This is a genomic window from Pseudomonas sp. FW305-28 (assembly GCF_017351395.1).
Taxonomy (GTDB): Bacteria; Pseudomonadota; Gammaproteobacteria; order Pseudomonadales; family Pseudomonadaceae; genus Aquipseudomonas; species Aquipseudomonas fluorescens_AA.
In genome coordinates this window covers 1-53,485 of sequence record NZ_JACNDD010000024.1, presented here as the reverse complement: position 1 = coordinate 53,485, position 53,485 = coordinate 1, and the positions used below count along the sequence as shown (strand labels likewise).

The window sequence follows — 53,485 nt, the reverse complement described above, 5'->3', positions numbered from 1 at the left end:
CAACACCCAGTGGGACGAGGTGGACAACATTCCGAAGATGGAGCACACAGCAGCTCTGCCGTGCGGCGTTTGAGAGCATGAGGGGAAAAGCAGCTATACACCATGACATCAAGTCCCTTTGCGCGTGGTATTGAGAAGGGATGAGGTTATCCGTGAAAATATTAGGATGCAATTGGGATTACATCCGCTTTTGGTCGAGGCTGTGTAAAAACGTTTTTCAGCGCGATTTGAGCCCAGTGTTGGGCTGGAAATCGCATTTCTATGCAAAATCCAGATCGGCTGAGTAGCCGATAATTTTCAGATTTCCTCAATTTTGACGAAGCGTTTTTACATACTATGGGCCGTTTTCTGACCTTCGCTTAACGGTTGAGCTGCCAGGGTTTCCCTAGGCGATGAGTGAGTAATTGCATGGTCAGCAAATAGTAATAGCGCGTCGATTCAGTATGCTGGTTTAGGTGGTGATTCAAAAACCACGCAAGGTGTTTTCTCTGCCAAGTCCATGGATTGTCGCGTTGCCAGCGATCAGCGATTGTTGCTTGGATAGTCTTTGCCTGACGAAGGTGGCGTTGGCGTGTGGTATGCGAACCGGTCAGGACGCCTGACAGGAACAGCTCCATATCGAATGCCATGCTCATGCTCGACCACCAATGTAAGCCGACACTACGTCGATACGGCCGTGCCCCAGTTCATAGCTAATTTGTACTCGGGCATTCTGATCTAGGCGTCGGTCGAGTTGATAGCAATGGCCACCGTTGATGGGGGCGAGATGGTGCGTGATTTGCTTATAGCGTTCGCACGCATAGGCTGCCCGCAATTCGTGGAAGCCTTTGAGGTCGTGCTTATGGAGGATATCCCGAGCAGGACGGACGACTCCCTGTTGGAAATCGAGGTAGCTTTCGTCCGGTGCAAGCAGGTTATGGCTACCGTCAGGGAAAAGGGGACGGATTTATTTCCTCGATCAAAAAATGGGGGGCCGTGCGCAGGAGTGCTAGGTTTGAACACAACATTTCCTCGACCGGTAATGCTTCAGCGCTGAACCGATACCCATCCTAAGGAACCCCGTAATGGACCTACACAACGAGTTCGAAAACAGCAAATTCTTCCACCACGCCCGTATCGATCGACGCGCCGCCGATGCCTTGGTGGGACTGGCTGCGGGGATTACGGCGGACGGTGTCGTGAACACCAACGAAGCGGTTTTCCTAAAGCAATGGTTGGAAAACAACCTCGCCCATTTAAATGACCCGGTGATCAATCTGTTGTATTCGCGTCTGGCGTCCATGCTTCAGGACGATGCTCTGGACCCGGACGAGTCTCTTGAGCTGCTTAACATCCTACGTAGCTTTTCTGGCGTGGGCATTGAGAGATCGAAGGTCGGCGAAGCTGTTGCCATTGCTCCAACGGACCTTCCCTTCAATTCCCCAGCTCCTGACTTGGTGTGGGATGGCCGAATGTTTGTATTTACAGGCGTCATGGCCTTTGGGCCACGCAAAGATTGCCAGGCATTGGTCGAGGAGCGTGGCGGTTTGATTGGTGGTGGGGTGAGTAAGAAGGTGCATTACCTGGTGGTCGGCAGCGTGGGTAATGAGCAGTGGCGCCACAGCACCTACGGAACGAAGATCATGAAGGCAGTGGAACTGCGAGAGGCGGGGGCTTCGATTGCCATTGTGGGTGAGGATCACTGGCAAAAGATGCTGTTTGGTTGAGCCTGTCCTGGCCGTTGTTTTGGGAGAAAGATTGTCGGTGGGGTTGATGGCCTCATCGCGAGCAAGCTCGCTCCCACAGGTTTTTCAGGGGGTGGAGGAAAAGTGAGCGCCCAGAAACAACAAAGCCCTCGCATTTCTGCGAGGGCTTCGTTTTGTATGGTGCCGGCACCAGGAGTCGAACCCGGGACCTACTGATTACAAGTCAGTTGCTCTACCAACTGAGCTATACCGGCGTGTGGGCGACGATTATAGCGATTGGGTGCGTTCTGTAAACCCCTGAATTCTGACTATTTTTGCGCAGGTCCGGCTTAGGCGCGGTGAAGCAGGTTGCGCAGTTTGTTCAGGGCGCGCCAGGTGCGGCTGTTTTGGATGGCGTGGAGTTGGGCTTCGGCCTGTTCGGCGCGGCGCAGGGCGGCGTTGAGTTGTTGGTCGGTGTCGTCGATGGGGTGGCTGAATTTGTGGCCTTTGCAGAGCTGGAAGCCGTCGAGGTTGCACGGTGGGATGTCGAAGGCGGGTTTGAGGGCCAGATGTTCTTCGGCGAGGTAGTAGGTGTTGATGCCGTCGAACAGGATGGACTGGTAGCCGGCGTCGGTGACCAGGTGTTCCCAGGTCTGGTCGCGGGCCCATGGGGTTTCGATGAGGATGATCCAGGGGCGCCAGCGGCTGAAGTCCATGCCGCGCAGCACGGTTTCTTCGTGGCCTTCGACGTCGATTTTCAGGAAGTGGATGGGGCGGCCCTGGGCGTATTGCTCGCAGATGGAGGCCAGGGTGCGGGATTGGACGGTCTGGTTGCGCACGTCCATGCCGGCGTCGCGATGCTGTTGGGCGACGCTGGCTTCTACCGTGGACAGGCCCGTGTCGGCGATGGTGTAGAAGGTCAGGCTTTCGGCGTTTTCACCGGCCACGCATTGCAGGTTGGTGTCGTGGGGGCGTTGCTGACAGAGGGCGTCGTAGTAGGCCGGCACGGGTTCGATGTTGATGCCACGCCAGCCGCGGTCGTAAAACGCTCGGGTGACTGAATCATCTGTCGGATGGTTGGCGCCGACGTCGAGGTAAAAGCCGTTTTCCACCGATTGAAGGGCGCGCCACAGGCGTATGTCTTCGAAGTTTTGTGCGTAGGAAATGAACGTCACGGCCAGTCCTTGAGTGTGTCGGCATTGTGTCAATCACGATACGTGGGGCTGTTGTATAGCACGGGCGCGGCGGACGCAATTATTGGCGCGGGGCAGCACTGAATTCGGCGGTTATGTCGTTTTGCTTAGACGCTTATGCACAACGGGCTGGATGAGACGCAGGGCATCTTGCGATTTTGTGACCGCTTTCGCGTTTCGTCGCAAATGCCTGTTTTCATGGTTTTTTATCCATATGAACAAAAAATGACCAATGCTGATACGGTCAGGAAATCTCGGATTTCTTGGATCCGGGTTTATTTCATCAACAGAGTTATCCACAGGCTGTTTCGCCTCAGTAACGCTCTGCCAGCAACAGCAGATTGCGCGGCGTCAGTGGGGTTTCGCAGAAGGTGCCGAGGCGAACGTCGTAGCCTTTTTGCGTGAGGAAAAGCGCCCGGTCCAGTACCAGCCAAAGCTCCAGCGGCCGTCGAAAAAGACCTCTCAGCAACTCCAGGTTGCGTACCTCGGCCAGGCGCTGATGGCCTGCTGCTTCCAGGGCGACCCAATCAGGCGTGCCGACTGTGGATAAGGCTTTCAGGGCTGCCAGATCGGTGCAGTACTGGACGAAGGATTTTTCCAGCCATGCGCTGGGGAGTGACGGTGTGGGCAAGTACTCGTTGCACCCTCTGATTTGCCGTTGCAGCAAGTCGAAGCCCAGGCGCCAGGCCATGGAGTGGTCCCGCTGCCTTCTGACGCGTGCGCCAGCGGTGACGGTTTCGGTCAGCGGCAGGCTGAGATCGTCGAGCGACAGCTGTAGGGCAGAGCCCTTGGCGGCGTCGGACAGCGCTTGATAGCGCTCGGTGTTGATGCGGTTGTAACAGCACGGTGCGATAGCCAGTTGTGCACAGCCAACGGCGCTGGCCAACTGCATCAAGCGCACATGCAGGTCGCCACAGGCGTGCAGGGCTACGGGGGTGTGTTCGGGGTGGAGCGCCTGGGCGGCGTTCGCCGCTAGCACGTCTTGTTGCAGGTGCGTGGCGGGCAGGTGATGGCGCTGGCTCAGTTGTTGGCCGCTGGCCACCAGTGCGGGGTCGTATTCCAGGCAAGTCAGTTGCTGTTCACCGTGCAGCAGACGTCGACCGAGGTGACCTTTGCCGGCGCACCAATCCAGCCAGTGGGTCGGCTGGGTGGTGAAGTGCAGGCGGCTGGCGAAGGCTTCGATCTGCTGCCATTTGCGCCCGGGTACCTCGACGTTCAGGCGATGGCTTGGGGCTTCGAGTGTGCTGGCGGGCAATTCTGCGACAGCGCTCAATGTGCGGGAGATAGCGGCCAATTCCGGAAACGGTGCGGGTGCGTCCTCCATCAACCATGGCTGATGATGATCATTTTCCGCCGCTTCCAGTGAACGCTGACGTAGCCATCGGGACAATTCCGGGTGGGACGTTTCCCAAGGGAGCTGCAGGTGGGTGAACGGACGTGGTTTCCACAGCGCCTGGTGCGCTGTGAGAAAAACGTCCAGCGCCGTGAAGCGGGCGAGCAATGCCTCGCCCGTCAGCACGCCGCTGTCAGCGCCCTTGGCAGGCATCGACGCGCAACCAGCGCTCCAGCTGCTTGAAGCCTTGCACCAACAGGAAGGACATCAGCAGGTAGAACATGCCGGCGGCGAAGAAGATCTCCACCGGCAGGTAGGTCCGGGCAATGATGGTGCGGGCCATGCCGGTGAGTTCCAGCAGGGTCACGGTGCTCGCCAGGGCACTGGCCTTGAGCATCAGGATCACTTCGTTGCTGTAGGCCGGCAGGCCGATGCGCGCCGCGCGGGGCAGCATGATGTAGAACAATGCCTTGGGCCGAGACATGCCCAGGGCCCGTGCGGCTTCGATCTCGCCCTTTGGGATGGCCTGGATCGCGCCGCGCAGGATCTCGGCGATGTAGGCGGCGGTGTGCAAGGTCATGGTGACCGTGGCGCACCAGAACGGGTCCCGCAGGTACGGCCACAGCGCGCTGCTGCGCACGGCGTCGAACTGCGCCAGGCCGTAGTAGACCAAAAACAGCTGGACCAACAGCGGCGTGCCACGGAAAAAGAAGATGTAGGCGTAGGGCAATGCCCGCACCTGCCACAGGCGCGAAGAGCGGGCGATGCCCAGCGGAATCGCCAGCAGCAGCCCGGCGATCACGGCGATGGCCACCAGCTCCAGGGTCAGTGTCGCGCCTTGGGCCAGCTTCGGCAGCCACTTGATGATGACGTCCCAGTTCATTGGGTGCTCCTGGCAAATCCACGGGCGGCGCGTCGTTCCAGCAGGTGCATGCCGAGCATGGCGAGCACCGTCAGCCCCAGGTACATGAACGCTGCGACCATATAGAAGGTGAACGGTTGCTTGGACACGGTCACGCCAATCTGTGCGTGGCGCATGATTTCTTCCAGGCCGATCACCGAGACCAGCGCGGTGTCCTTCATCAGGATCATGAACAGGTTACCCAGGCCCGGCAGGGCGATGCGCCACATCTGCGGCATGATCAGTCGGGTGAAGATCCGCCACTTCGACAGGCCCAGGGCGACGCCGGCCTCACGGTGGCCCTTGGGAATTGCCAGGATCGCGCCGCGAAACACTTCCGTGGCGTAGGCGCCAAAGCACAGGCCCAGGGCAATGACACCGGCGGCGAAGGCGTTGAGGGCAAGGTCAGGCATGCCCAGGTACTCGCCCAGCGCACGCATCAGGTTGACGGTACCGAAGTAGATCAACAGCACCCAGAGCAATTCCGGAATGCCACGAACCAGTGTCGAGTAAGTGCCGCCAAGCCATTGCAATGGCTTGTACGGCGAGGTCTTGGCCAAGGCGCCGAGCAGGCCGAGCACCAGCCCCAGGCACAGGGCCGAGAGTGCCAGTTTAACGGTCATCAGTGCGCCAGCGGCGAGCGCCGGGCCGAATCCGTGGAGATCGATCATCATGGGTGTGTGTTCATATCGCGGCAGGCTTTGCTAAGGGCCGGCGCTGCGGTGTGGCAGCGTCGGCCGGGTACGTCAGCATCAATAGATGTTGAACGGAAAGTACTTGTCGTTGATTTTCTTGTAGGTGCCGTCGGCGACAATTTCCTTGAGCGCGGCGTTCAGTTTGTTGCGCAATTCGTTGTCGCCCTTGCGCACGGCGATGCCGATCTTGTCGCTTTCCACCACCGGGTCGCCCTTGAATTCGTAGGCGCGGCCGGCCTCGGTTTTCAGCCAGTCATAGTTGACGTATTTGTCCGCCAGGATCGCATCGACGCGGCCAGAGGTCAGGTCCAGATAAGCGTTTTCCTGTGTGTCGTAGAGCTTGGTGGTGATGTCGCTACCCAGTTCGTCTTCCAGCCAGGTGCCGGCCAGGGTCGCCCGTTGTGCGCCGATGACCTTGCCTTTGAGCGAGTCCTTATCGGTCTTGAACTCGGCGCTTTTCGGCGCGATGAACTGCAGTTTGTTGGAGTAGTACGGGTCGGTGAAATCCACCGCCTGCTTGCGTTCCTCGGTGATCGACAGCGAGGAAATCAGGAAGTCGAATTTCTTGGCGTTCAGGGCCGGGATGATGCCGTCCCAATCGGAGGTGACGACTTCGCACTCGACTTTCATCTTGGCGCAAAGGGCGTCGCCGATGTCTTTATCGAACCCCACGACCTGGCCGCTGGCGTCCTTGTTGTTGAACGGTGGATAGGCCGCTTCGATGCCCATCTTCAGTTTATCGGCCGCCGTGGCGTTGGCCGAGAACACCAGGCTGACGGCTGCTGCCAGGAGGAATTTCTTGTAGGTCTGCATCTGTACTGCTCCGTTAGCGGTTGCTGGACATGAATTGTTTGCAGCGCGCCGAAAGCGGGTTTTCGAAGACCTGCTGTGGCGATCCTTGCTCCTCGACCAGGCCTTGATGAAGGAACACGACTTCGCTGGAAACCTGACGGGCGAAGCCCATTTCATGGGTGACCAGCAGCATGGTGCGTCCTTCTTCGGCCAGGGCGCGGATCACACTAAGTACTTCCTGGACCATTTCCGGGTCAAGAGCGGAGGTGGGTTCGTCGAACAGAATCACCTTGGGCTGCATTGCCAGGGTGCGGGCGATGGCGGCGCGTTGTTGCTGGCCGCCCGACAGTTCGGCCGGGTAGGCGTGGCGCTTGTCGGCGATGCCGACCTTGGCCAGCAGTGCTTCGGCCACTTCGACGGCTTCGGCCTTGCTCTGGCCGAGCACCCGGCGCGGAGCTTCGATGATGTTATCGAGCACGCTCATGTGCGGCCAAAGGTTAAAGTTCTGAAACACAAAACCGATCTCGCTGCGCAGGCGGTTGATCTGTTTGCCGTCGGCGGCCACCAGTTCACCGTTTTTCGCGGCCTTGAGCTTGAGCTCTTCGCCGGCCACCAGGATCTGGCCCTGGTTGGGGTTCTCCAGCAGGTTGATGCAGCGCAGAAACGTGGACTTGCCGGACCCGGAGGATCCGAGGATCGAGATCACATCGCCGTCGCGGGCGGTCAGCGAGACGCCCTTGAGCACCTCCAGCTGTCCGTAGCGTTTGTGCAGGTTGCGGATTTCAAGCGCGGGCGTGGCCTGGGCCATGTGCGGTCCTCATGGTGTGTGCTCCCTTGCTGTTGGCTGCCTTCCTTGGCGAGGCGGCCAAGCTAGCATGCGTCCGAATGACAGCCAACAGCGCTTCGGCTGGTAAACCGGGGATGTGTGGCAGGTTGTCGCATCGGCACAGCAGTCTGTCGCGCCATCAACAACCGAACGGCCGTTTGAACCCTGTCTACCGGTGAAAAGCCCGGGGAGTCGCGTGAAAAAAGGCGCGATGGTGCCAGCTTTGGGCGGGGGTTGGAAGGGATAACCGGATGAGCGTGTCGCGATCAAAAGTTTGTTGGGTTACTCGGGAGCATCCTCGAGATCCCACAGTATTTTGAGAACCTCTTTGAAGCTGGCTCGTGCAATTTCGAAATCCGCCTGTACTTCAGGGCTGTGAAGCCAACGCTCCGCTGCTTCCTGATCGATATCGTCAGCCCACCTTCTATAAGCAATCAGGGTATTTTCGACCAGATTTTGGGCTGCCGTGGCTTCGTTTTCGGCATTTTCACGATTCAGAAGCTCGGGCTGTTCATTCGTCATCACAAGGATTAATCCGAGCATCCTGACCATCATATCAATACGCCCCGACTCTTCTTCGGCGTCTTGCATCTCATAGAATAGCGACAAGAAGTCTCTTGGGCGCTCTGCGAATTCGTCCTGCAGGGCATCCAGGAAGTACGGATCTTCGTACTCGGGAAGATCAAACGCGACGGCAGCAGGCTTTGTACGACTGACGCGTAGTTGCTTGGCTTTCGTTTTTGCACGCTTGGCGCGTTTTTGTTGTTTGTTCGCGGAGGCCATGGGTGTGGTTCCGTCATTTTGTTGAAAAAAGTAGTCGTGAAATCTGTGGGAGCGAGCTTGCTCGCGATGGCGGTAGAGAAGCCAACAAAGATGAGGGGGGACGGCCTCATCGCGAGCTACTTCCACAGGAGCCTCGATGGAGCGGTTTTTTAACTTCAAACCCCGAAGTTATAACCCTGGCGTCGTCGCTGTGGTCCAGTCCTCGATGCGCAGGCCCGGGACTCTTTCAAATTCCCTTCGATTGTTAGTCACTACGATCAGCCCGCGAGAACGGGCATGGCCTGCGATCATTTGGTCGTAGGGACCGATCGGCTTGCCAATTTTTGCCAACTCGGCTCGGATCATTCCGGTATGCGCTGCGCCTTCATAATCAAAAGGTAAAACTTCAAGCCGGGCACAGAACCCTTCTATGACCGCAAGATTTTTCTCAGGGGCAGAGGATTTTTCCGCGCCATAAATAAGCTCCATCAGCGTCACGGCGCTAATAGAAAGCTGGCCGTGATGAAGGTTGAAAGCTTCTCTGACTGCCTGCGGTTTGTTCTTGATAGTAAATATACAAATGTTGGTATCTAGCATGAACTTGATCATTAGAAGGGCTCGCGCTCCTGATCGGCAGGCTGTTCACGCTCTGCCATAAAATCTGCTGTTACGGAGTCTCCATCGAACCAGCTATCCCACGCTTCGCCGGCTGGTGTGATGACGCGTGCTCTTCCTATGGCAATCACGTCTACACGCTTTACATCGTTTGGCATCGCAACTGCTTTGGGTAGCCGGACGGCCTGGCTGCGATTGCTCATGAAAAGGGTGGTTTGTTCCATGTGCAGTCCCTCTAGGAAATTCAAACTGAAGCATAGAATCATGCAGGGATATGTCAATGGGATATACGGCGCTGCGATGAATGGTTTCTTATTCCATTCATCGCCAATAGATCTAAACCTTGCCGCATAATCAAAATCAAAAGAGAACTCATGAGCTGTTTCCAGTATCTGGAGTCCTCGCCATGAAGCATAACCATTACTTTTTGCTGCCCTTCCTTCTGTTCGGCGCGCTGTTGTTCCCCATCATGCTCAACGCCACGAACCTGGCCCCGGTAGACAGTGCCGGCGTGCAGGTCCAGCCACAGCAACAGAACGGCATTACCTATCTGTCCGGCGGTATCGGCGAAGACGAAGCCCGGGCCATCGGGCAGGCCCATGGCTACAACCTGCACATGACGTTCGCGGTCGGCCCGGAAAACAAATACGTCCCGGATGTGGACGTGACCGTGCAGAGCGCGTTGGGACAAACATTGTTGACGCTCAGCGATGCGGGGCCGCTGGTTTATGTGCAATTGCCGCCGGGCAAGTACAACGTGGTGGCGACGCGCAACGGGGAGGCGCGACGCGACACTGCTGAGGTAGGCAACGGTGCCGCGCGCAACCTGGTGTTTCATTGGAACGGTGATGAATAGCCGAGCGGCTTATTCGCTGGTGGGTTCTTCCTGGGTCTGGCGATAACGGTCCAGCGCTTCGCTGAAGTCCTTGATGAACTCCGGTGTGCTGAGCCAGCGCTGGGCGGTCTCGCGGTCCATGTCATCGACCCACATGCGGTAGTCCACCAGCATGTCGGCGGCCAGGTTGGTCGCCGCCATGCCTTCGTTTTCAGCGTTCTTCAGGTCGAGCAGGCCTGGGCGTTCGATGATCATCACGCTCAGGGACGTAAGCAGCGTATCGAGCATTTCACTGCGGCTGACGGCCTCGGCTTCGCGCAGCTTGGCGAACAGTTCCAGCACGTAGACCGGTGGCTGGGCGGTGGCGTGGGCCGGATCGCCATACATCGGGATCGATTTGCGCCCGGTCATGCGGATTTGCTTGGCTTTGTCTTTGGCGCGCTTGGCGCGTTTTTGCTGTTTGTTCAGTGAGGCCATTGGGCTTCGGTTTCCAATTCGTTAGGGGGCGGTGCCCGGCTCAGTCGATTCTCGGCACGGTAAAGCGGAATTCGCTGCCCTGGCCTGGCTGGCTTTCGGCATGCAGTTTACCGCCATGGGCCTGGACAATCCCCTTGGAAATGTACAACCCCAGCCCGGTGCCGTTTGGGTTGCCCTCCTTGCTCGTCCAGTAGCGCTCGAAAACATGAGGCAACTGCTCTGGCGTAATCCCTTCACCGGTGTCGCGGACGCTGAACACGATCTCGTTCCCGACCGACATCGCACTGATGCCCACGGAGCCTTGCTGCGGCGTGAACTTGATGGCGTTGCCGATCAGGTTGGACAGCACCTGGAACAGCCGCTCGGGGTCGGCATTGATCCTCAGGTTCGGTTCGGCATTGAAGGAGATGTCGATGGCCTTGGCAGCCGCCAGCGGCGTCAGTAGCGAGCAGGCGTCTTCGAAGATCTGGCTGACGTCCATCGGCTGGGGATTGATGGTGTAGCGCCCGGCGTCGATGCGCGAGGTATCGAGCAGGTCCTCCAGCAGGGCATTCATGCGGCTGGTAGCCTGTTGCATGGTGTCGATGGCTGAGGCGATACGCTTGGAGCTGTGGGAACCGTCGGAGCTGAAGGCCTTTTGCATCATGCCGCAGAGCATGGAAATGACCGTCATCGGGCTGCGCAGGTCATGAGACACCACGGCCACCAGTTCATCGCGGGCTTGCACGGCCAGGCGCTCCTTGTGCACCTGGCGGGCCAGGTCGTTTTCCAAGGCCGAGCGCCGCAAGTCGTTGGCGGCGAACAGATCGCCATGGCTCCATTTGGTACTGATACCGGCCATTTCGACTTTCCAGATCTCGAAAGACGTCCGGGGCCGCAGGCGCAGACCGGTCTCGCTGTTTTCCAGGTCCAGGGGTTTTTGTGGGTCGCCGCTCCATTGGAGGGTTTGCTTGACCTCGGGGCGGAACCACAGCACGCCGTTTTCCACAGGCTTGGGCAAGTGGATCGCCAGCACGCCGCTCGCCACGTCCTGATACGCCTGGGCCGCAGGGAACACACTGCTCAGGTTGTGGTGAGAGAACACTGGCTTGCCGGTTTCCAGGATCCATTTGTGCAGTTCGCGGATCTGCTCCGGTTCCGGGCACTGGCCATGGCGGTGCAGTTTGTTGTCCTCGAGAATCGCGACGCCACTGGCGCCGGTCAGGTCCATGAGGCGTTGCGGCTCGTGGGACAGGCCATCGAAGACGTTGTCGCTGGACTCGGCCATGACCGCGGCGAGGACCTTGAGGTCTTCCAGCTTGGCGTCCCGTTGCCGAGTCAGCTCCAGTGCTTGCATGGCGCTGATCTGCAATGACAGCACCTGGCCGATGGTCTGGCAGGCCATGCGCATTTCATGGGGCACCAGCAGCGGCTGGCGATTGCCGCAACTGATCAGCCCCCACAAGCGTTCGCCCTCCATCAACGAGATGCTCATGGACGACAGTACGCCCATGTTTTTCATGTACTGGCGGTGGATCGGCGAGACGCTGCGCAGCGTGGCAAAACTCAGGTCCAGGGGCGCCTGGGTATCGGGCCGCAATTGCGGAACCAGCGGCACTGGCGTGTAGTCGGCGTTGGGGATGATCCGCAGCCAGTTGATGCGATACAGCTCTCGAGCCTGTTCGGGAATATCCGACGCCGGGAAAAACAGGCCCTTGTAGAGCTCCATCGACGGCGCGCTGGCCTCGGCAATCACTTGGCCGTGGCCTTCTTCCTCGAAGCGATAGATCAGCACCCGGTCGTAACCGGTCATGGCCTGGATTTCCTGCACGCTGATTTCGTACAGGGCCTGGAGGGTTTTCGCACTTTGCAGGCGTTGCAACATGCGGCCCATGTTGGCCTCGCCGCTGACCCCTTCGGGGCGATAGTCGCTCAGGTGCTGTTCCAATTCGACGATCAGGGCGCCCTGATGGCGATGCACCAGGGCATCAAAACGCTGCTGGTTCACGACAATGGCCACGGGTACGTTGTCGCTTTCCGGGGCGGCGCGACAGGCGATGAGGATCGCCTCGGCCTGTTCCAGCCCCAGCAGGGCGTCAAGTGTCTGGCCCAGCAGCCTGTGGGGATCCTGCGCCATCAATTGCAACACGTTGGCGCTGACCTGACGGATCACGAAGTCGGGCTCGGACAGCATCAGTAACACGCCATGAGGCTGGATGGTCCCGGGAAAGCGAATCGGTTCGTCTGCGCAATTGGCCAGCAGTTCTTCGAAGGCTTCCTGGTTTTCCGTGTTCATAACAATACCTTTTGGCTGTCCAGCCAGTGTTCAAAATGAGAGAACGTCGCCTTGGCGGCGTGTGTGACTTCGAACACCTGGGCCTGGCCAAGGTTCCTGTCGTCCAGGTATTGGAGGAAATCCTTCCAGCGTCGGCCAGTGAGTTCGCCATACACATTGAGGAAGGCCGCTCCGCTAGAGGCGTCAAGCCCCAGCTTCTCGGCCACCCTGCGCCGCAGGATCTGCCCCCCGAGCGTTGCACCTTCCAGCACATAGGACACGCCGAGTGCGGCGGCACGGGAGTCGATCAGCGGCAACGCCTGGCAGGTGGGCAGCGCTTCGATAGTAGCTGCTTCCAGACCCAGTGCCGTGAGATCCGCCCGCAGCACCGGAAGTTTGATCCGTAGGGATTGGTCCAGCCCGGTCGGCGTCAATGCAAGTACATGAAGACGTTGTTCCAACGGTTGATAGAAACCGTAGTAGGCCGCCATCAGGCGCCGATACAGATCGAAGTCCAGCTGTTCGGAGAAAAACGGCAGGCGTTTTTCCAGGGCGACGTGCAGTTCAGCGGTTTCGCTCCGCAATGCCTGGATCAGAGAAGGGTAGGGAGCGGCCGATGACATGCAGGATAGAGTTCTTTGACTGGAGCGTTGCTGAAAGAAACGCATAAATCTTACATGGGTTTTTGGGTATGCAGTCATCGGGTGTCGGCCCTCATTTTCTCAAGTCGCTGCGCCTGCTTGCTGCTCGCCGAGTCGCGCTCGTTCGCGATTCGGCTCATTGCACAGCTCTTCTTCCGAGGGGAGCACCAGCTTGTATTGACTGACGAACAATTGCTCATTGCCCTGCGATACGGAGTAACGCACCACCGATTCGTCTTTCTGGGCGCACAGAATGATGCCGACGGTGGGTTTGTCATCCGGGCCGCGTTTAAGGTCGTCGTAGAGGCGCACATACATGTCCATCTGCCCGATGTCCTGATGGCTCAGCTCGCCGAGTTCGTTGATCAAGGGGGCGAGCTGAGGGGCATCTTGGGGCAGCAGTGGCGTCATCGCAGTGTCCAACCATTGAGAGGGGCGGACTGCAAGGATGCATCAAGCGATGTTTCGATGATGCCGGACGGGGCTGATTGCTTGGGAGGAAAAATAGTGGATTGACGCAGGACGGGTATGACGCCGCCCCATGTTGGTTGACCTTGGTTTGTAGGAGCTATCCCCGCAGGGCGTCATCCATCGTGGCCCCGGTCTGATAGTCAGTCCTGGCCTTGGGCCAGCGCCTGGGAGGCAGCCACATAATCGGCCTGGAATTGCTTGCTTTCCACCCAGTCCAGCGCGGTCTGCTCATCCACGCCCGTGGTCAGACGGCGGTATTCGATCAATGCGGTAATGATGAAATCGGTCGCTTCTTCCTCACCTTCCTGTTCCAGCACCAGCGCCAGCAGGGGATGGGCCAGGAACGCTTCGCACAGCGCCTTCTGGCTGACCTTTTCGGCGGCACTCATTATCTGGAACAGTTCCGTCAGGTCCACGGTTTCCAGATCGATGCGCTCGTCGTTCGGGTCCAGGAAATCGTTCGGCGCAGCAGCACGCCGAGTGCGGTTCTGCTTGGCTTTCGCCTTGGCGCGCTGGCTGCGCTTGTGCTGTTTGTTCGCCGATGACATGGTCGGATTCCTGATGGATAAGGCCATCTATCCTACAGCCTCAACGCCGACGCTTCGAATCTCAATCCACGACGAAGAGCGTAGCCCCCGATGAAGTGGAGGAACGATGGGGCTCGGCCTGGTCGGCCACCTGATAGCTCATGCCGGGCTTGAGCAAGAATTGCCGACCGTCTTCGAGTTCAGTATTGAGCTCGCCCTTGAGGCAAAACAGGATGTGGCCCTTGGTGCACCAATGGTCGGCCAGATACCCGGCGGTGTATTCCACCATCCGGACCCGAATATTCCCGAATTGCCGCGTGCGCCAATAGGCGGTTCCGGTGACGCCTCTGTGCTCGGTGGGTTCGATGGTTGACCAGTCGGTAGTACCGAAGGGGATGCCGGTGATGTCCATGTCGACTCGCTTGCCAGAGGGGAGCGGACGAATGTAGCTGAGTCGACAAGGCGGAGGAAGGAAATCCCGGGCAATAAAAAACCCCGATCAATTGCTTGATCGGGGTTTTCGGTATTTGGTGCCCAGAGACGGAATCGAACCGCCGACACGGGGATTTTCAATCCCCTGCTCTACCGACTGAGCTATCTGGGCAACGGGGCGCATTAAACGGGTTTTTCAGGGGGGCGTCAAGCAAGTTTTCAAAAAATATTTAACTATTACCGTCGCTTACGATCCGCCCCCACGCTGAACAGCTTATTCGGATGGCGGTACGTAGCCTTCGGCCTTGGCGTAATCTTCGCCGGAAAAGTACTTGTCCATCTCGCCCTGAAGGTATTTGCGATCTTCGGCGTTCATCATGTTCAGGCGTTTTTCATTGATCAGCAGGGTCTGGTGTTTCTGCCAGTCGGCCCAGGCCTTGGCCGAAACATTGTCGTAGATGTCCTGGCCCTTGGCACCCGGGAACGGTGCACGTTCCAGGCCTTCCAGTTGTTCTTTGTACTTGCGGCACATGATGGTGCGGGTCATTGCAACTCTCCTGCGTTCATTACGGCGGCCGCGCGTTCGAGCAAGGTTTTGACCGGGGCGGCAAGGCCCAGGCGCGGCGGGGTGGCGAGGTTATACCAGAGCCAGTCGGCCTCGGCCACGTGATGGCCGGTTTCCCGGACCCGGACCAGCCAGGGTTCGATCGCCAACTGGAAGTGGCTGAAGGTGTGCACCAGGCCTGGCATTTCGTGTTGGCTGCCCAGTTCCAGCGAGTGTTGCAGGGCCAGGTGCTGCAGGTCGTCGAGGTCGTCGAGTTCCGGCAGGCTCCACAGCCCGCCCCATAGTCCGGTGGAAGGGCGACGGTAAAGCAGGATCGCGCCCTCGTGGTTGGCCAGCATCGGCATCAAAGTGCGCTTTTTGGGCACCTCTTTACGGGGCTTGGGAATCGGGTAGCGGGTTTCCAGGCCCAGCATGTGGGCCTCGCAGCCCTGTTTCAGTGGGCAGAGCAGGCAACTGGGCTTGCTGCGGGTACAGAGTGTCGCGCCGAGGTCCATCATCGCCTGGGTGTAGGCGTTGACCCGGTCTTGCGGCGTGAAGCGCTCGGCGGTGGCCCACAGCTGTTTCGCCACCTTGGGTTCGCCCGGGTAGCCTTCCTGGGCGGTGAAGCGCGCCAGCACCCGTTTGACGTTGCCATCGAGGATCGGCGCCCGCAGGCCCATGCTGATGCTGGCGATGGCACCGGCGGTGGACAGGCCGATCCCCGGCAACTCGGTGAGTTTTTCCACGTCCCGGGGGAATTCGCCGCCGTACTGCTCGACGACGATTTTCGCGGTTTTCTGCAAGTTGCGCGCACGGGTGTAGTAACCCAGCCCGGTCCACAGGTGCAGCACTTCGTCCTCCGGCGCGGCGGCCAGGGCTTGAACGGTGGGCAGCGAAGCCATGAACCGGTCGAAGTAATTGAGCACGGTACTGACCTGGGTCTGCTGCAACATGATTTCCGAGACCCACACCCGATAAGGGGTGATGTCTTGTTGCCAGGGCAAATCGTGGCGCCCGTGGCGGTCGAACCAGTCCAGTACCGCGGAGGAAAACTGCTCGGCTCTCATCGCTTGAACAGCCCCTTGAGCGCGTCTTTCAGCTCGGGACTGACCTTGTCGCCGAGCTTCTCCTCGATCTTGTCGCCGAGCCGGTCGCCGGCCAGTTTCGCCGCGACCTTGCCCAACCCGTCGTTGTCCAGGCGGCAGGCCTTCGCCCCCAGCTCCAGTGGGCCGCGGCAGCGCAACGGCCATTCGACGTCGACGTAGCGTTCGTTGACCTGGCAGGCCGGGTCGGGCATGTCGCTCTTGTCGCCTTCGACGATGACGCCGACGCGGTAATCCATGCCCAGCACCCGCAGGTCGATATCGCCGTTGCCGTTGACGGTCATGCCGGGGATGCGGACTTTCAGGTCCGGGTTGTGGGCAACGCCGTTGTTGAAAGTGAGATTGCCGTTGAGTTGCTGGAACGGCGTGTCCTTGCCCCGGGGTTCGCCGCTGAGGGACTTGCGATTGAGGGTGGCGATGCCTTTGCACAATTGCTGTTCGAGGTTGGCATTGAGCAGCACGCCATCGTTGATGACGAACCCGGCGTTGCCGTTGAGGCTGTCGATCAGGGCCTTCTGGCTATTACCGGTGGCGGTGATCGCACTGTTGACGGTGACCAGGCCTTTGACCGGCGGATTCTTGCCCTGGCTTTCGATGATCTTCTCGGCAGGGACCCGGTTGATACGGGTTTGCAGGCTCAACAGTGGAGTCGGTTGGCGCACATCCAGGGTGCCCTTGGTTTCGAAGTTGCCGCTGTACAGATCGCCCCGCAGGTTCTCCAGGGTCAGCAGGCCGCCCAGGCCGGTGGCCTTGAGCGCGGCGTTCTGGATCGGCAGTTTATCCAGGGTCAGTTGCCCGAAGGTCAGATCGGCATCGAGGTCCAGCTTGCTCAGGCGTTCTACCGGAAACAGCCGATCGTTGCTCCAGGCGCCCTGGGTCGGCGCGCTTGGCAGCGGTGAGTTGCCGACACCGGCCATGGCGCTGGCTTCGGTGTTGCTGACTTCGGCCTCACGGGCCGCCTTGGAGCTGTCGGCGTCGGCGGATTTTGGCGGCAGGTAGCGGTCGACATTGAACGTGTCGGCCTTGAGCTGCACGCGCAGGGCCTGCTTGGCAAAGTCTTCCACGGCGATACGACCGCTGAAGGTGCTGTCGTCGAGCTTCAGGTTGATGTCGTTGAGTTCGACGCTGGTCGGCGTGCCGGCAATACGGCTGGCCAGCTCGACCTTGCTCAGGCTGCCTTCGGCCATGGCCGGAAGTGTCTGGCCGACGCTGTCGACGAATTTAGCCAGATCGAACTGGGCGATCGACACCCCGCCATTCAATTGCGGAGTCTTGTCGAGGTCGTTGACCTTCAGTTCACCCAGGGCACGCAGTTGGTTGAGCGAAAGCTTGATGCCGGTCCATTCGGCGACGTTTGCCGCCTTGTCCAGGAACAGCTGGCCTTGGGCGGCGAAATTCAGGGTCTTGCCCTGCAAGGGGTCGCCCGTGGCTTCGCCGGACAGTTTCAGGTCTTCGAACTTGTAGCGTTGCAGGGCACGCTCGAAGCGCAGCTCACCCGTCACTTCGGTGCGTACGCGTACGGCCGGCTGGTTGCTGGACAGGAAAGCGGTCAGGGTGACCGGGATGTTGGTGGAGTCGTGGACCGGGCCGGTGCTCAGTTGGATGCTCTCGGCGGTGTACAGCTTGCCGGTCTGCTCGTCGGTGTATTCGACCCGGGCGTTGTTCACGGTCAGGCTGTCGATGTCCAGGCGGGTCGGCTGGGCAGGTTTTTCTGCCGGGGTGTTGGCGGGTGGGGCCGGTTGCTCGGCTGGCGCCGGGGTGTTCGCCGTCGTCGCCGAGGCTGGTGCCTTGCCGATGTCTTCCCAGTTACCGTGACCGTTCTTGTCGCGGTTGAGCCGCAGGTTCAGGCCCTCGACGCGCACATCGCTCATCTGCACTTCCCGGCGCAGCAGCGGGATCACCCGGACCGAAAGGCCGAGCATCTGCAGGTCGGCGAAAGGTTGGGTCGGATTGGCCAGGGTCGCGACGCTGGCATCGTGCAATTCCAGACCCAGCCAAGGGAACAGGCTCCAGCCGATATCGCCATTGAGGGTCAGCTCGATGTGGGCCTTGTCGCGGGCTATCTGGCGGATCTCTTCTTTGTAGTCGTTGGGATCGAACAGGTGGGTCAGGGCAAAGCCCAGGGCCACGATGATCAGCAACAGCCCGAGAAGTACCAGACCCAGGATTTTGCCGAACGCTTTCATGGGCGAATCCTTGTAGGTTGAGTTCAAAATTTAGCCGGGAGTATAACGCTGTGGATTGGTGGTGGTGCGTTAGGTGCTCGTTATAAGTCCCGTCCGCAGATCCAGTGTGGGAGCGCGCTTGGCCGCCCATGCCTGGCATCGCGAAACGGTTCGAACAGCCAGTCCGGGGCATCCTGGTAGATTTCCCGCAGGTCCTGTTGGCCCTGACAGTTGGCGTCGGTAATGAGCTAGACAACGACGAGCATGAAAATTCCTGAAAAAATAAACCGTTAGCCCCCTACAGAAAGCGAGCGAGCGTGCGATAAGACAGATGGCACGAAAAAGGTGATATCACTTTGGTTTTTCTGCCACGAGCAAATGGTAACCTTTGCCCGTTCGTCCGTCCTTCTGCGACTTGATGTCGCACACTATGGAGCTTCACCAGAAAATACAGCCATGCCTGCGTGCAATGAAGGCTGAGGGTGACGCGTGGCTGACGGACCATTCCAATAACTGGGGGATACACAATGAGCACGAGCATCACGGCGGGCGGCGTCGCCGACCAGCCTGCGTTCCTCTCCAAGGAACGCATCATCGCCAAGCCCGGTTTCAACCGGTGGCTGGTTCCACCGGCCGCACTGGCCATTCACCTGTGCATCGGCATGGCCTATGGCTTTTCGGTGTTCTGGCTGCCACTGTCCAAGGCCTTGGGTGTCACCAAGCCTGTGGCCTGTGCACCGGATATGAGCTTCATCTCGCAAGTCTTTTCGTCCCAATGTGACTGGCCGATCTCGATGCTCGGCTGGATCTACACCCTGTTCTTCATCTTCCTGGGTTGCTCGGCAGCCATCTGGGGTGGCTGGCTGGAACACGCCGGGCCACGCAAGGCCGGCGTTGTATCGGCCTTGTGCTGGTGCGGTGGCCTGCTGATTTCCGCGTTGGGTATCTATACCCATCAGATCTGGCTGATGTGGGTCGGTTCCGGGGTGATCGGTGGTATCGGCTTGGGCCTGGGCTATATCTCCCCGGTGTCGACCCTGATCAAGTGGTTCCCGGACAAGCGCGGCATGGCGACCGGCATGGCGATCATGGGCTTCGGCGGTGGTGCGATGGTCGGTGCTCCACTGGCCGCGGCGCTGATGAACCATTTCGCTTCGCCAACGGGCGTGGGCGTATGGCAGAGCTTCCTGGTCATGGCTGCGATCTACTTCGTGTTCATGATCGGTGGCGCCTTGTCGTACCGCGTACCGCCGACCGGCTGGAAGCCTGAGGGCTGGACCCCGGCACCGAAGAAAGCCGCGAACGCGATGATCACCCATCGCCACGTTCACGTGAATGTTGCCTGGAAAACCCCGCAGTTCCGTCTGGTCTGGTTGGTGCTGTGCCTGAACGTATCGGCCGGTATCGGCATCCTGGGCATGGCTTCGCCACTGTTGCAGGAAGTGTTCGGCGGCAAGCTGCTCGGCAACGACCTGCCGTTCGGTCAACTGGACGCTACGCAACTGGGCCAGATCGCGGCCATCGCGGCCGGCTTCACCGGTCTGTTGAGCCTGTTCAACATCGGCGGCCGGTTCTTCTGGGCCTCCTTCTCGGATTACCTGGGTCGTAAAAACACCTATTTCGTGTTCTTCGCCCTGGGCTTTGCCCTGTACGCGCTGATCCCGAACCTGGGTCACCTGGGCAGCGTCGCGCTGTTCGTGGCGGCGTTCTGCATCATCCTGTCGATGTACGGCGGCGGTTTCGCCACCGTGCCGGCCTACCTGGCGGACCTGTTCGGTACGCAAATGGTCGGTGCGATCCACGGTCGCCTGCTGACCGCCTGGGCTGCGGCGGGCGTGCTGGGTCCGGTGCTGGTGAACTACCTGCGTGAATATCAACTGAGCATCGGCGTTGAACGCGCCGCGGCCTATGACATCACCTTGTACATCCTCGCCGGCCTGCTGGTGCTGGGCTTCCTCTGCAACCTGATGGTCCGTCCGGTCGCCGACAAGTACTTCATGACCGACGCCGAACTGGCCGCCGAACAGGCGCTGGGTCATGACAAAGGCGCCGACAGCAGCACGTCGCTGGAGTGGAAAGCCGCGCCGGGCACCAAGCCCCTGGCGATCGCCGCCTGGCTGGTGGTGGGCATTCCGTTGGCGTGGGGTGTGTGGGTGACCCTGCAGAAGACGGCGGTATTGTTCCGCTAAGACCGTTGCCCTGACCAACAGGACAGGGCAATCCTTGTGGGAGCGAGCTTGCTCGCGATGAGGGTATGTCAGTCGACATCATGGTCGGCTGACCCACCGCCATCGCGAGCAAGCTCGCTCCCACAGTCGTTTTGGGTGATGGCAAAGACTTGTATGGACATGTCTATCACCGACAGCCCGGGGTTCAGCCCGTCAGTGATGTCACCTCTTGTGTTTCTGTTTGCCGCTCGCGCCCCTATAATGGCTGCCTTTTTCGCCCAATGATTTTGCGGAGCTGGTGATGGCCGAACGTAAGGCGTCTGTCGAGCGCGACACTCTGGAAACCCAGATCAAAGCCTCGATCAACCTGGATGGCACCGGAAAGGCCCGGTTTGATATCGGTGTACCTTTTCTTGAGCACATGCTGGACCAGATCGCCCGTCACGGGCTGATCGACCTGGACATCGTCAGCAAGGGCGACCTGCATATCGACGACCACCATACGGTGGAAGACGTGGGTATCACCCTGGGCCAGGCCTTTACCAAAGCCATCGGCGACAAGAAGGGCATCCGTCGCTACGGCCATGCCTACGTGCCGCTCGATGAAGCGCTGTCGCGGGTGGTCATCGACTTCTCCGGCCGCCCGGGCCTGCAGATGCACGTGCCGTATACCCGTGCCACCGTCGGCGGCTTCGACGTCGACCTGTTCCAGGAATTCTTCCAGGGCTTTGTCAACCACGCCAACGTGACCCTGCACATCGACAACCTGCGCGGGCACAACACCCACCACCAGATCGAAACCGTGTTCAAGGCTTTCGGCCGCGCGCTGCGCATGGCCGTGGAGCTCGATGACCGCATGGCCGGCCAGATGCCTTCCACCAAGGGCGTCCTGTAATGCAGACGGTCGCGGTTATCGACTACGGCATGGGCAACCTGCACTCGGTGGCCAAGGCCCTCGAGCACGTGGGCGCCGGCAAGGTGCTGATCACCAGCGATGCCGACGTGATTCGCGAAGCCGACCGGGTGGTGTTCCCCGGCGTCGGCGCGATTCGTGATTGCATGGCCGAGATTCGTCGGCTGGGCTTCGACAAGCTGGTGCACGAAGTCAGCCAGGACCGTCCGTTCCTCGGCATCTGCGTGGGCATGCAGGCCTTGCTCGACCGCAGCGAAGAGAACGATGGTGTCGATTGCATCTCGCTGTTCCCGGGCCAGGTGAAGTTCTTTGGCAAGGGCCTGCACGAAGACGGCGAGCACTTGAAGGTCCCGCACATGGGCTGGAACGAAGTGAAGCAGACGGTGGATCACCCGCTGTGGCACAACATTCCGGACTTGGCACGCTTCTACTTCGTGCACAGCTACTACATCGCCGCCGGCAATGCGCGGCAGGTGGTGGGCAGCGGTCACTATGGCGTCGATTTCGCCGCGGCCCTGGCCGATGGTTCGCGCTTCGCCGTGCAGTTCCACCCGGAGAAGAGCCATACCCATGGCCTGCAATTGCTGCAGAACTTCGCGGCGTGGGACGGGCGCTGGTAATGGCCCGCAAGAAACCGCCGATCCTCACCCTCACGCCCGAGCAGGAGAGTGAAGCGAACCGCAAGATCCAGCGGTTCATGGAGGAGCGTTTCGAACTGGACCTGGGTTCGTTCGAAGCGGCGGAAATTCTTGACCTGTTTACCCGCGAAATTGCTCCGCACTATTACAACAGGGCGATTTTCGATGTGCAGACGCACCTTAAAGAAAGGTTCGAAAGCATTGAAAGCGACTTGTGGGCGCTCGAGAAAAACTGATTTTCGAGCCAAGCTGAATATTCGTATTTGAAGGTTTGCCAGATGCTGATTATCCCCGCTATCGATCTCAAGGACGGCGCTTGCGTACGTCTGCGCCAGGGCCGCATGGAAGACTCCACGGTGTTTTCCGATGACCCGGTGAGCATGGCCGCCAAGTGGGTGGAGGGCGGCTGCCGTCGCCTGCATCTGGTCGACCTCAATGGCGCCTTCGAAGGGCAGCCGGTCAATGGCGAGGTGGTCACGGCCATTGCCAAGCGCTACCCGAACCTGCCGATCCAGATCGGCGGCGGCATTCGCTCGCTGGAAACCATCGAGCACTACGTCAAGGCTGGCGTGAGCTACGTGATCATCGGCACCAAGGCGGTGAAGGAGCCTGAGTTCGTTGCCGAAGCGTGCCGCGCGTTCCCGGGCAAGGTCATCGTTGGCCTCGACGCCAAGGACGGTTTTGTCGCCACCGACGGTTGGGCTGAAGTCAGCGCCGTGCAGGTGATCGACCTGGCCAAGCGTTTCGAAGCCGACGGCGTGTCTGCCATCGTCTACACCGACATCGCCAAAGACGGCATGATGCAGGGCTGCAATGTCCCGTTCACCGCCGCCCTGGCTGCCGCCACCAAGATTCCGGTGATCGCCTCCGGCGGCATCCACAACCTGGGTGACATCAAGGCACTGCTCGACGCCAAGGCGCCGGGCATCATCGGTGCGATCACCGGTCGCGCGATCTACGAAGGCACCCTGGACGTCGCCGAGGCCCAGGCCTTCTGCGATTCCTACAAAGGCTGAGGACTCACCATGGCGCTGGCCAAACGCATCATCCCTTGCCTGGACGTGGACAACGGCCGGGTGGTCAAGGGCGTGAAGTTCGAGAACATCCGTGACGCCGGCGACCCGGTGGAAATCGCCCGTCGCTACGACGAACAGGGTGCGGACGAGATCACCTTCCTCGACATCACGGCCAGCGTCGATGGCCGCGATACCACGCTGCATACCGTCGAGCGCATGGCCAGCCAGGTGTTCATCCCGCTGACCGTGGGCGGTGGCGTGCGCACCGTGCAGGACATCCGCAACCTGCTCAATGCCGGAGCGGACAAAGTGTCGATCAACACTGCGGCGGTGTTCAACCCGGAATTCGTCGGTGAAGCGGCCCAGCACTTCGGCTCGCAGTGCATCGTCGTGGCCATCGATGCCAAGAAAGTCTCCGGCCCGGGTGAAACCCCGCGTTGGGAAATCTTCACCCACGGCGGGCGCAAGCCCACGGGCCTGGACGCCGTCGAGTGGGCGAAGAAGATGGAAGGCCTGGGCGCCGGTGAAATCCTGCTGACCAGCATGGACCAGGACGGCATGAAAAACGGTTTCGACCTGGGCGTCACCCGCGCTATCAGCGATGCCCTGGGCATTCCGGTGATCGCGTCCGGCGGCGTTGGCAACCTGCAACACCTGGCCGACGGCATCCTGGAAGGCCACGCCAGTGCGGTGCTGGCGGCGAGCATTTTCCACTTTGGCGAATACACCGTGCCGGAAGCCAAGGCCTACATGGCTCATCGCGGTATCTGCATTCGCTGACTGCTGGACACCATGGCGGGCCCAAGGCACTCTTGGGCACACCATGGATTGCGGTAGCCCGACATGCTCAAACGCCTCGTTCTTGCCTTTGCCGGTGCCACGTTGCTGCTCGCAGGCACTGTCCGCGCCGCTGATACATCGCTGGTGTTGCTGACGGAAAACTTCCCCCCGTACAACATGGCCAAGAACGGCAAGAACTTCGCCCAGGACGAGAACATCCATGGCATTGCCGTGGACATCGTCCGCGAGATATTCAAGCGCGCCGATATCTCCTACAGCCTGACGCTACGTTTCCCCTGGGAGCGCATCTACAAACTCGCCCTGGAAAATCCGGGTTACGGTGTGTTTGTCATGGCGCGGTTGCCAGAGCGTGAAAAGCTTTTCAAATGGGTCGGCCCCATCGGTCCGGACGACTGGATCATGCTCGCCAAGGCCGACAGCAAGATCGCTCTCGACTCGCTGGAGCAGGCGCGTCAATACAAGATCGGTGCCTACAAGGGCGACGCAATTGCCGAGACGTTGACCAAGCAGGGACTCAAGCCGATTGTCGTGTTGCGCGATCAGGACAACGCCAGGAAGCTGGTCAACGGCCAGATCGACCTGTGGGCCACCGGGGATCCGGCCGGGCGTTACCTGGCGCGCCAGGAAGGGGTGACCGATCTCAAGACCGTGCTGCGCTTCAACAGTGCCGAGTTGTACCTGGCCTTGAACAAGGACGTACCCGACGACGTGGTCGCCCGGCTTCAGGCGGCCTTGGATGAGCTCCGCAAGGAAGGGGGGGTGGACGCGATCATGGCGCGGTATCTCTGATAGCTGGAACAAACCTGTGGGAGCGAGCCTGCTCGCGAAAGCGGTGGGTCAGCTTGCCGGGATGTTGAATGTGCCGCCGTCATCGCGAGTTCAGGCTCGCTCCCACAGGGATCTGCTGTGAACGCCAATCTTGTGCCCAAGGCAAAACCACAGTGGGAGCGAGCTTGCTCGCGATAGCGGTGGGTCAGCTTGCCGGGATGTTGAATGTGCCGCTGTCATCGCGAGCAAGCTCGCTCCCACAGGGATCTGCTGTGAACGCCAATCTTGTGGCCGATGCAAAACCACTGTGGGAGCGAGCTTGCTCGCGATGGCGGCGACGCGGTCGCCGCTACCGATAAACCCCATCCTTCCCATGCCCAGCCATCGCCTGATTGCTGCGCAGGCTGATCATCGACTTGATGTCGATCCATTCGATGCCCTGGGCCTTGAGCTTGGGTAGCTCGCGTTCGAGTACCGCCAGGGTCTGCGGATAGGGATGGCCGATCATCACAGCCGAGCCTTGCCGGCGGGCCAGGTCGATGGCGGTTTGCAGCTGTTGGGCGATGGCGGTTTCGGTGCGCTCGTCGTCCAGGAACACATCCCGCGACACACTGGCGAGGCCGATCTTTTGCGCTTCGGCGGCGGCGACGGTCTGGGCGCTGGTGCGGCTGTCGACGAAAAACTTGTGGCGCTGCTGCAAGTTCGCCATCAGCCACGCCATGGCCTTGGGCTGGGCGGTCATGCGGCTGCCCATGTGGTTGTTGATCCCGCTGGTGTAGGGCACGGCAGCGAACGCGGCGTCGAGGCGCTTGCCCAGTTCTTCGATGGACAGTTCCGGATGCCAGGCGAACGGCCCGGTGGCCGGGTCCATGGGCATATGCAGCATGACCAGCTTGCCGGCGCGATGGGCTTCGCGGGCGAATTCGGCGGCGTGGGGTGTGTCGGGCATGATCGCGGCGGTGACCGGCCCGGGAAGGGCGAGCACCCGACGGTCCCGGGGCAGGTTTTGCCCCAGGTCGTCGATGATCAGGCTCAGGTACGCCTTGTGCGGCGAAGAGGGCGTGGCGGGCGCCGCGTTAACGGCCCCCGCCAGCAGGCACAGCAGGACGAAGGTGAAACGCAGGCCCATCTCAGCGGCCGGACGTGATGTTCAACCCTTTGAGCAAGCTCAAGGCCTGGGCCAACTGATAGTCGTCATCCTGAGGCATTGGCTTGGCCTTGGTGCCGGAACCGGTCGGTTTGTCGGCGCCGCCGTTGCCGTTGCCCAGGTGACCTTGCAGGTCGGCTTCCTTGAAGTACTCGCTGTCCTGCTCGTTGGTGATCTTGGCCTTGCGCACTTCGATGTCCGGGACAATGCCCTGGGCCTGGATGGAACGGCCGTTAGGCGTGAAGTACAGCGCGGTGGTGATCTTCAGGGCACGGTCGTTGTTCAGTGGCAACACGGTCTGCACCGAGCCCTTGCCGAAGCTGGTGGTGCCCATGACCACACCGCGCTTCTGGTCCTGCAGGGCGCCGGCGACGATTTCCGAGGCCGAAGCGCTGCCGCCGTTGATCAGCACCACCAATGGCACGGCTTCGCTCAAGTCGTTGCCAGTGGCCGAGAAGCGCAGCTCGGAATTGGCGATACGGCCCTTGGTGTAGACGATCAGGCCCTTGGTGATGAAGTGGTCCACCACTTCCACCGCCGACTGCAATACGCCGCCGGGGTTGTTACGCAGGTCCAGGACCAGGCCGTTGAGTTTCTTGCCGTTGTCCTTGCGCATCTTGGCCAGGGCCTTGGCGACTTCTTCGCCGGTCTTGACCTGGAACTGGGTGATGCGGATGTAGCCGTAGCCCGACTCCAGCAACTGGCTTTTCACGCTCTTGACCTGGATGACCGCTCGCGTGAGCGTCACATCGAACGGTGTGCCACCGTCGCGTACCAGGGTCAGGGTGATCTTCTGGCCGATCTTGCCGCGCATCTTGTCCACGGCTTCGGTCATGCTCTGGCCGCGCGTCGGCTGGCCGTTGATCTTGACGATGAAGTCACCGGCCTGGATGCCGGCCTTGGAAGCAGGCGTGTCGTCGATTGGCGAGACGACCTTGACGAAGCCGTCTTCGCTGCCGACCTCGATGCCCAGGCCGCCGAATTCGCCGCTGGTGCTTTCCTGCAGCTCGGCAAAATCGTCTGGCCCCAGGTAGGCCGAGTGCGGGTCAAGGTTGCTGAGCATGCCTTTGATGGCGTTCTCCAGCAGCATCTTGTCATCCACCGGTTCCACGTAGGCGGCCTTGATCCGGTCCATGACCTCGGCAAAGGTGCGCAGTTCGTCCAGCGGCAGCGGCGCCTTGGTGGTTGCGGCCGTGGCGGCGGGGGCCGATGGGGCCGGTTCGGCGGCGAAAGCCAGGGGCGCACCGATCACGAGGGCGATCGTCAGGGCCAGCGAGGTAAGGCGGGACAAATGCAGCATGTCGAACGAACTCCTTAATAGGATGGGCGCGCTTATCCTTGCGCACGACACCATTGGGCCGGGTCACTGGGGCGACCCTGCTGACGAATAGCGAAATACAGTGCTGGCGTATCCTGCCCGCCACTGTTACCGACCGTGGAGATGGACTCTCCGGCCTTGACCACGTCGCCCGCCGACTTGAGCAGCGTCTGGTTGTGGCCGTACAGGCTCAAGTAACCGTTGCCGTGATCGAGAATCACCAGCAGGCCGGCGCCGCGCAACCAGTCGGCGAATACCACGCGCCCGCCATGCACGGCATGTACCTGGCTGCCAGCGGAGGCGCTGATCATCACCCCGTCCCACTTGGTGCGGGTGTCGTCGCCGCGGGTTTCACCGAAGCGCGCAAGCAATCGACCATTGACCGGCCACGGAAGTTTGCCTCGGGCTGAAGCAAAAGCGCCGCCAAAGGTTTCGCCGTCACTGGAAACCAGTGCGCCAGGGCTGGATTTTGCCGGTTTGCGCGGTGCATCGCCGGCGTCTGCGTCGGCCTGGGCTTCACGCAAACGCTTTTTTTCGGCTTCCTGCTGGGCGATCAGCGCTTTCTGGCGCGCTTCTTCCGCCTCTCGGGCCTGGCGGGCCAGGGTCTCTTCGATGGTTTTCAACACATTGGCCAGTTCGGCCTGGTCCTGCTCGCGGGCCTTGAGCTTGCTGTCGCGGGCCTTCACGTCGTCATTGAGCTTGGCCAGAGCCACCTGGCGTTCCTTGCGAACCTTCTCGAGTTCTTCGCGCTGGGTGTCGAGGCTGCTTTTCTGCACCAGCAACTGGGCCTGCTGCAGCTCGATGTCTTTTTCGACATTGGCCAGTTGGCGCAAGGTTTCATTGAAGCTCTTGAGTTGTTCCAGGCGGGCCTGGCTCAGGTAATCGTAATAGGTGAGGGTACGGGCGAATTTCTCGGGGTTCTGCTGGTTGAGCAGCAGCTTGAGGTATTCCTGGCGGCCATTCTGGTAGGCGGCCCGGGCCTGGATGGCGATCAGCTTTTGTTGTTCAGTGCGCGCGCTCTGGAGTTTTTTTTTCTCTCCATCGAGCCGCTGCAGCTCGGATTCGCTTTTCTTCAGTTCTTTTTGCAGGGCGTCGACCTGCTTCTCCAGCTTGCCCATCTCGGTTTCAGTGCCGCGCAGGTCTTTCTGCACGCTGGATTTCTCTTCCTGCAACTTGCCCAGCAGCTTTTTCAGCTCGGCAATGTCCTGGCGCGTGGCTTCCAACTGCTGTTGGGTTTGCGCGCGCTCGTCGGCAAAGGCCGGTTGGAGCAAGCAGGTCAGAACGAGGGCTATCAGGACGCGAAGCATAGAGGCGGGCGACACCAGGGAAAGGGACGGCCTAGTATGCCCGCCCCACGCCGCAAAAAAAACGCCCATTTGGGGCTGTGTGATAACTGGCCCGAAAAACACCAAGAACCCATGTGGGAGCGAGCTTGCTCGCGATGGCGGTGCATCAGTCAACATCAAGGTTGGCTGATCCGGCGCTATCGCGAGCAAGCTCGCTCCCACAGGGTTTGCGGAATCAGACCAGGATCGACGTCCCGGTCATTTCCGCAGGCTTTTCCATGCCCAGCAACATCAGCATGGTCGGCGCCACGTCAGCCAGCACGCCACCGTCGCGGACCTTGAAGTCCCGCTTGCCGACATAGATGAACGGCACCGGCTCGGTGGTGTGGGCGGTGTGGGCCTGGCCGGTGGATTCGTCGGACATCTGCTCGACGTTGCCGTGGTCGGCCGTGATCAGTGCTTCGCCGCCGACCTTTTCCAGGGCCTCGACGATGCGGCCAACGCAGGTGTCCAGGCATTCCACGGCCTTGACCGCCGCCTCGAACACACCACTGTGGCCGACCATGTCGCCGTTGGCGTAGTTGACCACGATCACGTCGTAACGCTGGTTTTCAATGGCGTCGACGATGCGGTCGGTCACTTCCGGTGCGCTCATCTCCGGTTGCAGGTCGTAGGTGGCGACTTTCGGCGAGGGGATCAGGATGCGTTCTTCGCCCGGGAACGGTTCTTCACGGCCGCCGGAGAAAAAGAACGTCACGTGGGCGTACTTTTCGGTCTCGGCGATGCGCAGTTGGGTCTTGCCGTTTTTCGCCAGGTAGTCGCCCAGCACGTTTTCCAGGCTGCCGGCGGCGAAGGCCGAAGGCGCGGGAATGCTGGCGGCGTATTGGGTCAGCATGACGAAACCGGCCAGTTTTGGCTGGCGGGCACGCTCGAATTCCTTGAAATCGTCTTCGACGAACACGCGGGTCAGTTCACGGGCGCGGTCGGCACGGAAGTTCATGAACACCACGGCATCGCCGTCTTCGACTTTCACCGGCTCGCCAATGGTGGTGGCTTTGACGAATTCATCGCTTTCGCCGCGTTCGTAGGCGGCTTGCAGGCCTTCCTGGGCGGTGGCGGCGTTGAATTCGGCGCTGCCGTCGACGATCAGATTGTAGGCCTGGGACACGCGATCCCAACGGTTGTCACGGTCCATGGCGAAGTAGCGGCCGACGAGGCTGGCGATGCGCCCCTTGCCGAGGGCCTGGAACGTTGCGTCCAGCAGCTCGATCGACGACGTGGCGCTTTTCGGCGGGGTGTCGCGGCCATCGAGGAACGCGTGCAGGTAGATCTTCTCGGCGCCGCGCTTGGCAGCCAGCTCGGCCATGGCGATCAGGTGGTCCTGGTGGCTGTGCACGCCACCGTCGGACAACAGGCCCATGAAGTGCACGGCCTTGCCGGCGGCCACGGCCTTATCCACCGCGGCGCAGATGGTCGGGTTTTCGAAGAACTCGCCGTCGCGGATCGATTTGGTCACGCGGGTGAAGTCCTGGTACACCACGCGGCCTGCGCCGAGGTTCATGTGGCCGACTTCGGAGTTGCCCATCTGCCCGTCCGGCAGGCCGACGTCCATGCCGCTGCCGGAGATCAGGCCGTTGGGCACGGTGGCCCACAGACGGTCCAGCACCGGCTTGTTGGCCGAATACACGGCGTTGGATTCGTGGCTGTCACTGTGACCGAAGCCGTCGAGAATCATCAGGACCAAAGGTTTAGGCGTGGTAGTCATGGAATCCACTCGTGGCGGGTTAAAAGAAGACGATGGAAAAGGGACGGGCAGTTTAAAGGTAAGTTCCGGCGGCGTCACCGCCGGGCGGGGTTTGGCCGGCCTTGCGTGCTGTGTATACTGGCCGACATTTTAACGCCCTGGAACCTCCTTCGATGGTTGCTCACCTGATTCAATTTGCCACTAACCACTACATTCTCGTCGGTATCTTCGTCGTGCTGCTGGCGTTGCTGGTTGCCCACACGATGCAGGGCGGCGGTCGCAGCCTGAGCACTGGCGAGCTGACCGCACTGGTCAACAAGGATGCCGGCCTGGTGGTGGACATCCGCCCGAGCAAGGATTACGCCGCCGGTCACATTGTCGGGGCGGTGAACATTCCCCAGGACAAACTGATGGCGCGGATCGGCGAGCTGGAGAAACACAAGGCCAAGACGTTGATCCTGGTGGACGCCCAAGGCCAGCACGCCGGCACCCACGCCCGCGAGCTGATGAAGTCCGGTTTTACCGCCGCCAAGCTGTCCGGCGGCGTTGCCAGCTGGAAAGCCGACAATCTGCCCCTGGTGAAGTGAAATGTCCCACGTTGTTGTCTATTCCAGCGATTACTGCCCCTATTGCTCCAGAGCCAAGTCCCTGCTCCAGAACAAAGGCGTGGCCTTCGAAGAGATCAAGGTCGACGGCAAGCCGCAACTGCGCACCGAAATGACCCAGAAGGCCGGGCGCACCTCCGTGCCGCAGATCTGGATCGGCAGCACCCACGTGGGCGGTTGCGATGATCTGTTCGCCCTGGAGCGCGCCGGCAAGCTCGACGCGCTGCTCAAGGCCTGAATTTCCCACTAAAGAACCTGAAAGTAAGAAGGATCTGCGATGACTGACCAACAGAACACAGCTGCCAGCGAAGAAGAAGCCGCACCGCAATTCTCCTTGCAGCGCATTTATGTGCGTGACCTGTCCTTCGAAGCCCCGAAAAGCCCGGCGATCTTTCGCCAGCAGTGGGAGCCGAGCGTAGGCCTGGACCTGAACACCCGTCAGAAAGCCCTGGAAGATGACTTCCACGAAGTGGTGCTGACCCTGTCGGTCACCGTCAAGAACGGTGACGAAGTGGCGTTCATCGCTGAAGTGCAACAGGCCGGGATCTTCCTGATCAAGAACCTGGATGCTCCTTCGATGAGCCACACCCTGGGCGCGTTCTGCCCGAACATCCTGTTCCCTTACGCCCGGGAAACCCTGGACAGCCTGGTAACCCGCGGCTCGTTCCCGGCCCTGATGCTGGCGCCGGTGAACTTCGATGCCCTGTATGCGCAAGAACTGCAGCGCATGCAGCAGGAAGGCGGCGCGACCGTTCAGTAAGCGTCCACTGCCAGGCATAGCGCTCGACGGCCAGGCACAAAACCTGTGGGAGCGAGCCTGTGGGAGCCGAGCTTGCTCGCGATGAACGATGACACGGTTTTGCAGTTGAACCGTGTCGACCTCATCGCGAGCAAGCTCGGCTCCCACAGGCTCGCTCCCACAGGTGTTTCTGGCTGACAGGAACGGCTCAGGCGAACCCGTTCTGCCGCCACGCCTCATAAACCGCCACCGCCACGGTATTGGACAGGTTCAGGCTGCGGCAGCCTTCACGCATTGGCAGGCGCAGGCGCTGTTCGGCGGGCAGGGCGTCCAGTACGTCGGCCGGCAGGCCACGGCTTTCCGGGCCGAACAGGAACGCATCGCCGGCGACGAAGCTGGCGTCATGGAACGGCCGCGAACCCTTGGTGGTAAAGGCGAACAGACGCGGATGCCCGAGGCTTTCCAGACAACTGGCGAGGTCGGCGTGACGCTGCAAGGTGGCATACTCGTGGTAGTCGAGGCCGGCGCGGCGCAGGCGCTTGTCGTCCATGTCGAAGCCCAGCGGTTCGATCAAATGCAGGTGGCAGCCGCTGTTGGCGCACAGCCTGATGACGTTGCCGGTATTCGGCGGAATTTCCGGTTGAAAAAGGATGACGTGAAACATGCACGGCTCCGCAGATAAAGATGAGCGGCATTCTACGCCGCAAACCGACCGACGTTCGAAGCTAATGCCTCGGGTGATGGGCTCTTTGGCGATCTTCGGCGTGATGGTCGGGCTGATGATCGGGCGCCTGACCACGCCCGAGCCGAGCGCGTTGCAACAGATCGAGGTGACAGACGGAGCGCTGGTGGCCTGGTTCAACAATGAACCCAAGCTCCATGGCGAAATTGTCGACGGCTCAGTGGCGTTGCTGTTCCAGGCAGAAGGCCAGCCGCAGAAGGGCCAGCTCAAGCTCAACGGCAAGGATGTGAACTGGCGGGTGCGTTTGAGTGACGAGGGGTTGTTGCTGACGCTGGTGGCGGCGCGTCCATTGCGAGGGGCGTGGACCGGCAGCGAGGTCGATGACCGCTGGCGGCTGGAGGTCCGTCTCCAGGAGCAATAAAAGAGGGAATCCCCGGCCTGCCTGTACCAAGGTCCCCAAAACGGGAGGGCTCGCGCTAAGCGCACGGCCCTGGGTGTAAAGAAGGGAAACCTTGACCTGCCTGTATCAAGGCCCCCAAAACAGTGGGCTCACTGAGCCCGGTATAAAATGGGGATTCCCCGGCCTGCCTGTACCAAGGTCCCCGAAACTGGGTAGTGATCTAGCTATTGCAGGGGGCGTGCCAGTTTTAAATTATTTGTCACAAAAACGCTTTCTGTAACGCAAAAGCCCCGTATTCCGGGGCTTTTGCTTTTGTTTGTGCGGTTTTTTTCGAGCTGGGCCGATTGGTTTTGGCGGGTGGTGCATGTGCAATTGCGGTTCGCAGTGCATTGATGCGGTGCATGAGGCCTTTAAAAGCATCGCGAGCAAGCTCGCTCCCACAGGATGGACTGCCCCCAAAAAGTTGGACACCCATCTGACTTTTGGGGGGCCGTCCAGGAATTGCGTTTCCCTTGTGGGAGCGAGCTTGCTCGCGATTGGGCCTTCAAATTCAGCGAAGGGCTAAAGACCGATCAGCCCTCATCCCCGTCATCATCATCCCCACCGTCGACCTTCATCCCCAATTCCTTGATCTTGCGGGTCAAGGTATTGCGGCCCCAGCCCAGCAGCACGGCGGCATCGCGGCGGCGGCCGGCGGTGTGCTTGAGGGCGGTTTCGATCATGATCCGCTCGAAGGCCGGTACCGCGCTGTCCAACAGGCTCGACTGACCGCGGGCCAGGGCCTGGTCGGCCCACTGGCGCAGGGCTTGCTCCCAGTTGGTCACGGGGGCCGAATCCTGGGGCAGGCTCAGCAGTTCCGGCGGCAGGTCGCTGATGTGCACTTCGCGACCTGAAGCCATCACCGTGATCCAGCGGCAGGTGTTCTCCAACTGGCGCACGTTGCCCGGCCACGGCAGGTTCTTGAGGTATTCCTCGGTTTCGCTCTTGAGCAGCTTGGGCTCGACCGCCAGTTCCTGGGCCGCGCGGCTGAGGAAGTGCCGGGCCAGGGTCGGGATGTCTTCGCGACGATCCGCCAGGCGCGGGATATGAATGCGGATGACGTTCAGGCGGTGGAACAAGTCCTCACGGAATTTGCCGGCGTGAACCAGGGTTTCCAGGTTCTGGTGGGTCGCGGCGATGATGCGCACGTCCACCTTGACCGGTGTATGGCCGCCGACCCGATAGAACTCGCCATCGGCCAGCACGCGCAGCAAGCGGGTCTGGGTGTCGGCCGGCATGTCGCCGATTTCATCGAGGAACAACGTGCCGCCGTCGGCTTGCTCGAAGCGTCCGCGCCGCAGGTTGGCCGCGCCGGTGAAGGCGCCTTTTTCGTGGCCGAACAGCTCGGACTCCATCAAGTCCTTGGGAATCGCCGCCATGTTCAGCGCGATGAACGGCGACGCCGCCCGTGGGCTGTGGCGGTGCAGGGCGTGGGCCACCAGTTCCTTGCCGGTGCCCGACTCGCCATTGATCAGCACAGTGATGTTGGAGTGGCTCAAGCGCCCGATGGCGCGAAACACTTCCTGCATCGCCGGCGCTTCGCCGATGATTTCCGGGGTGCGGGCCAGGGCCGGCACCTCTTCCATGCCTTGTTGTTCCTGGGCGTGCTGGTTGGCGCGCTTGACCAGCGATACGGCTTCGTCGACGTCAAATGGCTTGGGCAGGTATTCGAAAGCGCCGCCCTGGTAGGACGCCACGGCGCTGTCCAGGTCGGAATGGGCGGTCATGATGATTACCGGCAGACGCGGGTGCTGTTCGCGAATCCGCGCCAGCAGGTCCAGGCCGCTGGCCCCGGGCATGCGGATGTCGGAGATGATGACGTCCGGTTGCTGACGCGCCAGGCGACTCATCACCCCATCGGCGCTGTCGAAGCTCTGGGTGGTCATGCCTTCCTGTTGCAAGGCTTTTTCCAGGACCCAACGGATAGAACGGTCGTCATCGACGATCCACACGGTTTCACTACGGCTCATGTCGATGTGGCTCCTTGTTCCAGTGGCAGGAAGATCGAGAAAGTGGTGTGGCCGGGGTGGCTCTCACATTCGATCAAGCCCTGATGCTGACTGATGATGTTCTGGGTAATGGCCAGGCCCAGCCCGGTACCATCCGGACGGCCGCTGACCATGGGAAAAAAGATGGTTTCCTGCAGTTCGGCAGGGATGCCCGGACCGTTGTCGATGATCTCGATCTTGGTCACCAGGCGATGGCGCACGTGGCCGATGGTGAACTGGCGCATGGCGCGGGTGCGCAGGCTGATGCGACCCAGGCGCAGTTCGTTCTGGCTGCTGATGGCCTGCATCGCGTTGCGCACGATGTTCAGCACCGCCTGGATCATCTGCTCGCGGTCGATCAAGACGTCGGGAATGCTCGGGTCATAGTCGCGCACCAAAGTGATGCAGCCCTGGCTTTCCGCTTCCACCAGGCTGCTGACGCGCTCCAGCACTTCATGGACGTTGCACATCGCCAGGGATGGCAGCTTGTTCGAACCGAGCATGCGGTCCACCAGGTTCCGCAGGCGGTCGGCTTCCTCGATGATGACGTTGGTGTAGTCCTTGAGGCTTTCTTCCGGCAGTTCACGGGCAAGCAACTGTGCCGCGCCACGTATTCCGCCGAGAGGGTTCTTGATCTCGTGGGCCAGGCCCCGCACCAGCATCTTGCTGGTTTCCTGCTTGGACAACTGCGCCTCCTCCTTGGTGATGCGCAGCAAGCGATCACGCGGGTGGACTTCCAGCAGCAACAAGGTGGCGCCGTTGTTCAGGATCGGCGTGACCGCATAATCCACGGTCAGGGTCTGGCCGGTCAGGGCGGTGAGCATCGCCTCGCGCTTGGTGAACGGGTGAGCCTGCTCTACCGCTTGGCGCAGGGAATTGAGCGCTTCGGCAGATTCGGTAAACAACTCGCTGATGAACTGCCCGTGGCTGCGCTGGCCGCTGACAGCCAGGAGCATCTCCGCCGCCGGGTTCATGTACTCGAGGCGCAGTTCGGCGTCGAGCAGGATGGTCGCGGTGGTGAGGTTGTCGAGCAGCAAGCGGTGTAGTGCGTCGCTAATGGTCATCAGGACCTCTTTTGGAGCGTAGCAACTCGGGACCGGTCCCAAATTGCGCGCGCGATTAATGCGCTGTCACAAGGAAAATGCAAAAACCAAACCAAGGCTCCGAAAAGAAGCGTTTAGAGCCTCAAAAGGGTGTTTTTCGGTCGCTTGCGTGGCGTTCTGCCAGCTTTTCCGGGTACTTTCGAACCAAAATGGGTTTTTGGACTGAGTAGCGTGCAAGCTATTGCACCAATATAGTGCGAGAGCCTGGGCAGTGTTAAAAAAACGGCAAGATGCTGCTTTTTTCTTCTTCAGGTTTTTCGGCGAGGGGGCACTCCGGGCGTTGACCGTAATCGGCTGTGGCACAGGGCTTGATGCGGCGCTTCTGCGCAAGGGATATGCGCTGCATGTGGAAGGGCTGGTTGGCGGTGCGTTCGACGATACGGTCCTGCTCGTCGAGGATTTCGACCGCCAGGTGATGGGTGCCTCGATCGATGTCGCTCAAGGCGAATACCGGGCTCGGTCCCGGCGCGCCCGTTGGTTTGCCGTCGAGCAACAGGCGGTAGCGGTGGCCTTTTTTCAGGCCCGGCTCGCTGGTGACACTGACGATCAATTCGCCTGCGGTGCTGCGTATCGTCGCGTCCGGCTCGGGAATCAACAGCCTGAGCATTTCGTAATGAAACAACGGTTCGGGCCGGGCTTCGGTCGCGGGCGCCGAGGCTGTGCCCGTGGGCGGCGCCGGCATCCGGTTGCCGGGTGGCAGTTGGACTTTCTTTGCGTTGCCGGGGCGCGGCTGATCGGTGAACACGCGATTGCCCTGGGCATCGATGTAGGTATAGACCTGCGCCACGCCGGGCATCGCCGTCAGCGCCAGGCCCAGCGTGAGCAGCCAGCGGATCATGGCTGGTGCACCCGTTGCACGGTGAAAGTGACGGTTTCGCTTTGCTGCAGGAGGTTGTCGCCGTCGATGACTTGAACCGCCAGGCTGTGCTCGCCTCGGTCGATATTCACCAATTGCAGGCGCGGCACGTTGCTTGGTTGGCCGTAGGGCTGCCCGTCCAGCAGCAGCCGGAACAGATGCGGGCTGCGCAGGCGCGGTTGAGCGTGTACGCCAACGGTGAAGGTGCCGTTGTTGGCGCGCAGGGCCTCGTCGGTGGGGATGTCGGTCAGTTCCAGGATTTCGTAGGCATCGCGCGGCTTTTCGCTGTTGGCGGGAGGCGTCGGTGTGCCCGGGCTGGCCGGAGACTGGCGTTCGATGCTGTTGAGCGGCGGCAACTCCACCGTCTGGGCCGGGACGCCTTGGGGCGGCTGGTTGCTGTAGGCGGTATTGCCCTCGGCGTCGATGTACTTGTAGATCTGCGCGGCGGCGGGCAGTGCCAGCAGCAACAACAGGATGATTGAAAAACCGCGCCCCATAAAATCGACCGAAAACTGAAAGTGTTGAGTTGCAGCATAGGTCAGGGGGGAGGGTTGGCCCAAGTTGTTGTGTGTTGGGCCATGACCTGCCCTGTGGGAGCAAGCTTGCTCGCGATGGCGGAGTGTCAGGCACTGAGGTGTTGAATGTGCTGGCCTCATCGCGAGCAAGCTCGCTCCCACAGGGGGGGGGCTTAGGCTTTTGTGGAGATACACAGCTCTGCGGTTGCTCGGATCAGGGCGAGCCGGTGCACCGGGTGTTGCTTGTCGTGGTGGGTGGCGCGGGCCAGCCATTGCGGGCACTGCGGGTCGGTGCGATAGGGGGCGAAGTCGGCCAGTTGTTGCAGCAGGCGTTTCTGCAGGCGGTCGAGCTGCGGGCGGATCTGCCCCACCAGGTCCGGGCGCGGGAGGTCCGGGGCCTTGCCGTCCAGGGCCCAGTCGGACAAGTTGATGTACTGCACCATTTTGTTGGCTTCTATCTGGGCGGCAAAAAACGCTTCCACGGTTTCGTTGCTCAGTTTGTAGGCCGGTGCCTGGGCAACGGCGGCGGCGATGACTTCACGCTCGCGCTGACGGTCCTCTACGGGTTTGCCACTGTCCCATTTACTCAGCGCCACTTGATCGGCGATGGCCAGGCGCTCGCCAATGGCGTTAAGCAACGGGGTCAGGGCTTCTGGGGCGGGAGTCGAGGCGGCTGCGGCGGTGGAGGCCAGCAGCGCGGCAGACAGGGCAAGGCAGAGCTTGAAGCGCAAAGTCATGGGCAGTCTCGTCTTCTAGGGGGAGCGACGGGGCATCATGCACGTAACCGGCGCCCATAAAAAAGGCCTCCCGAAGGAGGCCTTTCTTTATTTCACGCCGTGCGTGGCGGCGCTACCGGATCAGCAGCTGTAGTACAGCTCATATTCCAGTGGGTGTACGAAGGTGCGAACCTTGATTTCTTCTTCGCTTTTCAGTGCGATGTAAGCGTCGATGAAGTCATCGCTGAATACGCCGCCTTTGGTCAGGAACGCACGGCCCTTGTCCAGCTCTTCCAGGGCTTCTTTCAAGCTGCCACACACCTGTGGGATTTCCTTGGCCTCTTCAGGCGGCAGGTCATACAGGTTTTTGTCAGCGGCATCGCCAGGGTGGATCTTGTTCTGGATACCGTCCAGGCCGGCCATCATCAGTGCAGCGAAGGCCAGGTACGGGTTGGCAGCCGGATCCGGGAAGCGTGCTTCGATACGGCGGGCTTTAGGGCTGTTCACGTAAGGAATACGGATCGAGGCGGAACGGTTGCGAGCCGAGTAGGCCAGCATGACCGGTGCTTCGAAGCCTGGTACCAGACGCTTGTAGGAGTTGGTCGACGGGTTGGTGAAGCCGTTCAGGGCCTTACCGTGCTTGATGATACCGCCGATGAAGTACAGGGCAGTGTCCGACAGGCCGGCATAGCCTTCGCCTGCGAAGGTGTTCTTGCCGTCCTTGGAGATCGACATGTGAACGTGCATGCCCGAACCGTTGTCGCCGTACAGCGGCTTCGGCATGAAGGTCGCGGTGCGGCCGTAGGCGTCAGCAACGTTGTGTACGCAGTACTTGAGGGTCTGTACTTCGTCAGCCTTCTTGACCAGCGTGTTGAATTTCACGCCGATTTCGTTCTGGCCGGCAGTCGCCACTTCGTGGTGGTGAACTTCGACGGTCTGGCCCATTTCTTCCAGTGCGTTGCACATGGAGGTACGGATTTCGTGGTCGAAGTCGAACGGTGGAACCGGGAAGTAACCGCCTTTGATGCCTGGACGGTGACCTTTGTTGCCGCCTTCCACGTCCTGGTCGGACATCCACGAACCTTGTTCGGAGAAGATCTTGAACATGGAGCCGGAGATGTCGGACTTGAACTTGACCGAGTCGAAGATGAAGAACTCAGGCTCAGGACCGAAGAAAGCGGTGTCGCCGATGCCGGTGGACTTCAGGTATTCCTCGGCGCGGTGGGCGATGGCGCGTGGGTCGCGGTCATAGCCTTGCATGGTCGAAGGTTCGATGATGTCGCAGACCAGGATCAGGGTCGGCTCTTCGGTGAACGGGTCCAGGACGGCGGTTTCGTCGTCCGGCATCAGGATCATGTCGGAGGCTTCGATGCCTTTCCAGCCAGAGATGGAGGAGCCGTCGAACATTTTCCCGATTTCAAAGAATTCGTCGTCCAGCGCATCACGGGCCGGCATGGTCACGTGATGTTGAGTACCTTTGGTGTCAGTGAAGCGCAGATCAATCCACTTGACGTCATGATCTTTGATGAGTTGAACCGACTTCGACATATGTCCTCCGGGTGGCTTCGGGCGGGTAGTGGAGTGCCCTTAGATATGGGTGATGCCGGCGCGAATACTCTGCCAAGGCAACCTGCCTCACAAGGGAGCAAATTGCATGCCAGTGCCCCAGCATGGGTTTTTTGCACCAAATCCACGCTTTTAAAGGCGTAAATCAAAGATTGTCCGACAATAACGCACTGCAATGTGGCGTCGTCAATCGATAATGACCTGTTTTGGTGCGCGTAAAACCATCTGCACATTAACTGGTTAAACCTTGAGCAATTTCCGCTATAATCCGCGCCCCCCTTTTTCGGCTGGCCGTCCGCGCGCTGTTTTCATGAAACTAATCGTAAAAGTCTTCCCCGAGATCACCATCAAGAGCCGCCCGGTACGGATGCGTTTCATCCGCCAGTTGGCCAAGAACATCCGTGCCGTGCTCCGAGACCTGGATCCGGCCGTGGTGGTGAATGGCGTGTGGGACAACCTCGAACTGGAAACCCGTGTCAGCGAACCCAAGCTGCTGAAGGAAATGACCGAGCGCCTGAGTTGCATGCCGGGCATCGCGCATTTTTTGCAAGTCGATGAATACCCGCTGGGGGATTTCGACGACATCCTCGCCAAGTGCATGCTTCATTATGGTGATGCACTGGCCGGCAAGATCTTTTCGGTGCGTTGCAAGCGCGCCGGCAAGCACGCGTTCAGTTCGATGGATGTGGAGAAGTTCGTCGGCAGCCAGTTGCGCCGGCAATGTGGCGCGGCCGGTATTTCGTTGAAAGACCCGGAAATCGAAGTGCGCATCGAAATTCGCGACCAGCGGCTGTTCGTGATCCACAGCCAGCACAACAGCATCGGCGGTTATCCGCTGGGTTCGCTGGAGCAGACCCTGGTGCTGATGTCCGGTGGCTTCGACTCCACGGTGGCCGCCTACCAGATCATGCGTCGCGGGTTGATGAGCCATTTCTGCTTCTTCAACCTCGGCGGGCGTGCCCATGAACTGGGCGTGATGGAAGTGGCGCACTTCATCTGGAAGAAGTACGGCAGCTCCCAACGCGTGTTATTTGTGAGTGTGCCGTTCGAGGAAGTCCTGGGCGAGATTCTCGGCAAAGTCGATAACAGTCATATGGGCGTCATTTTGAAGCGTATGATGTTGCGCGCCGCTTCACGAATTGCCGACCGCCTGCAAATCGATGCGCTGGTGACCGGCGAGGCGATCTCCCAGGTGTCGAGCCAGACGTTGCCGAACCTGTCGGTGATCGACTGCGTGACCGAGAAGCTGGTCTTGCGTCCACTGATCGCCAGCCACAAGCAGGACATCATCGACCAGGCCAACGAAATCGGCACCGCCGAGTTTGCCCGGCACATGCCGGAATACTGTGGCGTCATCTCGGTCAATCCGAAGACGGCGGCCAAGCGCGGGCGGGTGGAGCACGAAGAGAAAGAATTCGACATGGCGGTACTCGAGCGAGCGCTCGAAAACGCCAGGCTGGTGCCGATCGATCGCGTTATCGACGAATTGGGCCAGGACATCAAGATTGAAGAAGTCGGCGAAGCGCTGGCCGGTCAGATCATCATCGACATCCGCCACCCGGATGACGCTGAAGACGACCCGCTGAGTGTCGCCGGCATCGAGGTAAAAACGATGCCGTTCTATGCCGTGAACGCGCGTTTCAAGGAACTGGACCCTACTCGCCAGTACCTGCTGTATTGCGACAAAGGCGTGATGAGTCGCCTGCATGCCCACCATTTGCTCAGTGAGGGGCATGCCAATGTGCGCGTTTATCGACCGAGCTAAGTGCCCGGGGCTGTTTGCCTGTGGCCTGCGTCACCGGCCCCCCGACGCCGCCGACAGGCTGTAACGGCTTTGTCGGACTCAACGTAAATCGCTGCCACGACCTGTCAGCACACCGAATCCTCTGATCGAGATACACAAGTGATCGAAAATCTACGCAACATCGCCATCATTGCTCACGTTGACCATGGTAAGACCACCCTGGTAGACAAACTCTTGCGTCAATCCGGCACCCTGGAGCGCAACGAGCTCAACGACGAGCGCGTGATGGACTCCAACGACCAGGAAAAAGAGCGCGGTATTACCATCCTGGCGAAAAACACCGCCATCAACTGGAACGGCTACCACATCAACATCGTGGACACCCCGGGCCACGCCGACTTCGGTGGTGAAGTAGAGCGCGTGATGTCGATGGTCGACTCCGTGCTGCTGCTGGTTGACGCTCAGGACGGCCCTATGCCGCAAACCCGTTTCGTGACCAAGAAGGCCTTCGAAGCCGGCCTGCGTCCGATCGTGGTCATCAACAAGGTTGACCGTCCAGGCGCGCGTCCGGACTGGGTTCTGGACCAGATCTTCGACCTGTTCGACAACCTGGGTGCCACCGAAGAACAGCTGGACTTCAAAGTCGTCTACGCCTCGGCCCTGAACGGCATTGCCGGTCTGGACCACACTGCCATGGCTGAAGACATGACCCCGCTGTACCAGTCGATCGTCGACGACGTACCAGCGCCGAAAGTCGACCGTGACGGTCCGTTCCAGATGCAGATCTCGGCACTGGACTACAACAGCTTCCTGGGTGTGATCGGTGTTGGCCGTATCGCCCGTGGTCGCATCAAGCCGAACACCCCGGTGGTTGCCATCGACGCCGACGGCAAGAAGCGCAACGGTCGTATCCTCAAGCTGATGGGTCACCACGGCCTGCACCGCATCGACGTCGAAGAAGCTGCGGCCGGCGACATCGTCTGCATCAGCGGCTTCGAGCAACTGTTCATCTCCGACACCCTGTGCGACCCACTGAACGTCGAAGCGATGAAGCCGTTGACCGTCGACGAGCCAACCGTTTCCATGACCTTCCAGGTCAACGACTCGCCATTCTGCGGTAAAGAAGGCAAGTTCGTGACCAGCCGTAACATCAAGGAACGCCTGGACAAAGAGCTGCTCTACAACGTTGCCCTGCGCGTTGAAGAAGGCGACTCGGCCGACAAGTTCAAAGTGTCCGGCCGTGGTGAGCTGCACCTCTCGGTACTGATCGAAACCATGCGTCGCGAAGGCTTCGAAATGGGCGTGGGTCGTCCTGAAGTGATCATCCGCATGGTTGATGGCGTCAAGCACGAACCGTACGAAAACGTGACCATCGACCTGCCGGAAGAATCCCAGGGCGCGATCATGGAGCAAATGGGCCTGCGTAAAGGCGACCTGACCAACATGGTTCCGGATGGCAAGGGCCGTGTGCGCCTTGAGTACAACATCCCGGCCCGTGGCCTGATCGGTTTCCGTAACGAGTTCCTGACCCTGACCTCCGGTGGCGGCATCCTGACCTCGATCTTCGATCGTTACGACGTGATGAAGTCCGGCGACATGTCCGGCCGTCAGAACGGCGTGCTGGTATCGGTTGCGACCGGCAAGGCCCTGACCTACTCGCTGGAAACCCTGCAAGCGCGCGGCAAGCTGTTCGTCGAGCACGGCCAGGATATCTACGAAGGTCAAATCGTCGGCCTGAACAGCCGCGACAACGACCTGGGCGTGAACCCGACCAAAGGCAAGAAGCTCGACAACATGCGTGCTTCGGGCAAGGACGAAACCATCGCCCTGGTTCCGCCGGTCAAGTTCACCCTGGAGCAAGCGCTGGAGTTCGTACAAGAAGACGAACTGTGCGAAGTGACGCCGAAGTCGATTCGCCTGCGTAAGAAAATCCTTGGCGAAAGCGAGCGTACCCGCGCTGCCAAGAAAAGCGGCAACTGAGTTTCGACTTAGTTAGCGGCTGAAAAAAAACGCCCCTGATTGTGAGATCAGGGGCGTTTTTTTATGCCTGGGATTTGTGCGGTGCTTGTCAGGGCCCCATCGCGAGCAAGCTCGCTCCCACAGTGGATTTGCAGTGGGTACAGATGTTGTGTCCGACAGGAATCCCCTGTGGGAGCGAGCTTGCTCGCGATGGCGTCGGCTCAGGCACCGCTGAACCCGCAGTCGATCAGAATTTGTCCAACGTCCGCGGATTCCGCTCGCGCTCCACTTCCTTGGGCTTGTAGGCACAATACCCCGGCCGTGGCCCAATCCGCGGATGGTTGCGGCAGGTGTCCGGGCGCTTCTCGTAAATGGTGCACAACCGGCTCTTGCGGTCCAGATAAAGGCAATCGTTGTTGCTCATGCGCTGGAGCGTGAAAATTTCCGACTTCTGGTTGTAGCGCTCGACGATCCCTTCCTTTTGCAGGCGCTTGGCGATGTTCTTCGGCGGGTCGCCCAGTTCGAACTCATCGACGATGCCGATGCGGATCAGGTCCTTGATCTTGGCTTCCACCGGCAGTGTGCAGCAGCTCGACACGCAGGAACCGCACATCGGGGCGGAGTACTTGGCCCAGGTATCGAGTCGGTCGATCTCCGCGGCGGCGATCAGGTTGGGCTTCATCATCACGGTTTACCAGCATGCATCAGGGCGCGCGATCATACCGGGACTGGTGAAATTTTGAACGACCATCTGCCGGTTTTTTTTCATTCGGGACAAACCGCTCCCGGACCGGCACGGCCCCTGCATTCATTCGCTTATCCGGCAATTCTCTGACGACGATTCTCCGTCACAGGGAAAAACCACCGAACCAGAGCCTGTGCCGTCTGTCAGACCGACTAGGCTCAGACAATTCCATGCTCGTTCGAGGTCTCATCAATGACTCAAGAACCACTTGTTCGCGAAGCTGAAGTCGCTGCATTTCGCGACGCTGTGTTGACCAAGCTCACTTACGCCGTCGGCAAGGACCCGGATCATGCGTTTGATCACGATTGGTTCGAAGCCATTGCCCTGGCCGCCCGCGACCACATGGTCGAACACTGGATGGACCACACGCGGCAGATCTACCGCAAGGGCCAGAAGCGCGTCTATTACCTCTCCCTGGAATTCCTCATCGGCCGCTTGCTCTACGACAGCCTGAGCAACCTTGGCCTGCTGGACACCGCGCGCGAGGCCCTGACCGAGCTGGGCGTGGACCTGGAGCGCATCCGCCTGCTCGAACCCGATGCGGCGCTGGGCAACGGTGGTCTTGGCCGCCTGGCGGCGTGCTTCATGGAAAGCATGTCCACACTGGGCATCGCTGGCCATGGCTACGGCATTCGCTATGAGCACGGCTTGTTCCGCCAGGCGATTGTCGATGGCTGGCAGCAGGAGCAGACCGAGCATTGGCTGGACTTCGGCAACCCGTGGGAGTTCGAGCGGCCGGAGGTGGTCTACCCGATCGGCTTTGGCGGCAGCGTCGAGACCGTGACCGATGAGGCCGGCAAGACCCGGCAAGTCTGGTCCCCGGCCGAAACCGTGCGGGCCATCGCCTACGACACGCCGGTGGTGGGTTGGCGCGGTGCCAGCGTCAACACCCTGCGGCTGTGGCGCGCCCGGGCCATGGAAGACCTGCACCTGGAACGCTTCAATGCCGGCGACCACTTGGGCGCGGTGGCGGAAGTGGCCCGGGCCGAAAGTATTTCCCGCGTGCTCTATCCGGCCGACAGCACCGAAGCCGGCCAGGAACTGCGCCTGCGCCAGGAGTATTTCTTTGTCGCCGCCTCGTTGCAGGACTTGCTGCGGCGCCATCGCAACATGCACACCTCGGTGCTGACCCTGGGCGACCATGCGGCGATCCAGCTCAACGACACGCACCCGTCCATCGCCGTGGCCGAACTGATGCGGCAACTGGTGGATGTCTATGACGTGGCCTGGGATGCGGCCTGGCAGATCACCCAGGACACGCTGTCCTACACCAACCACACACTGCTGCCCGAAGCCCTGGAGACCTGGCCGGTGGGGCTGATGGAGCGCATGTTGCCCCGGCACATGCAGATCATCTACCTGATCAACGCCCAGCACATCGATTCGCTGCGGGCCAAAGGCGTGCACGATTTCGACGTGCTGCGCTCGGTTTCGCTGATCGAAGAGGACAACGGTCGCCGGGTGCGCATGGGCAACCTGGCGTTCCTCGGTTCCCACAGCGTCAACGGCGTGTCCGGGTTGCACACCCAACTGATGCGCAGCACGGTGTTCTCCGAGCTGCACAAACTCTATCCGGACCGGATCAACAACAAGACCAACGGCATCACCTTCCGCCGCTGGTTGTTCCAGGCCAACGCCGAATTGACCTCGATGATGGTCGACGCCCTCGGCCCGAGCGTGCTCGACAATCCCGAGGAGCGCCTGATCGAACTGGAACCGTTTGCCGACAAGCCGGCGTTTCGCAAGCAGTTCGCCGAGCAGCGCCTGCACAGCAAGAAAGCCCTGGCTTACCTGATCCACGAGCGACTGGGCATTGCCGTCAACCCAGCCGCGATGTTCGACGTGCAGGTCAAGCGGATCCACGAATACAAGCGCCAGTTGCTCAACCTGATGCACACCGTGGCGCTGTACCAGGCGATCCGTGCCGAGCCGGAAGTGGACTGGGTGCCGCGGGTGAAGATCTTCGCCGGCAAGGCCGCCGCCAGTTACCACCAGGCCAAGCTGATCATCAAGCTGACCAACGACATCGCCCGAGTGGTGAACAACGACCCGACCGTGCGCGGTCTGCTCAAAGTGGTGTTCCTGCCCAACTACAACGTCAGCCTGGCCGAAAGCATCATTCCGGCGGCGGACCTGTCGGAGCAGATTTCCACGGCCGGCTTCGAAGCGTCGGGCACTAGCAACATGAAGTTCGGCCTCAACGGCGCACTGACCATCGGTACCATGGACGGCGCCAACGTGGAGATGCATGAGCGCGTCGGTGGCGAGCACATGTTCATTTTCGGCCTGACGGCTGAGCAAGTGGAAGCGCGCAAGCAAAACGGTGAGTTCAGCGCTGCGCCGGACATCGCCGCCTCCCATCGCCTGAACGATGTATTGCAGGCGATACGGGGCGGGGTGTTCTCGCCGGATGATCCGATGCGCTACGCCGGGCTTGTCGACTCGCTGGTGGACTACGACCGCTTCCTGGTCTGTGCCGACTTCGACTCGTACTGGAACGCCCAGGCCAAGGTCGAAGAGCGTTGGCATGACTCCAAGCAATGGTGGCGTTCGGCGGTGCTCAACACCGCGCGCATGGGCTGGTTCTCCTCGGACCGGACCATCCGTGAATACGCCACCGATATCTGGAAAGCCCTGGAGTAGCATTTGCTGCAAGAAATGTGAGCGAAGCCCAACGGCGGTTGGGCTTCGTCGATATACTAGGCGCCAGTTTCGCCGGGCTGTGTGGCCGGACTCAGCAATTGGCAGCGCCAACATTCCAACGTGGGAGCGAGCTTGCTCGCGATAGCGGTGTATCAGTCAACCTTAAGGTGTCTGTCATGCCGCTATCGCGAGCAAGCTCGCTCCCACAGGGTTTGGGGTTCCACTAGACTGATCCAGGCATCGCATCACCCCGGTCATGCCCGCAACGGGCCGCTTAGGGATATCAACCATGCAATGGATCTTGACGTTGTTGGGCCTGGCACTCGGCTGGGTGGTGGACGAGTCGTTCGCCGATGCGCTGATAGGCGCACTGGTGGGGCTTGGCATCGCCCAGGCGTTTCGATTGGGGCGCCTGGGTGTCCAGGCGGCCAAGCAACAGATCTTGTTGCAAGAGGCCCAGCAGAGCTTGCTCACATTGGAGGGCCGCCTGGCGGTACTCGAACGCGGCAAGGTGGCCGAACCGAGTGATCCGGCCCCTGTGCCCGAGGTTGTCGCGCCCCAGGCCGCGAAGCCCGCGACGCGCACCGAACCGGAGCTCGTCTGGGAACTACCGTCAGACCTCGAACCCGCACCCGCGATGGCCACCCAGGCCAGCCAGGCGTTGCCCGATGACATTTGGAAACCCGTGCCAGAGACGTCCAGTCGGCGTGCCGAGCGCGATTTTGCCCCTCTGCCTCTGGAGCCGATGGTGGCGGAGCCGGCGGCCCCACGTGGTCCGAATCTGTTCGACCGCGCCATTATCGGTGCGCGCAACTGGTTGTTCGGCGGCAATACGGTGCTGCGGGTCGGTGTGGTGTTGTTGTTCCTCGGCCTGGCGTTCCTGCTGCGCTATGCCACCGAAGGCATGGTGGTGCCGATCGAATTGCGTTACGCCGGCGTCGCAGCCAGTGCGCTGGGCCTGTTGGGCCTGGGCTGGTGGTTGCGCCAGCGCAACAACAGTTATGCGCTGATGCTCCAGGGCACCGGGATCGCCGTGTTGTACCTGACGGTGTTCGCCGCCATGCGCTTGCATCCGTTGCTCGATTCCAAGGCGGCCCTGGGCTTGCTGGTGGCGGTGACGGTGTTCTCGGCGATCCTGGCGGTTACCCAGAATGCCCTGGGCCTGGCTGCGGCGGCGGCACTGGGCGGGTTTGCCGCGCCGATCCTGACTTCTACCGGCAGCGGCAACCACGTCGCGCTGTTCAGCTATTTCATCCTGCTCAATGCCGGCATTCTCGCGATAGCCTGGTTCAAGGCCTGGCGCCTGCTCAACCTGATCGGTTTTGTCGGCACCTTCGGCATCGGTTTCGCCTGGGGCCTGCGTTCCTACACGCCAGAACTGCTCTGGAGCACCGAGCCGTTCCTGATTCTGTTCTTCCTCATCTACCTGGCGATCGGCTTGCTGTTCACCCGCCGCAAGCTGCTGGAAATGAACGACGCCCCCGAAGAGGGCAGCCGCGACGCGTTGTTGCGCTGGTCGGCGCGCAAGGGCGATTACGTCGACGGCACGATGCTGTTCGCCCCGCCGCTGGTGGGCTTCGGCTTGCAGTTCGCGTTGGTGCAGCACCTGGAGTTCGCCGCTGCCTTCAGCGCCCTGGCCCTGGGTATGATCTACATGGGCCTGGCGCGGCTATTGATGGGCGGCCGCGCCTTGTTGTTGGCGGAAACCTGCCTGGCCCTGGGGGTGATCTTTTCCAGCCTGGCGATTCCCTTGGGGCTCGACGCCCGTTGGACCGCCGCGGCCTGGGCCGTGGAGGGCGCGGGGATTTTCTGGCTGGGCCTGCGCCAGCAACGACCTTTCGCACGAGCCTTTGCTTTGCTGCTGCAATTGGGTTCGGCGCTGGCCTTCCTCAGCGAATTGCGATCTGGCGAAAGCAGCCTGCTCGACGGCTCACCGTTGGGGGCGTTGATGCTCGGCGGCGCTTTACTGTTCACGTTCTACCAACTGCGCAAGGCCGCCCCTGAACACTCTGCGGCTTGGGAGCGCCAAGGCCTGCCGGTGCTGGCGGTGCTGGGCTTGAGTTTCCTCTATCTGCTGGCACCGTTGTTCTTCTTCACCCACGGCACGGCCATCGCCTGGGCCCTGGCCGGATTGGCGACGTTGTTTGTCGGCCTGCGCCTGCAATCGCGCAGCTTCCTGTTCACCGCGTTCGCGGTGCAATTGCTCGGCGGCGCCCTGTTCCTGTTGCGCCTGCAAGGCGCCGAGGGCGATTCGGCGGCGGTGTTCAGCGCGGGCTGGAGCGGTTTGCTCAGTGCTTCCCTGATCGGTCTGGCGTTGATCGGCGGCATGTTGCTGGCGGCGCGCGACGACATGGTGCGCAACGATGTCCGGTTGCTGCGCGGCTTGTCGGTGGTGCTGCTGGCGGGGCTGGTGCTGATCAACCTCGCGGTGCTGTTCGTCCTGCCCTGGCAAACCGCGAGCGGTGTGTGGGCGGCCAGCGGGCTGTTGATCATCTGGCTGAGCCTGTACCTGAAACAGCGCGTGAGCTTTGTCTTCGGCCTGCTGTTGCAACTGCTCGGCGGCGCGTCGTTCCTGATGGCGGGGCCAGCACTGTTGGGGCCGCTCAATGCCGAGGACCTGCGACCCCTGGCCCACAGTGGGTTCTGGACGCCGCTGGTCCTGGGGCTGGCAGCGCTGGTGGGCGCATGGCGCCTGCAACGGGCGCACGCGGCGCAGGAGCTGGACGCCTTGAGCTTGCAGCGCCTGTCCGAGCTGTTGCTGATCTGGGGTGCGGGTTGGTGGGCGCTGGCGTGGGTCAGCGAAGTGCTGCGTTTTGCCCCGGCGAACCTGCAAGGCAGCTTGCTGTTGTTGGTCGCGGCCATCAGCGTGGCGGTGTGGAGCGTTTTGTCGCTGCGGTTGAAATGGCCAGCACTGGGGCTGCTGTGCACCCTGTTGATCCCGGCGGCGGGCTGTGTGCTTGTCGCAGCGTGGGATAGCCGCTACCACCCGGCGGCGGACTTTGGCTGGCTGGCCTGGCTGGCGGTATTCGCCGTGCATTTCCTCTCGCTCAAGCGCTTGGCGCCGGTGCTGCCGGCCCGGGCGCGCAGTACGGCCCACGTACTCGGGTGCTGGTTGCTGATGGCGGTGTTGATGCTGGAGTTGCGTTACGGCCTGCTGTTGCTGTCCGAGCAGTACAACGCCTGGCGCTGGTTGGCCTGGGCGATCCTGCCGGGTCTGTATCTGGTGCTGATGGCCACGCCGCGTACCTTGCCATGGCCGGTTTCGGCACAACCACGGGAATATCGTGTCTATGCGGCGGCGCCCATGGCGCTGTTGATGCTCGGTTGGTTCTGGCTGACCAACACCTTCAGCGATGGCAACTCAGAGCCACTGCCTTATGTGCCGTTGCTCAACCCCTTGGAGCTGGGCCTGCTGTTCGCCTTGTTCGGTATCTATGTGTGGGCTCGCAACGCCGTGGAGCAATCGACGAATGGCTGGAATCGCGTCGGGCACATCGCCCAGTTGATCGCCGGTGTGTCGCTGTTCGCGTTCTTCACCGCCCTGGTGATGCGCACGGCCCACCAGTGGATGGGGGTGCCCTACGAGCTGGACGCGCTGCTCGAGTCGATGTTCGTGCAGGCCGGGTTGTCCATTGTCTGGACCTTGATCGCCCTGGGCCTGATGATCGGTGGGCATCTGCGCCATCGCCGTGAAGTGTGGCTGATCGGTGCGGCGTTGATCGCCGTGGTCGTGGCCAAGCTGTTCTTTGTCGAATTGAGTAACCGTGGCGGTCTGGCGCGGATCGTGTCGTTCATCGGCGTGGGTGTATTGCTATTGGTGGTGGGCTACTTCGCGCCGCTGCCGCCCAAGCGCCCGGAGACGGTCGCCCAGGATGAGCCGCCTATGCCTGTCAGTGAGGGAGTGTCATCTTGAGTCGCAAGTTGAATCGGATCGGGCTGGGCGTGGTCGGATTGTGGGTGGCGTTGTCGGCTACGGCCCAGGAGCAACCGGCGGATTTCGCCCATCAAGTGCCGTTGGCCCTGAGCGGCGAAGGGCCGTGGTATCGCCTGCCGTTGCCACTGGATGTGCAGTTGCAGGCGCGGCAGACCGACCTGAGCGACCTGCGCGTCTTCAACGCCGCCGGGCAGGCCCAGGCCTATGCCTTGGTGCGCGAGTCGGCCCAGAGCCGGGAAAACCGCACCCTCACCGACGTGAAGTGGTTCCCGCTGTACAACGCCGCCGATGACAACGAGCGCGCGCCCAGTGTGCGGGTGCAATCGAACGCCAACGGCACCTTGGTGGAAGTCCAGCCTTCCAGCCGGCTCGAAGCCGGGGAGGAGGAGTTGCGTGGCTGGTTGTTGGATGCCAGCGCGATCAAGGCGCCGCTTCAGCAGTTGATCCTCGACTGGACCAGCGAGCGCGACGGCTTCCAGCGGTTCACCATCGAAGCCAGTGACGACTTGCAGCACTGGCAGTCGTGGGGCGAAGGTCAGGTGGCGCGCTTGACCTTTGCCGATGAGCGGGTCGAGCAGCATGAAGTGACCCTGCCGGGGCAGCCGGCGCGCTATCTGCGGTTGCTGTGGGATTCGCCGTCCTCCGCGCCGGTGCTGACCTCGGCCCAACTGCACAGCGCCAGCCGCGAAAGCCTGCCGTTGCCGCTGGTCTGGTCGCAACCGTTGGCCGGCAGCACGACGAAGGCCGGTGAGTACACCTGGCAGTTGCCCATGGGGCTGAACATCGAACAAGTGCAGGTCGAACTGAGCCAGGCCAACAGCCTGGCGCCGGTGACCCTGGCCGGTCGCCGTGAAAGCAGCCATCCGTGGCAGCCAATGGGCAGTGGCTTGCTCTATCGCCTGACCCAGAACGGCCAGGATGTGCTGCAAAACCAATTGCAACTGTCCGGCCAGACCGTGCAACAGTTGAAACTGACCGTGGACGAGCGTGGTGGTGGCTTGGGAACCGAAGCCCCGGCCCTGCGCTTTGCCGTGCGCCCGACCCAGGTGGTGTTCCTGGCGCGGGGCGAAGGGCCTTACCGCCTGGCGCTGGGCAGCGCGACAGTCAAAGCGGCCAGCTTGCCATTGAGCACGCTGGTGCCTGATTACAAACCGTCGCGCCTGGCGACGCTGGGGGCGGCGACGGTGAACGGCGCGGCCACGTCGACGCCGGCTGCGACCCCTGCAACCGCCACCGCGCCTGCGACGGTCGATACCAACTGGAAGAAAATCGGCTTGTGGGCGGTGTTGCTGCTGAGCGTGCTGTTCCTCGCGGCGATGGCGTTCAGCCTGCTTCGCAAGCCGCCGGTCAAGAGCTGAGGTGCGTTCATCGCGAGCAAGCTCGCTCCCACAATAGACCGCGTTCGTCGAAACAACCCGGTCAACTGTGGGAGCGAGCTTGCTCGCGATGGCGTCCTCTCAATCGACAGAAATATCCAAGCGAGCCGCCACCCCGTGAACTCAATCCTCCATATCCCGTCTCATAGGAGGAATTAAGTCCCGACTCGCGCTAAACTGCGCTGGTTTTTCCGCCCCCTATTCTTCGGAGCCGTCCATGTCCCGCGTTACCTTGAGTCGCTATTTGATTGAGCAGACCCGCAGCAACAATACCCCTGCCGATCTGCGCTTTTTGATCGAAGTGGTGGCGCGTGCGTGCAAGGAAATCAGCCACGCCGTCTCCAAAGGCGCGTTGGGTGGTGTCCTGGGCAGCATGGGCACCGAAAACGTGCAGGGTGAAGTGCAGAAGAAGCTCGACGTGCTGTCCAACGAAATCCTCCTCGAAGCCAACGAATGGGGCGGTCACCTGGCCGGCATGGCGTCCGAGGAAATGGACAATGCCTACCAGATCCCGGGCAAATACCCCAAGGGTGCCTACCTGCTGGTGTTCGACCCACTGGACGGTTCGTCGAACATCGACATCAACGCGCCGGTCGGCACCATCTTCTCGGTACTGCGCTGCCCGAACGAGTACTTGAGCCAGAACGAAGCCTTGAATGAAAAGGCCTTCCTGCAGCCGGGCACCGAGCAGGTCGCCGCCGGTTATGCCATCTACGGCCCCCAGACCATGCTGGTGCTGACCCTGGGTGACGGCGTCAAGGGCTTCACCCTGGATCGTGAGATGGGCAGTTTCGTACTGACCCACGAAGACATCACCATTCCTGAAACCACCCAGGAATTCGCCATCAACATGTCCAACCAGCGTCACTGGGAAGCCCCGGTGAAACGCTATGTCGAAGAGCTGCTGGCAGGCGAAGAAGGCCCGCTGAAGAAGAACTACAACATGCGCTGGGTCGCCGCGATGGTTGCCGACGTGCACCGGATCCTGACCCGTGGCGGCTTGTTCATGTACCCGCGCGACAGCCGCGAGCCGTCCAAGCCGGGCAAGCTGCGCCTGATGTACGAAGCCAACCCGATGTCGTTCCTGGTGGAGCAGGCGGGCGGCGCTTCCACCGACGGTCACCAGCGCATCCTCGATATCAAGCCTGAAGGTCTGCACCAGCGCGTGGCCGTGTTCCTCGGTTCGAAGGAAGAAGTGGCTCGCGCCACGGCTTACCACAAGGAGTAAAGCATGGCCGAGCCTTGGCAGCCGTTGCTCGATTGGTGGTTTGGTGCAGCCCAGACACCGGACGAAATATCGGCTGACAGGGGCAAGCTGTGGTTCGGCAAAGGCCATGATCGCCAGGCGCAAGAGCGCTTCGGCGATCGGGTCGAGCAGGCACTGGCCGGCGGATTGACCGACTGGGCGCAACGCCCGGAAGGTTGGCTGGCCCTGGTGCTACTGCTCGATCAACTCCCGCGGATGATCTTTCGCGACACCCCCAAGGCTTTTTCCGGCGACCTGCGTGCCCAAGCGCTGGTGGCTCAAGGCCTGGCGGCGGGTTTCGACCGACAACTCAAGCCGATCCAGCGCGTATTCATCTATCTGGTACTCGAACACTGCGAAAACCTGGCGGTGCAGAACGAAGCCGTGTCGCGGTTTATCGACCTGGTCCGAGAGCAACCGGAAGCGGAACGGGCGGTGTTTGAAGACAACCTGGATTATGCCGAGCGGCACCAGAAGATCATTGCCCGGTTTGGACGGTTTCCCCATCGCAATGCGGTGTTGGGGCGCGAGTCCACGGCTGAGGAAATCGAGTTTTTGAACAGGCCTGGGTCCAGGTTCTGATTCTTTCGATCTAGCTGA

The 53,485-nt window shown here is 60.9% G+C and carries 50 protein-coding genes, 2 tRNA genes and 2 pseudogenes; 20 read left to right on the top strand and 34 right to left on the bottom strand.

What is annotated here, in order from left to right; all coding sequences use genetic code 11:
* Nucleotides 1-359: 359 nt before the first annotated feature.
* Nucleotides 360-635 (bottom strand): hypothetical protein, encoded by a 276-nt coding sequence (locus J4E53_RS08355; RefSeq protein ID WP_103310095.1) that lies wholly within the window; start codon nt 633-635, stop codon nt 360-362.
* Nucleotides 632-931, bottom strand: a pseudogene (locus tag J4E53_RS30740) (integrase); the annotation flags it as partial. The gene J4E53_RS08355 and the pseudogene J4E53_RS30740, both read right to left, overlap by 4 nt.
* A 133-nt stretch (nt 932-1,064) precedes the next feature.
* Here J4E53_RS30740 and J4E53_RS08350 point away from each other — a divergent pair.
* On the top strand, nt 1,065-1,706 hold the full coding sequence (locus tag J4E53_RS08350; RefSeq protein WP_103310094.1) for a BRCT domain-containing protein: 642 nt from the start codon (nt 1,065-1,067) through the stop codon (nt 1,704-1,706).
* A gap of 157 nt (nt 1,707-1,863) precedes the next feature.
* Here J4E53_RS08350 and J4E53_RS08345 read toward each other — a convergent pair.
* From J4E53_RS08345 to vapB, 10 genes are all read right to left on the bottom strand, one after another.
* Nucleotides 1,864-1,939 (bottom strand) — tRNA-Thr (locus J4E53_RS08345).
* Between the two features lie 75 nt (nt 1,940-2,014).
* A complete protein-coding gene (locus J4E53_RS08340; protein WP_103310092.1) occupies nt 2,015-2,839 on the bottom strand; it encodes an FkbM family methyltransferase in 825 nt (274 codons plus the stop codon).
* Between the two features lie 331 nt (nt 2,840-3,170).
* Nucleotides 3,171-4,403 carry a methyltransferase gene (locus J4E53_RS08335; RefSeq protein WP_103310090.1) on the bottom strand — a complete coding sequence of 411 codons (1,233 nt, stop codon included), beginning with the start codon at nt 4,401-4,403 and terminating at the stop codon, nt 3,171-3,173.
* Nucleotides 4,384-5,073, bottom strand: a complete 690-nt coding sequence (locus J4E53_RS08330; RefSeq protein WP_060739629.1) for an ABC transporter permease — start codon at nt 5,071-5,073, stop codon at nt 4,384-4,386. The genes J4E53_RS08335 and J4E53_RS08330 overlap by 20 nt, the downstream gene beginning before the upstream one ends.
* Nucleotides 5,070-5,765 carry an ABC transporter permease gene (locus J4E53_RS08325; RefSeq protein ID WP_103310089.1) on the bottom strand — a complete coding sequence of 232 codons (696 nt, stop codon included), beginning with the start codon at nt 5,763-5,765 and terminating at the stop codon, nt 5,070-5,072. Before J4E53_RS08325 ends, J4E53_RS08330 begins: the two co-directional genes overlap by 4 nt.
* Before the next feature lie 78 nt (nt 5,766-5,843).
* A complete protein-coding gene (locus tag J4E53_RS08320; protein WP_103310087.1) occupies nt 5,844-6,599 on the bottom strand; it encodes an ABC transporter substrate-binding protein in 756 nt (251 codons plus the stop codon).
* A 13-nt stretch (nt 6,600-6,612) separates the two neighbouring features.
* Nucleotides 6,613-7,386 (bottom strand): ABC transporter ATP-binding protein, encoded by a 774-nt coding sequence (locus J4E53_RS08315; RefSeq protein WP_014336086.1) that lies wholly within the window; start codon nt 7,384-7,386, stop codon nt 6,613-6,615.
* A gap of 300 nt (nt 7,387-7,686) precedes the next feature.
* A complete protein-coding gene (locus tag J4E53_RS08310) occupies nt 7,687-8,187 on the bottom strand; it encodes a hypothetical protein (RefSeq protein ID WP_060739626.1) in 501 nt (166 codons plus the stop codon).
* A gap of 168 nt (nt 8,188-8,355) precedes the next feature.
* Entirely contained in the window at nt 8,356-8,775 is a 420-nt protein-coding gene (vapC, locus tag J4E53_RS08305; protein WP_060739625.1) for a tRNA(fMet)-specific endonuclease VapC, read from the bottom strand.
* Nucleotides 8,775-9,005, bottom strand: coding sequence for a type II toxin-antitoxin system VapB family antitoxin (vapB, locus tag J4E53_RS08300; RefSeq protein WP_060743091.1), 231 nt, complete (start codon nt 9,003-9,005; stop codon nt 8,775-8,777). Before vapB ends, vapC begins: the two co-directional genes overlap by 1 nt.
* 182 nt (nt 9,006-9,187) lie before the next feature.
* On the opposite strand from vapB, the gene J4E53_RS08295 reads away from it, so the two are divergent.
* The gene (locus tag J4E53_RS08295) at nt 9,188-9,637 is read left to right on the top strand and encodes a hypothetical protein (RefSeq protein WP_103310086.1); all 450 of its coding nucleotides are present in this window, start codon (nt 9,188-9,190) and stop codon (nt 9,635-9,637) included.
* A gap of 9 nt (nt 9,638-9,646) precedes the next feature.
* Here J4E53_RS08295 and J4E53_RS08290 read toward each other — a convergent pair whose 3' ends face one another.
* The 10 genes and pseudogenes from J4E53_RS08290 to J4E53_RS08245 all read right to left on the bottom strand — a co-directional run bounded on the left by J4E53_RS08290 (nt 9,647) and on the right by J4E53_RS08245 (nt 18,251).
* Nucleotides 9,647-10,093 (bottom strand): hypothetical protein, encoded by a 447-nt coding sequence (locus J4E53_RS08290; RefSeq protein WP_060739623.1) that lies wholly within the window; start codon nt 10,091-10,093, stop codon nt 9,647-9,649.
* Nucleotides 10,094-10,133: 40 nt separating this feature from the next.
* Nucleotides 10,134-12,368, bottom strand: a complete 2,235-nt coding sequence (locus tag J4E53_RS08285; RefSeq protein WP_103310085.1) for an ATP-binding protein — start codon at nt 12,366-12,368, stop codon at nt 10,134-10,136.
* On the bottom strand, nt 12,365-12,970 hold the full coding sequence (locus J4E53_RS08280) for a biliverdin-producing heme oxygenase (protein WP_103310084.1): 606 nt from the start codon (nt 12,968-12,970) through the stop codon (nt 12,365-12,367). Before J4E53_RS08280 ends, J4E53_RS08285 begins: the two co-directional genes overlap by 4 nt.
* 99 nt (nt 12,971-13,069) lie before the next feature.
* Nucleotides 13,070-13,342, bottom strand: a pseudogene (locus tag J4E53_RS08275) (PDDEXK nuclease domain-containing protein); the annotation flags it as partial.
* Between the two features lie 257 nt (nt 13,343-13,599).
* On the bottom strand, nt 13,600-14,007 hold the full coding sequence (locus tag J4E53_RS08270) for a hypothetical protein (protein WP_103310082.1): 408 nt from the start codon (nt 14,005-14,007) through the stop codon (nt 13,600-13,602).
* 61 nt (nt 14,008-14,068) lie between these two features.
* Complete coding sequence (locus tag J4E53_RS08265; RefSeq protein ID WP_060739618.1) at nt 14,069-14,398, bottom strand: DHCW motif cupin fold protein; 330 nt, start codon at nt 14,396-14,398, stop codon at nt 14,069-14,071.
* A 116-nt stretch (nt 14,399-14,514) separates the two neighbouring features.
* Nucleotides 14,515-14,590: transfer RNA gene (locus J4E53_RS08260), tRNA-Phe, on the bottom strand.
* A 102-nt stretch (nt 14,591-14,692) separates the two neighbouring features.
* Entirely contained in the window at nt 14,693-14,965 is a 273-nt protein-coding gene (locus J4E53_RS08255; RefSeq protein ID WP_060739617.1) for an oxidative damage protection protein, read from the bottom strand.
* Nucleotides 14,962-16,029, bottom strand: coding sequence for an A/G-specific adenine glycosylase (gene mutY, locus J4E53_RS08250; RefSeq protein ID WP_060739616.1), 1,068 nt, complete (start codon nt 16,027-16,029; stop codon nt 14,962-14,964). Before mutY ends, J4E53_RS08255 begins: the two co-directional genes overlap by 4 nt.
* Nucleotides 16,026-18,251 carry an AsmA family protein gene (locus J4E53_RS08245; RefSeq protein ID WP_060739615.1) on the bottom strand — a complete coding sequence of 742 codons (2,226 nt, stop codon included), beginning with the start codon at nt 18,249-18,251 and terminating at the stop codon, nt 16,026-16,028. The genes mutY and J4E53_RS08245 overlap by 4 nt, the downstream gene beginning before the upstream one ends.
* A 506-nt stretch (nt 18,252-18,757) precedes the next feature.
* Here J4E53_RS08245 and J4E53_RS08240 point away from each other — a divergent pair.
* From J4E53_RS08240 to J4E53_RS08210, 7 genes are all read left to right on the top strand, one after another.
* Nucleotides 18,758-20,419: an OFA family MFS transporter gene (locus J4E53_RS08240; RefSeq protein WP_060739614.1), complete on the top strand. Its 1,662-nt coding sequence runs from the start codon at nt 18,758-18,760 to the stop codon at nt 20,417-20,419.
* Between the two features lie 280 nt (nt 20,420-20,699).
* Nucleotides 20,700-21,293, top strand: a complete 594-nt coding sequence (gene hisB / locus J4E53_RS08235) for an imidazoleglycerol-phosphate dehydratase HisB (protein WP_003186751.1) — start codon at nt 20,700-20,702, stop codon at nt 21,291-21,293.
* Nucleotides 21,293-21,931, top strand: a complete 639-nt coding sequence (hisH, locus tag J4E53_RS08230; protein WP_024619262.1) for an imidazole glycerol phosphate synthase subunit HisH — start codon at nt 21,293-21,295, stop codon at nt 21,929-21,931. The genes hisB and hisH overlap by 1 nt, the downstream gene beginning before the upstream one ends.
* Nucleotides 21,931-22,185: a DUF2164 domain-containing protein gene (locus tag J4E53_RS08225; protein WP_003186749.1), complete on the top strand. Its 255-nt coding sequence runs from the start codon at nt 21,931-21,933 to the stop codon at nt 22,183-22,185. Before hisH ends, J4E53_RS08225 begins: the two co-directional genes overlap by 1 nt.
* A gap of 42 nt (nt 22,186-22,227) precedes the next feature.
* Complete coding sequence (hisA, locus tag J4E53_RS08220; RefSeq protein ID WP_103309345.1) at nt 22,228-22,965, top strand: 1-(5-phosphoribosyl)-5-[(5-phosphoribosylamino)methylideneamino]imidazole-4-carboxamide isomerase; 738 nt, start codon at nt 22,228-22,230, stop codon at nt 22,963-22,965.
* 9 nt (nt 22,966-22,974) lie between these two features.
* Entirely contained in the window at nt 22,975-23,745 is a 771-nt protein-coding gene (gene hisF / locus J4E53_RS08215; RefSeq protein ID WP_003196830.1) for an imidazole glycerol phosphate synthase subunit HisF, read from the top strand.
* A 63-nt stretch (nt 23,746-23,808) separates the two neighbouring features.
* Nucleotides 23,809-24,555 carry an ABC transporter substrate-binding protein gene (locus tag J4E53_RS08210; protein ID WP_103309347.1) on the top strand — a complete coding sequence of 249 codons (747 nt, stop codon included), beginning with the start codon at nt 23,809-23,811 and terminating at the stop codon, nt 24,553-24,555.
* Between the two features lie 328 nt (nt 24,556-24,883).
* Here the strand turns inward: J4E53_RS08210 and J4E53_RS08205 are convergent, their stop codons facing one another.
* The 4 genes from J4E53_RS08205 to gpmI all read right to left on the bottom strand — a co-directional run bounded on the left by J4E53_RS08205 (nt 24,884) and on the right by gpmI (nt 30,050).
* A complete protein-coding gene (locus J4E53_RS08205) occupies nt 24,884-25,663 on the bottom strand; it encodes a divergent polysaccharide deacetylase family protein (RefSeq protein ID WP_103309349.1) in 780 nt (259 codons plus the stop codon).
* A 1-nt stretch (nt 25,664) separates the two neighbouring features.
* Nucleotides 25,665-26,981 (bottom strand): S41 family peptidase, encoded by a 1,317-nt coding sequence (locus J4E53_RS08200; protein ID WP_103309351.1) that lies wholly within the window; start codon nt 26,979-26,981, stop codon nt 25,665-25,667.
* A gap of 32 nt (nt 26,982-27,013) precedes the next feature.
* Nucleotides 27,014-28,306 carry a murein hydrolase activator EnvC gene (locus J4E53_RS08195; protein ID WP_060739609.1) on the bottom strand — a complete coding sequence of 431 codons (1,293 nt, stop codon included), beginning with the start codon at nt 28,304-28,306 and terminating at the stop codon, nt 27,014-27,016.
* A gap of 214 nt (nt 28,307-28,520) precedes the next feature.
* Nucleotides 28,521-30,050, bottom strand: a complete 1,530-nt coding sequence (gene gpmI, locus J4E53_RS08190) for a 2,3-bisphosphoglycerate-independent phosphoglycerate mutase (protein WP_103309352.1) — start codon at nt 30,048-30,050, stop codon at nt 28,521-28,523.
* A 152-nt stretch (nt 30,051-30,202) separates the two neighbouring features.
* Between gpmI and J4E53_RS08185 the strand changes: the two genes are divergently transcribed.
* From J4E53_RS08185 to secB, 3 genes are read left to right on the top strand one after another with little or no spacing between them, the layout of a single operon-like run.
* The gene (locus J4E53_RS08185; RefSeq protein ID WP_060739607.1) at nt 30,203-30,616 is read left to right on the top strand and encodes a rhodanese-like domain-containing protein; all 414 of its coding nucleotides are present in this window, start codon (nt 30,203-30,205) and stop codon (nt 30,614-30,616) included.
* A gap of 1 nt (nt 30,617) precedes the next feature.
* Nucleotides 30,618-30,872, top strand: coding sequence for a glutaredoxin 3 (gene grxC, locus J4E53_RS08180; protein ID WP_060739606.1), 255 nt, complete (start codon nt 30,618-30,620; stop codon nt 30,870-30,872).
* 39 nt (nt 30,873-30,911) lie between these two features.
* Complete coding sequence (gene secB / locus J4E53_RS08175) at nt 30,912-31,394, top strand: protein-export chaperone SecB (protein ID WP_060739605.1); 483 nt, start codon at nt 30,912-30,914, stop codon at nt 31,392-31,394.
* A gap of 187 nt (nt 31,395-31,581) precedes the next feature.
* Here secB and trmL read toward each other — a convergent pair whose 3' ends face one another.
* Nucleotides 31,582-32,037, bottom strand: a complete 456-nt coding sequence (trmL, locus tag J4E53_RS08170) for a tRNA (uridine(34)/cytosine(34)/5-carboxymethylaminomethyluridine(34)-2'-O)-methyltransferase TrmL (RefSeq protein WP_053117534.1) — start codon at nt 32,035-32,037, stop codon at nt 31,582-31,584.
* On the opposite strand from trmL, the gene J4E53_RS08165 reads away from it, so the two are divergent.
* A complete protein-coding gene (locus J4E53_RS08165) occupies nt 32,036-32,476 on the top strand; it encodes a hypothetical protein (RefSeq protein ID WP_081015338.1) in 441 nt (146 codons plus the stop codon). The two genes, trmL and J4E53_RS08165, sit on opposite strands and share 2 nt — an antisense overlap.
* A 551-nt stretch (nt 32,477-33,027) precedes the next feature.
* On the opposite strand, the gene ntrC is transcribed toward J4E53_RS08165, so the two are convergent.
* The 6 genes from ntrC to glnA all read right to left on the bottom strand — a co-directional run bounded on the left by ntrC (nt 33,028) and on the right by glnA (nt 39,220).
* On the bottom strand, nt 33,028-34,464 hold the full coding sequence (gene ntrC, locus J4E53_RS08160) for a nitrogen regulation protein NR(I) (RefSeq protein ID WP_060739603.1): 1,437 nt from the start codon (nt 34,462-34,464) through the stop codon (nt 33,028-33,030).
* Nucleotides 34,461-35,546, bottom strand: coding sequence for a nitrogen regulation protein NR(II) (gene glnL, locus J4E53_RS08155; RefSeq protein WP_053117539.1), 1,086 nt, complete (start codon nt 35,544-35,546; stop codon nt 34,461-34,463). Before glnL ends, ntrC begins: the two co-directional genes overlap by 4 nt.
* Nucleotides 35,547-35,799: 253 nt before the next feature.
* Nucleotides 35,800-36,423, bottom strand: a complete 624-nt coding sequence (locus J4E53_RS08150) for a DUF4124 domain-containing protein (RefSeq protein ID WP_060739602.1) — start codon at nt 36,421-36,423, stop codon at nt 35,800-35,802.
* Nucleotides 36,420-36,938 (bottom strand): DUF4124 domain-containing protein, encoded by a 519-nt coding sequence (locus J4E53_RS08145; protein WP_103309354.1) that lies wholly within the window; start codon nt 36,936-36,938, stop codon nt 36,420-36,422. The genes J4E53_RS08150 and J4E53_RS08145 overlap by 4 nt, the downstream gene beginning before the upstream one ends.
* Nucleotides 36,939-37,129: 191 nt before the next feature.
* Nucleotides 37,130-37,693 carry a chorismate mutase gene (locus J4E53_RS08140; RefSeq protein ID WP_103309356.1) on the bottom strand — a complete coding sequence of 188 codons (564 nt, stop codon included), beginning with the start codon at nt 37,691-37,693 and terminating at the stop codon, nt 37,130-37,132.
* A gap of 120 nt (nt 37,694-37,813) precedes the next feature.
* A complete protein-coding gene (gene glnA / locus J4E53_RS08135; protein WP_014336114.1) occupies nt 37,814-39,220 on the bottom strand; it encodes a type I glutamate--ammonia ligase in 1,407 nt (468 codons plus the stop codon).
* A gap of 328 nt (nt 39,221-39,548) precedes the next feature.
* Here glnA and thiI point away from each other — a divergent pair, with 328 nt between their 5' ends.
* Together thiI and typA are read left to right on the top strand one after the other, a co-directional pair.
* Nucleotides 39,549-41,003, top strand: coding sequence for a tRNA uracil 4-sulfurtransferase ThiI (thiI, locus tag J4E53_RS08130; protein WP_060739599.1), 1,455 nt, complete (start codon nt 39,549-39,551; stop codon nt 41,001-41,003).
* A gap of 138 nt (nt 41,004-41,141) precedes the next feature.
* The gene (gene typA, locus J4E53_RS08125; RefSeq protein ID WP_003186725.1) at nt 41,142-42,962 is read left to right on the top strand and encodes a translational GTPase TypA; all 1,821 of its coding nucleotides are present in this window, start codon (nt 41,142-41,144) and stop codon (nt 42,960-42,962) included.
* Nucleotides 42,963-43,188: 226 nt separating this feature from the next.
* Here the strand turns inward: typA and J4E53_RS08120 are convergent, their stop codons facing one another.
* Nucleotides 43,189-43,626 carry a YkgJ family cysteine cluster protein gene (locus J4E53_RS08120; protein ID WP_025211360.1) on the bottom strand — a complete coding sequence of 146 codons (438 nt, stop codon included), beginning with the start codon at nt 43,624-43,626 and terminating at the stop codon, nt 43,189-43,191.
* A gap of 252 nt (nt 43,627-43,878) precedes the next feature.
* Here J4E53_RS08120 and J4E53_RS08115 point away from each other — a divergent pair, with 252 nt between their 5' ends.
* From J4E53_RS08115 to J4E53_RS08095, 5 genes are all read left to right on the top strand, one after another.
* On the top strand, nt 43,879-46,329 hold the full coding sequence (locus J4E53_RS08115; protein WP_060739598.1) for a glycogen/starch/alpha-glucan phosphorylase: 2,451 nt from the start codon (nt 43,879-43,881) through the stop codon (nt 46,327-46,329).
* Nucleotides 46,330-46,618: 289 nt separating this feature from the next.
* Nucleotides 46,619-50,242, top strand: a complete 3,624-nt coding sequence (locus tag J4E53_RS08110) for a DUF2339 domain-containing protein (protein ID WP_103309358.1) — start codon at nt 46,619-46,621, stop codon at nt 50,240-50,242.
* Nucleotides 50,239-51,621 (top strand): DUF3999 domain-containing protein, encoded by a 1,383-nt coding sequence (locus tag J4E53_RS08105; RefSeq protein ID WP_103309360.1) that lies wholly within the window; start codon nt 50,239-50,241, stop codon nt 51,619-51,621. The genes J4E53_RS08110 and J4E53_RS08105 overlap by 4 nt, the downstream gene beginning before the upstream one ends.
* A 235-nt stretch (nt 51,622-51,856) precedes the next feature.
* Nucleotides 51,857-52,867 carry a class 1 fructose-bisphosphatase gene (locus J4E53_RS08100; RefSeq protein ID WP_018607993.1) on the top strand — a complete coding sequence of 337 codons (1,011 nt, stop codon included), beginning with the start codon at nt 51,857-51,859 and terminating at the stop codon, nt 52,865-52,867.
* A 3-nt stretch (nt 52,868-52,870) separates the two neighbouring features.
* A complete protein-coding gene (locus J4E53_RS08095; RefSeq protein WP_103309362.1) occupies nt 52,871-53,467 on the top strand; it encodes a DUF924 family protein in 597 nt (198 codons plus the stop codon).
* Nucleotides 53,468-53,485: the final 18 nt, after the last annotated feature.

Bases quoted from the DNA above. Each gene is read 5' to 3' on its own strand.
- J4E53_RS08285 (WP_103310085.1), bottom strand. From the start codon at position 12,368: ATGAACACGGAAAACCAGGAAGCCTTCGAAGAACTGCTGGCCAATTGC.
- J4E53_RS08210 (WP_103309347.1), top strand. From the start codon at position 23,809: ATGCTCAAACGCCTCGTTCTTGCCTTTGCCGGTGCCACGTTGCTGCTC.
- hisB (WP_003186751.1), top strand. From the start codon at position 20,700: ATGGCCGAACGTAAGGCGTCTGTCGAGCGCGACACTCTGGAAACCCAG.
- J4E53_RS08290 (WP_060739623.1), bottom strand. From the start codon at position 10,093: ATGGCCTCACTGAACAAACAGCAAAAACGCGCCAAGCGCGCCAAAGAC.
- glnL (WP_053117539.1), bottom strand. From the start codon at position 35,546: ATGACCATTAGCGACGCACTACACCGCTTGCTGCTCGACAACCTCACC.
- J4E53_RS08120 (WP_025211360.1), bottom strand. From the start codon at position 43,626: ATGATGAAGCCCAACCTGATCGCCGCCGCGGAGATCGACCGACTCGAT.
- gpmI (WP_103309352.1), bottom strand. From the start codon at position 30,050: ATGACTACCACGCCTAAACCTTTGGTCCTGATGATTCTCGACGGCTTC.
- mutY (WP_060739616.1), bottom strand. From the start codon at position 16,029: ATGAGAGCCGAGCAGTTTTCCTCCGCGGTACTGGACTGGTTCGACCGC.
- J4E53_RS08280 (WP_103310084.1), bottom strand. From the start codon at position 12,970: ATGTCATCGGCCGCTCCCTACCCTTCTCTGATCCAGGCATTGCGGAGC.
- J4E53_RS08265 (WP_060739618.1), bottom strand. From the start codon at position 14,398: ATGGACATCACCGGCATCCCCTTCGGTACTACCGACTGGTCAACCATC.
- J4E53_RS08255 (WP_060739617.1), bottom strand. From the start codon at position 14,965: ATGACCCGCACCATCATGTGCCGCAAGTACAAAGAACAACTGGAAGGC.
- J4E53_RS08320 (WP_103310087.1), bottom strand. From the start codon at position 6,599: ATGCAGACCTACAAGAAATTCCTCCTGGCAGCAGCCGTCAGCCTGGTG.
- J4E53_RS08355 (WP_103310095.1), bottom strand. From the start codon at position 635: ATGAGCATGGCATTCGATATGGAGCTGTTCCTGTCAGGCGTCCTGACC.
- grxC (WP_060739606.1), top strand. From the start codon at position 30,618: ATGTCCCACGTTGTTGTCTATTCCAGCGATTACTGCCCCTATTGCTCC.
- J4E53_RS08335 (WP_103310090.1), bottom strand. From the start codon at position 4,403: ATGCCTGCCAAGGGCGCTGACAGCGGCGTGCTGACGGGCGAGGCATTG.
- J4E53_RS08150 (WP_060739602.1), bottom strand. From the start codon at position 36,423: ATGATCCGCTGGCTGCTCACGCTGGGCCTGGCGCTGACGGCGATGCCC.
- J4E53_RS08095 (WP_103309362.1), top strand. From the start codon at position 52,871: ATGGCCGAGCCTTGGCAGCCGTTGCTCGATTGGTGGTTTGGTGCAGCC.
- J4E53_RS08245 (WP_060739615.1), bottom strand. From the start codon at position 18,251: ATGAAAGCGTTCGGCAAAATCCTGGGTCTGGTACTTCTCGGGCTGTTG.
- J4E53_RS08140 (WP_103309356.1), bottom strand. From the start codon at position 37,693: ATGACTTTGCGCTTCAAGCTCTGCCTTGCCCTGTCTGCCGCGCTGCTG.
- hisF (WP_003196830.1), top strand. From the start codon at position 22,975: ATGGCGCTGGCCAAACGCATCATCCCTTGCCTGGACGTGGACAACGGC.
- J4E53_RS08115 (WP_060739598.1), top strand. From the start codon at position 43,879: ATGACTCAAGAACCACTTGTTCGCGAAGCTGAAGTCGCTGCATTTCGC.
- hisA (WP_103309345.1), top strand. From the start codon at position 22,228: ATGCTGATTATCCCCGCTATCGATCTCAAGGACGGCGCTTGCGTACGT.
- J4E53_RS08295 (WP_103310086.1), top strand. From the start codon at position 9,188: ATGAAGCATAACCATTACTTTTTGCTGCCCTTCCTTCTGTTCGGCGCG.
- J4E53_RS08110 (WP_103309358.1), top strand. From the start codon at position 46,619: ATGCAATGGATCTTGACGTTGTTGGGCCTGGCACTCGGCTGGGTGGTG.
- J4E53_RS08165 (WP_081015338.1), top strand. From the start codon at position 32,036: ATGCACGGCTCCGCAGATAAAGATGAGCGGCATTCTACGCCGCAAACC.
- J4E53_RS08350 (WP_103310094.1), top strand. From the start codon at position 1,065: ATGGACCTACACAACGAGTTCGAAAACAGCAAATTCTTCCACCACGCC.
- J4E53_RS08100 (WP_018607993.1), top strand. From the start codon at position 51,857: ATGTCCCGCGTTACCTTGAGTCGCTATTTGATTGAGCAGACCCGCAGC.
- J4E53_RS08195 (WP_060739609.1), bottom strand. From the start codon at position 28,306: ATGCTTCGCGTCCTGATAGCCCTCGTTCTGACCTGCTTGCTCCAACCG.
- J4E53_RS08145 (WP_103309354.1), bottom strand. From the start codon at position 36,938: ATGGGGCGCGGTTTTTCAATCATCCTGTTGTTGCTGCTGGCACTGCCC.
- J4E53_RS08200 (WP_103309351.1), bottom strand. From the start codon at position 26,981: ATGCTGCATTTGTCCCGCCTTACCTCGCTGGCCCTGACGATCGCCCTC.
- trmL (WP_053117534.1), bottom strand. From the start codon at position 32,037: ATGTTTCACGTCATCCTTTTTCAACCGGAAATTCCGCCGAATACCGGC.
- J4E53_RS08185 (WP_060739607.1), top strand. From the start codon at position 30,203: ATGGTTGCTCACCTGATTCAATTTGCCACTAACCACTACATTCTCGTC.
- ntrC (WP_060739603.1), bottom strand. From the start codon at position 34,464: ATGAGCCGTAGTGAAACCGTGTGGATCGTCGATGACGACCGTTCTATC.
- vapB (WP_060743091.1), bottom strand. From the start codon at position 9,005: ATGGAACAAACCACCCTTTTCATGAGCAATCGCAGCCAGGCCGTCCGG.
- secB (WP_060739605.1), top strand. From the start codon at position 30,912: ATGACTGACCAACAGAACACAGCTGCCAGCGAAGAAGAAGCCGCACCG.
- J4E53_RS08240 (WP_060739614.1), top strand. From the start codon at position 18,758: ATGAGCACGAGCATCACGGCGGGCGGCGTCGCCGACCAGCCTGCGTTC.
- hisH (WP_024619262.1), top strand. From the start codon at position 21,293: ATGCAGACGGTCGCGGTTATCGACTACGGCATGGGCAACCTGCACTCG.
- J4E53_RS08310 (WP_060739626.1), bottom strand. From the start codon at position 8,187: ATGGCCTCCGCGAACAAACAACAAAAACGCGCCAAGCGTGCAAAAACG.
- J4E53_RS08330 (WP_060739629.1), bottom strand. From the start codon at position 5,073: ATGAACTGGGACGTCATCATCAAGTGGCTGCCGAAGCTGGCCCAAGGC.
- glnA (WP_014336114.1), bottom strand. From the start codon at position 39,220: ATGTCGAAGTCGGTTCAACTCATCAAAGATCATGACGTCAAGTGGATT.
- J4E53_RS08205 (WP_103309349.1), bottom strand. From the start codon at position 25,663: ATGGGCCTGCGTTTCACCTTCGTCCTGCTGTGCCTGCTGGCGGGGGCC.
- J4E53_RS08325 (WP_103310089.1), bottom strand. From the start codon at position 5,765: ATGATGATCGATCTCCACGGATTCGGCCCGGCGCTCGCCGCTGGCGCA.
- J4E53_RS08315 (WP_014336086.1), bottom strand. From the start codon at position 7,386: ATGGCCCAGGCCACGCCCGCGCTTGAAATCCGCAACCTGCACAAACGC.
- vapC (WP_060739625.1), bottom strand. From the start codon at position 8,775: ATGATCAAGTTCATGCTAGATACCAACATTTGTATATTTACTATCAAG.
- thiI (WP_060739599.1), top strand. From the start codon at position 39,549: ATGAAACTAATCGTAAAAGTCTTCCCCGAGATCACCATCAAGAGCCGC.
- J4E53_RS08225 (WP_003186749.1), top strand. From the start codon at position 21,931: ATGGCCCGCAAGAAACCGCCGATCCTCACCCTCACGCCCGAGCAGGAG.
- J4E53_RS08270 (WP_103310082.1), bottom strand. From the start codon at position 14,007: ATGTCATCGGCGAACAAACAGCACAAGCGCAGCCAGCGCGCCAAGGCG.